Source organism: Noviherbaspirillum sp., from assembly GCF_035627455.1.
In the GTDB taxonomy this organism is placed as follows: Bacteria; Pseudomonadota; Gammaproteobacteria; order Burkholderiales; family Burkholderiaceae_D; genus Noviherbaspirillum.
In genome coordinates this window covers 1-55,603 of the sequence record NZ_DASPLS010000069.1, presented here as the reverse complement: position 1 = coordinate 55,603, position 55,603 = coordinate 1, and the positions used below count along the sequence as shown (strand labels likewise).

At 65.4% G+C, this 55,603-nt stretch carries 50 protein-coding genes (1 of these 50 cut by a window edge); 27 read left to right on the top strand and 23 right to left on the bottom strand.

Going from position 1 to position 55,603, the window contains the following annotated elements:
* Positions 1-927, bottom strand: partial view of a dienelactone hydrolase family protein gene (locus VEC01_RS13345; RefSeq protein WP_324901381.1) — the 5' portion only. The gene continues 309 nt to the left of window position 1, outside the view; 927 of the gene's 1,236 nt are visible here — the first part of the coding sequence; its start codon is at positions 925-927; its stop codon lies beyond the left edge, outside the window.
* Between the two features lie 306 nt (positions 928-1,233).
* On the opposite strand from VEC01_RS13345, the gene VEC01_RS13340 reads away from it, so the two are divergent.
* Positions 1,234-1,488 carry a DUF6139 family protein gene (locus VEC01_RS13340; RefSeq protein ID WP_324901380.1) on the top strand — a complete coding sequence of 85 codons (255 nt, stop codon included), beginning with the start codon at positions 1,234-1,236 and terminating at the stop codon, positions 1,486-1,488.
* A 117-nt stretch (positions 1,489-1,605) separates the two neighbouring features.
* On the opposite strand, the gene VEC01_RS13335 is transcribed toward VEC01_RS13340, so the two are convergent.
* Positions 1,606-2,427 (bottom strand): DUF429 domain-containing protein, encoded by an 822-nt coding sequence (locus VEC01_RS13335; RefSeq protein ID WP_324901379.1) that lies wholly within the window; start codon positions 2,425-2,427, stop codon positions 1,606-1,608.
* A 129-nt stretch (positions 2,428-2,556) separates the two neighbouring features.
* On the opposite strand from VEC01_RS13335, the gene VEC01_RS13330 reads away from it, so the two are divergent.
* The 4 genes from VEC01_RS13330 to VEC01_RS13315 all read left to right on the top strand — a co-directional run bounded on the left by VEC01_RS13330 (position 2,557) and on the right by VEC01_RS13315 (position 7,440).
* Positions 2,557-3,987: a phospholipase D-like domain-containing protein gene (locus VEC01_RS13330; protein ID WP_324901378.1), complete on the top strand. Its 1,431-nt coding sequence runs from the start codon at positions 2,557-2,559 to the stop codon at positions 3,985-3,987.
* A gap of 263 nt (positions 3,988-4,250) precedes the next feature.
* Entirely contained in the window at positions 4,251-5,579 is a 1,329-nt protein-coding gene (locus tag VEC01_RS13325) for a sugar dehydrogenase (protein ID WP_324901377.1), read from the top strand.
* Between the two features lie 17 nt (positions 5,580-5,596).
* A complete protein-coding gene (locus VEC01_RS13320; RefSeq protein WP_324901376.1) occupies positions 5,597-6,409 on the top strand; it encodes a DUF2243 domain-containing protein in 813 nt (270 codons plus the stop codon).
* Positions 6,394-7,440 (top strand): M28 family peptidase, encoded by a 1,047-nt coding sequence (locus VEC01_RS13315; protein ID WP_324901375.1) that lies wholly within the window; start codon positions 6,394-6,396, stop codon positions 7,438-7,440. Before VEC01_RS13320 ends, VEC01_RS13315 begins: the two co-directional genes overlap by 16 nt.
* A 20-nt stretch (positions 7,441-7,460) precedes the next feature.
* Here the strand turns inward: VEC01_RS13315 and VEC01_RS13310 are convergent, their stop codons facing one another.
* From VEC01_RS13310 to VEC01_RS13285, 6 genes are all read right to left on the bottom strand, one after another.
* Positions 7,461-9,125 carry a methyl-accepting chemotaxis protein gene (locus VEC01_RS13310; protein ID WP_324901374.1) on the bottom strand — a complete coding sequence of 555 codons (1,665 nt, stop codon included), beginning with the start codon at positions 9,123-9,125 and terminating at the stop codon, positions 7,461-7,463.
* A 184-nt stretch (positions 9,126-9,309) separates the two neighbouring features.
* Positions 9,310-9,894, bottom strand: a complete 585-nt coding sequence (locus tag VEC01_RS13305) for a CHRD domain-containing protein (RefSeq protein ID WP_324901373.1) — start codon at positions 9,892-9,894, stop codon at positions 9,310-9,312.
* A gap of 127 nt (positions 9,895-10,021) precedes the next feature.
* The gene (locus tag VEC01_RS13300; protein WP_324901372.1) at positions 10,022-10,396 is read right to left on the bottom strand and encodes a carboxymuconolactone decarboxylase family protein; all 375 of its coding nucleotides are present in this window, start codon (positions 10,394-10,396) and stop codon (positions 10,022-10,024) included.
* A gap of 48 nt (positions 10,397-10,444) precedes the next feature.
* Positions 10,445-11,749, bottom strand: coding sequence for a family 1 glycosylhydrolase (locus tag VEC01_RS13295; protein ID WP_324901371.1), 1,305 nt, complete (start codon positions 11,747-11,749; stop codon positions 10,445-10,447).
* Positions 11,750-11,836: 87 nt separating this feature from the next.
* Positions 11,837-13,030, bottom strand: a complete 1,194-nt coding sequence (locus VEC01_RS13290; protein WP_324901370.1) for an MFS transporter — start codon at positions 13,028-13,030, stop codon at positions 11,837-11,839.
* Between the two features lie 70 nt (positions 13,031-13,100).
* Positions 13,101-13,997 (bottom strand): LysR family transcriptional regulator ArgP, encoded by an 897-nt coding sequence (locus VEC01_RS13285; protein WP_324901369.1) that lies wholly within the window; start codon positions 13,995-13,997, stop codon positions 13,101-13,103.
* 110 nt (positions 13,998-14,107) lie between these two features.
* Between VEC01_RS13285 and VEC01_RS13280 the strand changes: the two genes are divergently transcribed.
* Entirely contained in the window at positions 14,108-14,719 is a 612-nt protein-coding gene (locus VEC01_RS13280; protein WP_324901368.1) for a LysE/ArgO family amino acid transporter, read from the top strand.
* A gap of 127 nt (positions 14,720-14,846) precedes the next feature.
* On the opposite strand, the gene VEC01_RS13275 is transcribed toward VEC01_RS13280, so the two are convergent.
* Both VEC01_RS13275 and nhaR read right to left on the bottom strand, forming a co-directional pair.
* The gene (locus VEC01_RS13275) at positions 14,847-15,776 is read right to left on the bottom strand and encodes an MBL fold metallo-hydrolase (protein ID WP_324901367.1); all 930 of its coding nucleotides are present in this window, start codon (positions 15,774-15,776) and stop codon (positions 14,847-14,849) included.
* Between the two features lie 96 nt (positions 15,777-15,872).
* A complete protein-coding gene (gene nhaR, locus VEC01_RS13270; RefSeq protein WP_324901366.1) occupies positions 15,873-16,781 on the bottom strand; it encodes a transcriptional activator NhaR in 909 nt (302 codons plus the stop codon).
* Positions 16,782-16,963: 182 nt separating this feature from the next.
* On the opposite strand from nhaR, the gene VEC01_RS13265 reads away from it, so the two are divergent.
* The 3 genes from VEC01_RS13265 (at position 16,964) to VEC01_RS13255 (ending at position 19,991) form a co-directional block, all read left to right on the top strand.
* Positions 16,964-17,647 (top strand): Bax inhibitor-1/YccA family protein, encoded by a 684-nt coding sequence (locus VEC01_RS13265; RefSeq protein WP_324901365.1) that lies wholly within the window; start codon positions 16,964-16,966, stop codon positions 17,645-17,647.
* Between the two features lie 94 nt (positions 17,648-17,741).
* Positions 17,742-18,503, top strand: coding sequence for a TerC family protein (locus tag VEC01_RS13260; protein ID WP_324901364.1), 762 nt, complete (start codon positions 17,742-17,744; stop codon positions 18,501-18,503).
* A 132-nt stretch (positions 18,504-18,635) separates the two neighbouring features.
* The gene (locus VEC01_RS13255; protein WP_324901363.1) at positions 18,636-19,991 is read left to right on the top strand and encodes a UDP-glucose/GDP-mannose dehydrogenase family protein; all 1,356 of its coding nucleotides are present in this window, start codon (positions 18,636-18,638) and stop codon (positions 19,989-19,991) included.
* A gap of 64 nt (positions 19,992-20,055) precedes the next feature.
* Here VEC01_RS13255 and VEC01_RS13250 read toward each other — a convergent pair whose 3' ends face one another.
* Complete coding sequence (locus tag VEC01_RS13250; RefSeq protein ID WP_324901362.1) at positions 20,056-20,394, bottom strand: hypothetical protein; 339 nt, start codon at positions 20,392-20,394, stop codon at positions 20,056-20,058.
* A 185-nt stretch (positions 20,395-20,579) separates the two neighbouring features.
* On the opposite strand from VEC01_RS13250, the gene VEC01_RS13245 reads away from it, so the two are divergent.
* Both VEC01_RS13245 and VEC01_RS13240 read left to right on the top strand, forming a co-directional pair.
* Positions 20,580-20,906, top strand: coding sequence for a DUF1294 domain-containing protein (locus VEC01_RS13245; protein WP_324901361.1), 327 nt, complete (start codon positions 20,580-20,582; stop codon positions 20,904-20,906).
* A 176-nt stretch (positions 20,907-21,082) separates the two neighbouring features.
* A complete protein-coding gene (locus VEC01_RS13240) occupies positions 21,083-21,433 on the top strand; it encodes a VanZ family protein (RefSeq protein WP_324901360.1) in 351 nt (116 codons plus the stop codon).
* A gap of 24 nt (positions 21,434-21,457) precedes the next feature.
* On the opposite strand, the gene ftsH is transcribed toward VEC01_RS13240, so the two are convergent.
* From ftsH to VEC01_RS13215, 5 genes are all read right to left on the bottom strand, one after another.
* Positions 21,458-23,275, bottom strand: a complete 1,818-nt coding sequence (ftsH, locus tag VEC01_RS13235) for an ATP-dependent zinc metalloprotease FtsH (RefSeq protein WP_324901359.1) — start codon at positions 23,273-23,275, stop codon at positions 21,458-21,460.
* Between the two features lie 194 nt (positions 23,276-23,469).
* Entirely contained in the window at positions 23,470-23,838 is a 369-nt protein-coding gene (locus VEC01_RS13230; protein WP_324901358.1) for an SPW repeat protein, read from the bottom strand.
* Between the two features lie 174 nt (positions 23,839-24,012).
* Entirely contained in the window at positions 24,013-25,332 is a 1,320-nt protein-coding gene (locus VEC01_RS13225; protein ID WP_324901357.1) for a sialidase family protein, read from the bottom strand.
* 54 nt (positions 25,333-25,386) lie between these two features.
* The gene (locus VEC01_RS13220; protein ID WP_324901356.1) at positions 25,387-25,524 is read right to left on the bottom strand and encodes a hypothetical protein; all 138 of its coding nucleotides are present in this window, start codon (positions 25,522-25,524) and stop codon (positions 25,387-25,389) included.
* A 96-nt stretch (positions 25,525-25,620) separates the two neighbouring features.
* On the bottom strand, positions 25,621-27,654 hold the full coding sequence (locus VEC01_RS13215) for an NADPH-dependent 2,4-dienoyl-CoA reductase (RefSeq protein ID WP_324901355.1): 2,034 nt from the start codon (positions 27,652-27,654) through the stop codon (positions 25,621-25,623).
* Positions 27,655-27,982: 328 nt separating this feature from the next.
* Here VEC01_RS13215 and VEC01_RS13210 point away from each other — a divergent pair, with 328 nt between their 5' ends.
* Positions 27,983-28,261: a hypothetical protein gene (locus VEC01_RS13210; protein WP_324901354.1), complete on the top strand. Its 279-nt coding sequence runs from the start codon at positions 27,983-27,985 to the stop codon at positions 28,259-28,261.
* Between the two features lie 72 nt (positions 28,262-28,333).
* Here VEC01_RS13210 and VEC01_RS13205 read toward each other — a convergent pair whose 3' ends face one another.
* Positions 28,334-29,269, bottom strand: coding sequence for an alpha/beta hydrolase (locus tag VEC01_RS13205; protein ID WP_324901353.1), 936 nt, complete (start codon positions 29,267-29,269; stop codon positions 28,334-28,336).
* Between the two features lie 226 nt (positions 29,270-29,495).
* Between VEC01_RS13205 and VEC01_RS13200 the strand changes: the two genes are divergently transcribed.
* Positions 29,496-32,426, top strand: coding sequence for a PAS domain S-box protein (locus VEC01_RS13200; RefSeq protein ID WP_324901352.1), 2,931 nt, complete (start codon positions 29,496-29,498; stop codon positions 32,424-32,426).
* Positions 32,427-32,434: 8 nt separating this feature from the next.
* On the opposite strand, the gene VEC01_RS13195 is transcribed toward VEC01_RS13200, so the two are convergent.
* Complete coding sequence (locus tag VEC01_RS13195) at positions 32,435-32,626, bottom strand: hypothetical protein (protein ID WP_324901351.1); 192 nt, start codon at positions 32,624-32,626, stop codon at positions 32,435-32,437.
* A gap of 122 nt (positions 32,627-32,748) precedes the next feature.
* Here VEC01_RS13195 and VEC01_RS13190 point away from each other — a divergent pair, with 122 nt between their 5' ends.
* Positions 32,749-33,147, top strand: a complete 399-nt coding sequence (locus VEC01_RS13190; RefSeq protein WP_324901350.1) for a response regulator — start codon at positions 32,749-32,751, stop codon at positions 33,145-33,147.
* 31 nt (positions 33,148-33,178) lie between these two features.
* Here the strand turns inward: VEC01_RS13190 and VEC01_RS13185 are convergent, their stop codons facing one another.
* On the bottom strand, positions 33,179-34,081 hold the full coding sequence (locus VEC01_RS13185; RefSeq protein WP_324901349.1) for a DMT family transporter: 903 nt from the start codon (positions 34,079-34,081) through the stop codon (positions 33,179-33,181).
* A 206-nt stretch (positions 34,082-34,287) separates the two neighbouring features.
* Between VEC01_RS13185 and VEC01_RS13180 the strand changes: the two genes are divergently transcribed.
* The 4 genes from VEC01_RS13180 to ybaL all read left to right on the top strand — a co-directional run bounded on the left by VEC01_RS13180 (position 34,288) and on the right by ybaL (position 40,778).
* On the top strand, positions 34,288-35,937 hold the full coding sequence (locus tag VEC01_RS13180; protein WP_324901348.1) for a VRR-NUC domain-containing protein: 1,650 nt from the start codon (positions 34,288-34,290) through the stop codon (positions 35,935-35,937).
* Entirely contained in the window at positions 35,934-38,195 is a 2,262-nt protein-coding gene (locus VEC01_RS13175) for an ATP-dependent DNA helicase (protein ID WP_324901347.1), read from the top strand. Before VEC01_RS13180 ends, VEC01_RS13175 begins: the two co-directional genes overlap by 4 nt.
* Before the next feature lie 299 nt (positions 38,196-38,494).
* Positions 38,495-38,971, top strand: coding sequence for a hypothetical protein (locus VEC01_RS13170; protein ID WP_324901346.1), 477 nt, complete (start codon positions 38,495-38,497; stop codon positions 38,969-38,971).
* 97 nt (positions 38,972-39,068) lie between these two features.
* Positions 39,069-40,778 (top strand): YbaL family putative K(+) efflux transporter, encoded by a 1,710-nt coding sequence (gene ybaL, locus VEC01_RS13165; RefSeq protein WP_324901345.1) that lies wholly within the window; start codon positions 39,069-39,071, stop codon positions 40,776-40,778.
* An 85-nt stretch (positions 40,779-40,863) separates the two neighbouring features.
* On the opposite strand, the gene VEC01_RS13160 is transcribed toward ybaL, so the two are convergent.
* On the bottom strand, positions 40,864-41,022 hold the full coding sequence (locus VEC01_RS13160; protein WP_324901344.1) for a hypothetical protein: 159 nt from the start codon (positions 41,020-41,022) through the stop codon (positions 40,864-40,866).
* Positions 41,023-41,230: 208 nt separating this feature from the next.
* Between VEC01_RS13160 and VEC01_RS13155 the strand changes: the two genes are divergently transcribed.
* Together VEC01_RS13155 and VEC01_RS13150 are read left to right on the top strand one after the other, a co-directional pair.
* Positions 41,231-42,370, top strand: a complete 1,140-nt coding sequence (locus VEC01_RS13155; protein ID WP_324901343.1) for a PA0069 family radical SAM protein — start codon at positions 41,231-41,233, stop codon at positions 42,368-42,370.
* Positions 42,371-42,439: 69 nt separating this feature from the next.
* Positions 42,440-42,781: a CzcE family metal-binding protein gene (locus tag VEC01_RS13150; protein WP_324901342.1), complete on the top strand. Its 342-nt coding sequence runs from the start codon at positions 42,440-42,442 to the stop codon at positions 42,779-42,781.
* 308 nt (positions 42,782-43,089) lie between these two features.
* On the opposite strand, the gene VEC01_RS13145 is transcribed toward VEC01_RS13150, so the two are convergent.
* A complete protein-coding gene (locus tag VEC01_RS13145) occupies positions 43,090-43,950 on the bottom strand; it encodes a DUF4214 domain-containing protein (protein WP_324901341.1) in 861 nt (286 codons plus the stop codon).
* Between the two features lie 546 nt (positions 43,951-44,496).
* On the opposite strand from VEC01_RS13145, the gene hpf reads away from it, so the two are divergent.
* Entirely contained in the window at positions 44,497-44,829 is a 333-nt protein-coding gene (gene hpf, locus VEC01_RS13140; RefSeq protein ID WP_324901340.1) for a ribosome hibernation-promoting factor, HPF/YfiA family, read from the top strand.
* Between the two features lie 21 nt (positions 44,830-44,850).
* Here the strand turns inward: hpf and VEC01_RS13135 are convergent, their stop codons facing one another.
* On the bottom strand, positions 44,851-45,474 hold the full coding sequence (locus tag VEC01_RS13135; protein ID WP_324901339.1) for a TetR/AcrR family transcriptional regulator: 624 nt from the start codon (positions 45,472-45,474) through the stop codon (positions 44,851-44,853).
* A 124-nt stretch (positions 45,475-45,598) separates the two neighbouring features.
* Here VEC01_RS13135 and VEC01_RS13130 point away from each other — a divergent pair, with 124 nt between their 5' ends.
* From VEC01_RS13130 to VEC01_RS13115, 4 genes are all read left to right on the top strand, one after another.
* Positions 45,599-46,579 carry an alpha/beta hydrolase gene (locus tag VEC01_RS13130; protein ID WP_324901338.1) on the top strand — a complete coding sequence of 327 codons (981 nt, stop codon included), beginning with the start codon at positions 45,599-45,601 and terminating at the stop codon, positions 46,577-46,579.
* Between the two features lie 126 nt (positions 46,580-46,705).
* Positions 46,706-47,641, top strand: a complete 936-nt coding sequence (locus VEC01_RS13125; RefSeq protein WP_324901405.1) for an alpha/beta hydrolase — start codon at positions 46,706-46,708, stop codon at positions 47,639-47,641.
* A gap of 143 nt (positions 47,642-47,784) precedes the next feature.
* Positions 47,785-49,743, top strand: a complete 1,959-nt coding sequence (locus tag VEC01_RS13120; RefSeq protein WP_324901404.1) for an MFS transporter — start codon at positions 47,785-47,787, stop codon at positions 49,741-49,743.
* A gap of 261 nt (positions 49,744-50,004) precedes the next feature.
* Positions 50,005-51,309, top strand: a complete 1,305-nt coding sequence (locus tag VEC01_RS13115) for a solute carrier family 23 protein (protein ID WP_324901337.1) — start codon at positions 50,005-50,007, stop codon at positions 51,307-51,309.
* 57 nt (positions 51,310-51,366) lie between these two features.
* Here VEC01_RS13115 and VEC01_RS13110 read toward each other — a convergent pair whose 3' ends face one another.
* Positions 51,367-52,584, bottom strand: coding sequence for a 6-phosphofructokinase (locus VEC01_RS13110; RefSeq protein WP_324901336.1), 1,218 nt, complete (start codon positions 52,582-52,584; stop codon positions 51,367-51,369).
* Between the two features lie 347 nt (positions 52,585-52,931).
* Between VEC01_RS13110 and VEC01_RS13105 the strand changes: the two genes are divergently transcribed.
* Positions 52,932-53,498 (top strand): hypothetical protein, encoded by a 567-nt coding sequence (locus tag VEC01_RS13105; protein ID WP_324901335.1) that lies wholly within the window; start codon positions 52,932-52,934, stop codon positions 53,496-53,498.
* A 582-nt stretch (positions 53,499-54,080) separates the two neighbouring features.
* The coding region (locus tag VEC01_RS13100; RefSeq protein ID WP_324901334.1) for a methyl-accepting chemotaxis protein at positions 54,081-55,603 on the top strand (1,523 nt) is incomplete at its 3' end.

Genomic DNA, 55,603 nt, shown 5'->3' with positions numbered 1-55,603 from the left:
TTGCGGTACCTTCACATCGGTGTCGAGCGCGAGCACGGTGTCGGTCGGCATGCCGAGCTCCTTCAGGAACTTCTCGGTTTCCGGCCACCAGATCTTCACGCCGTCGCGGCTGGCGCTCATGCCGTGCGCATCCTTCTTGAACGGGCCGTAGGCGACCAGGCGCGCATTGCCGCCAGCCTGGATGTAGGCGTTGTGCAGGCGCGCGGCGAGATCGGGGCCGAAATGGTTGTCGTTCTCGCCATAGAACCAGAGGCTGGGCAGCGTGCTCTTCGCGCCGTAGCTGGCAAACGCCTGCACCAGCGATTGCTGCCAGCGGCAGTCGCCGCCGTGCATCTTCAGTCCGCCCGCGAAATTGATCAGCCCCTTCACGCCGGGATACTGGCGGGTGCCGAAGGCAAGCGCGGTAAGACCGCCATAGGACTGGCCGGCGACGACGACGCGCCCGGCGTCGGCCCAGGGCTGGCCGCGCAGGTATTCCAGCGCGGCCTGCAGGTCATCCGCCTGGGACTGGCCGTGCGCGGTCATGTCGCAGCCGCGGTCGACGTATTCGCCGCTGGACTTGGAAAAGCCCTTGCGCATCGGGATGATGACGGCATAGCCGCGCTTGACGAATTCGCGGCTGAGCACGATGAAACGGTCGCGGTTCTGGTTGCGCGGATTGCCGAGAGCCTTGCCGTGGTTCATCACGACCACCGGAAACGGGCCTTCGCCGGGCGGCTTGAAAATCGTCGTTTCCAGCTCGATCGACCGGGAGTCGAAGCTTGCCGGAATCATCACGACTTGTTCATTGAGGACGGCGTCGAGCACGACGGCTTCAGCCGGGGAGGAACTTGCGAACAAGCTCGTTGCGAATGCGAAGACACCGATGACCGCCGAGATGGTCCAGCTTTTCTTCGCGTCACGCTTCTGGATACATAAATCCTTCATACTTCCGATACACGTCGAATTGCAAACACATCGGCCCGCCGTGCGAACCGCCGCATTGCACTGCATCAAGCTTGACGCAGCACAACGTTGCCCATTCTAAAGATCGGATTTCCGCGATTCAATACGCGTTTATGCAACTCGGAAAGTTTTTTTCCAGAAAATTGGTGACGCTGCAAGCGTTTTTACTGTTTCTGCTTGCACTGTTACAAATGAAGGGAGGGGAGCAGGGGGGACACGCGCCGGGCGCAACCTTTTTCGATGCCACAAGGTCAATAGCAGACACCCTTTTTTTATAAGGATGGGATCATGAAAGTTGACGTGTACAAGCGCCCGGAACGGGAAGGCATGTTTTCTTATCTCGCCGTGCCGGAAGGAAGGCCGATTCCTTCGGAAGCGACCAATATCGACTGGGAAACTGCGGAGAACAGTATCGACCTCGACGAAAACAATGAGCCGGTGCACGGCTTTTCCGCAGCGGATGCGCTGTCGCAGATCAATGACAAGGGCTACGCGATCACGCGCGTGCAAAACAACAGGATGCGCATCGGCCCCAATGTCTGACCCTTTGGCCGGCAGGCGCCGGCCTTGATGCATTTTCTTTTCACGGAAATACGGGATTGCAATCCCGGCCGGCAGCGCCGGCAACGCGGGGGCGGCGGAAGATCAGGCAATCAATGATCAACCAGTCAATCCGTCATGGGCCGCTCCCGCAGTCCATCCCTCCACCTGATCGATCACACCGGGCAAGCCGAAATTCGGCCGTTGCGCTGCCCATGCGCCCGCCACTGCGCACAGCACCGCGTCCAGCAAGTCGGCACTGCCGTCATCGAGCAGGCGCAGGCGCAATGCCTTCTTCATCCGCAGCGTGACCCCAAGCGGATGCGTGCCCTGTTCCAGCGCGGCGACGATCGCCGTGCGCGCCGCGCGCCGCTCCGCCGTCTGCCGTGCACGCTCGTCGCTCTTGTAGGAAGCCCTGGTCACCATGCGCGCAACGAGCCCGGGGTACGCTTCGAGCGCGATGCGCCGCGGATCGCCGGCGTGCAGGCCGTGCACCGTCACGCCGGCGTTCAGCAAGCGTTGCGTGCCTTCGTGGAACATGTACGCAACCGGCGGGTTCACCCATTTCATCGACGGGCTCGATCCCGCTGGACGGTCGGTGGCGCGGTGCGCGAACTTGTTGCCGACGGGACGGGCATTGCAGAATGCCTTGAAGGTGTCGCGCAGGCGCGCACGCGGCAAGGCCGCGCAATGTCGCACCAGTGCCGCCCATTCGAGCGGCCAGCCCAGGTGTTCGACGAGTTCGCGCGACAGCCCGAAAGGAAAATCGAATCCGCCGATCCAGGCGCCCGGCTGCGCAAGCCAGGCTTCATAGCTCTCCCACCCGGGATGCGCGTCGATACGTTCAATACGCAGCAGCGCGCCGTCGAGCACGCCATGCGCGACCGTGATCGGTTTGGCGCGGCGCGGTGCGGAAGTGAAGTCGACGCCAACGATGTCCATCAGAATTAGTGTAACCGCAAATGTTGTGCATTCTCTGCGGCCATTTCTTTCTGCGCACGGAATTATCGAACGGCAAAACGGTTCCAATTGCCATAAACCTTCAAACAATCAACAAGAACGAGTGCCGCGATGAGTCTTCCACTTGCGTGGTTCCGCAACCTGCTTCCCTTCCGCTTTATCGCCGTCGTACTGGCGGGCCTGCTGCTGGCCGCCTGCGCCAGTCTTCCCGATGTGCACTACCTGCGCGAGCGCCAGTTCGTGCCGCAGCAGGAGCCGACCATCATCACCGTACGCGGCGAGATGCCCGACGGTAAAAAGCAGGCGCTGCTCGACGGGCTCGCGGCGCGCGTCGGGCCCACCGACATCCTCGCCAGGCATATCGCCGCCGAAGAACAGATCAGCGGGCGTCCGCTGATCGCTGGTAACAAGGTCATGCTGCTCGATGACGGGCCGGCGACGATGCGCGCGATGATGGCGGCAATCCGCGGCGCGCGCGACCATGTGAATCTCGAAACCTATATCTTCGAGGCGGACGAAGTCGGCCTGGCGCTGGCCGATCTCCTGATCCAGAAAAAGGCCGCCGGCGTCGCGGTGAACCTCATCTACGACAGCGTCGGCACGCTCGACGCGCCGAGCGAATTCTTCGAGCGCCTGCGCGCCGCCGGCATCAACCTGCTCGAATTCAACCCGATCAATCCGGCCCGCGCGCAGGGCGACTGGGCGATCAACCACCGCGACCATCGCAAGATCCTGGTGGTCGACGGACGCATCGCGTTCACCGGCGGCGTCAACATCAGCAAGGTCTACGGCAAGAGCTCCTTCCTGCAGGGAAAACGCCGGCAGCAGGAGCCGCCCAGGGATGCGAAGGAAGCCGCGTGGCGGGATACCCACATGCAGATCGAAGGGCCGGCTGTCGCCGAATTCCAGCGCCTGTTCCTCGACACCTGGCAGCGCAAGTCCGGCGCCGCGCTGCCCGACGCAAACTATTTCCCGCCCCTCAGGCAGGAAGGCCGTTCGCTGGTGCGGGCCATCGGCAGCACCCCGGAGCGGCAAGACTTCTCCGTCTACAAAACCTATATTTCCGCCTTTGCCCATGCCGACAGATATATTCACCTGACCACCGCCTATTTCGTGCCGGATCGCCAGGTGGTGGAGGCGATGATCGACGCCGCGCGCCGCGGCGTGGACGTGCGCATCATCTTCCCCAGTTTCACCGACGTCGGCCTGCTCCTTTATGCAGGGCGCTCCTACTATGATGAATTGCTGGCCGCCGGCATCAAGGTGTACGAACGCAAATCCGCAATGCTGCATGCCAAGACGGCGGTGATCGACGGCGTATGGTCGACCATCGGCTCGACCAACCTCGACATGCGCAGCTTCCTGCATAACGACGAGGTGAATGCGGTGGTGCTCGGCGTCGACTTCGCCGAGCGCATGGAAGCGCTGTTCCAGCGCGACCTGCAGGAATCGGTGGCCGTGACCGCGGAGGCCTGGAGCCGGCGCGGGCTGCGCGAGCGCCTGCGAGAATGGGCGGTGCGACTCTTCGAATACTGGTTGTAGTCGAGTGGAACATACCGTTACGAAAGTTGCACACCGGTCTTGATGTAACCGCAAGTTTGATCGCGCCGGAACTGCGCAAGTGCAAGGTTGAACCAAATTGCCATTCACGCATCACATTCCTGCGTGTGCATTGACTTTGGGGAAGCGCGTACGGAATGACTTTTTCGACGAAAGCAGGGTGGAGCGCAGCCGCGCTGCGAATACTAATGGTATTCATGCTGGCAGGATTGATCTCCTGCGGCGGCGGCGGAGGTGGAGGTAGTGTGAGCGCAGCCGGCGATGCGCCGGCTGCGGCCGCAAACGCACAGGGAGCTGCGCCGGCGCCCCCGCCTGCGGTACAGGCAACGGCCGCCGCGGTGGTGCGCGGGCTGGAAGTGCCGGACGGTCTTGCCGCCCCGCCTTTCGATGTGCAGCGGAACCTGACGGTGCCGCCCGGCTTCGGCATCCGCCTCTGGGCACGCGTGGCGGGTGCGCGCTTCATGGCGCTGGCGCCCAACGGCGACGTGCTGGTGTCGGTGCCCGGCGCCGGCAAGATCGTGCTGCTGCGCGAACGCGCGGGCGGCGGCGAACCGCAATCCTTCGACTATGCGACCGGCATGCGTAACCCGCATGACATGGTGTTCCACCGCATCGGGGAGACCACTTACCTGTACGTGGCAGAATCCAATCGCGTCACGCGCAGCGTGTATCGCGGCGACGAGACCTCGCGCGGCGAAGTCCAGACGGTGGTGGACGGCTTGCCGGACGACTCGACGCCAGAGCTGCAGGGCCGCTACGGCCACCAGCTGAAGAACATCGCGCTGTCCCCTGATCACAAGCTGTACGTCTCGGTCGCATCCGCCTGCAATGCCTGCGCTGAAGACACGCAGAGCGATCCGGTGCGCGGCGCGATCTATGAATACAGCGCCGAAGGCCGCGACCGCCGCCTGTACGCGCGCGGATTGCGCAATGCGGAAGGACTGGATTTCTTCCCCGGCACCGGCATCCTGTGGGTGGCGGTCAACAACCGCGACGAAGTGCGGGTGCCGCTCGACATCGATGTCGACGGCGATCGCAACAGCGACCTCGGCGAGATCGTGCCGGCCTGGGTCGACGAGAATCCGCCGGAACCGTTTACCGCGGTGCGCGACGGCGGCAACTACGGCTGGCCATTCTGCAACCCGGTGCCGAATGCGGCGATGGCGCAGCTCGATGTGCTGGCGGATTTCGAATTGAACCGCGACGGCCAGGCGCTGAACTGCGCCGGCGTCGACCGCGCCTCCAAAGGCATACGCGCGCATTCGGCGCCGCTCGGCTTCAGCTTCCTGCATGCGAATCCGGTGCCGGCCGCCTACCGCAAGGGCGCGGCAGTGGCCCTGCATGGCTGCTGGAATTGCTCGCAACTCGCCGCCGGCTATAAAGTGGTGTACTTTCCCTTCGACGACAGCGGCAATGCCGGTGCCGAGATCGACCTGGTCACCGGCTTCGTTTCCGACGCTGCCGCGCGCCGGGTGTGGGGGCGGCCGGTGGATGTGATTGCCGACGCCCGCGGCAACCTGCTGATTTCGGATGACTACGCCGGCGCCATCTACCAACTGTATCCGCGGCCCTAATCTTCACAGGCATCAAGATGGACAATCGCGTTACCTTCCTGAGGCCCTTGCCCAAGGGCCTGAGCGGGGCCGGCTTTCTGCTCGGTTTTTCCCTCGGCGGCTTTTTCGACGGCATCCTGCTGCACCAGGTGATGCAATGGCACCACCTGTTGAGCGGGATCGGGCGCCCTCCATTCGATGACCTGCGCGTCCAGCTCCTCGCCGACGGCCTGTTCCACGCGGCGATGTATGTGATCGCCGCTGCCGGCCTGTGGAAACTGCTCAAGGCGCGCTTCGCGCTGGTCGACCGTGCTTCCGACCGCCTGCTGGTGGCGGCCGCGCTGATCGGCTTCGGCGCCTGGCATATCGTCGACGCGGTGCTGTCGCACTGGGTGCTCGGACTGCACCGCATCCGGATGGACGTGCCCAATCCGCTGCTATGGGACTTGTTATGGTTCGGCGTGTTCGGCGTGCTGTTCGTCGCGGCCGGCCTGCTGATGCGGCGGCCGCCGTCGTCGCCGCACGGATTCGAACGGCGCAGCAAGGCTCGCTCCACCCATGCGCCAATGCTTGCCGCCGGCGTGGTTCTCGCGGCCCTGACCACGGCACTTGGCGGCCGCGGCGACCCCAACATGGTCACGGTGCTGCTGCGTCCGGGCGCCACGCCGGCGCAACTGCTTGCCGGCCTGCATGATGTTGATGGCCGCGTGGTGTGGAACAGCGTGCGCGGCGAGGTTTGGGTGCTGGCGCTCGGCCCGGATGCCCGGCCCGGGCGCCTGTACGCGCACGGCGCGATGCTCGTGAGCGGCACAATTCTTCCGGCCGGATGCAGCGCATGGGTGCAAGGATAGTGCGGCGCGTATTCAGCGGCCTTTCGCGCATGCGCGGCATGGTGATGGCGCCGCTCCTGGGTGCGGCGGCGCTGGCCGGCGGCGGCCTGCTGGGTCTGGTCACCACGATGCCCGGCGAATCCTGGCGCGGCCCGCTGCCGGCCTTGAGCGAGGAAGAAAACGGACTGGCGCAGCGTCTGCGCGCGCATGTCGAGCAGATTGCCGCGCGCGAACACAATACTGCGCATCCCGGCGCGCTGGAGGATGCGGCGCGTTATATCGAAACCACGCTCGCCAGCCTCGGCTACACGGTGAAACAGCAAATGTTCAGCGCCGACGGCAACCGCGTGCGCAACTTGGAAGTGAGCGTGCGCGGGCCCGGCGCGGAGAACGGCAAGCCGGGCGTGCTGGTGGTCGGTGCGCATTACGATTCCGCGCGGGGCACGCCGGGCGCGAACGACAACGCCAGCGGCAGCGCGGCGGTGATCGAGCTGGCGCGCGCGCTGCGGCAGGAGGCGCTGCCGCCCGGCAGCGAAATCCGGCTGGTGCTCTTCGTCAATGAAGAGCAGCCCTACTTCAAGTCACCGCAGATGGGCAGCTTCCTGCATGCGCGCGACCTGTACCGGCATGGCGAAAACGTGATCGGGATGCTGTCGCTGGAGACCATCGGCTATTATTCCGACGAGAAGAACAGCCAGCACTATCCGGCGCCCTTGAACCGGCTGTATCCGGACACCGGAAATTTCATCGGCTTCGTCGGCGACACCGGCTCGCGCGACCTGGTGCAGCAGGCGATCGCGTCCTTCCGCCGCCATGCGAAATTCCCGTCCGAAGGCCTGGCCGCGCCGGCCAGCATTCCCGGGATCGACTGGTCCGACCATTGGGCCTACCGGCAACACGGGTTCCCGGCGCTCATGATCACCGATACCGCGCCCTACCGCTATCCGCATTACCACAGCAAGCATGACACGCCGGACAAGGTCGACTATGAACGCCTGGCGCGGGTGGTCGCCGGCGTCGAAAAAGTGGTGCGCGACCTGGCGGCGCGGTAGGTTCCAGGTTTTCTTCCCGCCTAGCCGACCAGCCGCAGGCGCCTTTCTGCCGGCCGCGCCGCCGGCTGCGCGGCAACGCGAGCGCTTCGCCGCGGCGGGGCCGCGCCGGTGTCGCCCGCGCCGAGCCGGAACATCGCGATCGTCTGCGACATGCGGTGCGCCTGCTCCGCCAGCGACTCCGCCGCGGCCGCCGCCTGCTCGACCAGCGCCGCGTTCTGCTGCGTCGCCTCATCCATCTGCGCGACCGCTTCGTTGATCTGTTCGATGCCGGCATCCTGCTCCCGCGATGCCATCGAAATGTCGCCCATCAGGCTGCTGACCCGGCTCACCGATGCCACCACGTCGTCCATCGTCGTCCCCGCCTGGTGCACCAGCTGCGTGCCGGCATCGACCTTCTGCGTCGCCGCGTCGATCAACTGCTTGATGTCACCGGCGGCGGCGGTGCAGCGCTGCGCAAGGTTGCGCACCTCGGCGGCGACCACGGCGAAGCCGCGTCCCTGTTCGCCGGCGCGCGCCGCTTCCACTGCCGCGTTCAGGGCCAACAGGTTGGTCTGGAAGGCGATCCCGTTGATCAGACCGACGATATCGACCACTTTCTTCGATGCCGCGCTGATGTCATCCATGGTCGTCACCACCTGCCGCACGACATCGCCTCCGCGTGCCGCCACCTCCGACGCATTGACGCCGAGACGGTGCGCAGCCGACGCATTGTCGGCGTTCTTCTTCACCGCCGCCGCGAGCTCCTCCATGCTTGAAGCGGTCTCTTCGAGGCTGGCCGCCTGTTCTTCGGTGCGCGAGGACAGCCCGAGGTTGCCGGCCGCGATCTCGTCCGTGCCCACGGTGATGCTTTCGACGTTGGCGCGCACGTCGCCGATGATTGCCTGCAGGTTGACCTTCATCTGCTGCAGCGCGCGCAGCAACTGTCCGATGTCGCCGCGCTGCGATGTGTCGAAGCTGTCGCACAGGTCGCCGCCGGCGATTGCGCGCGCGACCCTGGTGGCGTCGCGCACCGGTGTGGCGACCGCCGTGTGCAGCGAATACCATGTCGCCAGGGCGACCAGGAAGGCGGTACCGGCGAGGCCGCCGAGCAGCCATGCGAACGGCGCGGATGGCGCTGCCATTACGCCGGCCGTACCCATGCCCAGCATCAGCAGGCACAGGATCGCCATCTTCAGCGCCAGCGCTCGCGCGAACGGCATGCGGCGCAGCGCGGCAATACGGCCGATCCAGCCGGTGCGCACCACGTCGCCGCCGCGGATCGCAAGATGCCTGGCCTGGCCGGCGCGCATCGCCGCATAGAGCGCTTCGGCCGCCGCCACCTGCTCGCGCGACGGCTTGGTGCGTACCGACATGTAGCCGACCGCGCGCTCGCCCTCGCGCACCGGCGTCACGTTGGCCACGACCCAGTAATACTCGCCGTTCTTGCGGCGGTTCTTCACCAGCCCGGTCCAGGGCTTGCCGGCCTTGAGCGTGTCCCACAGGTCGCCGAACGCCTCCGGAGGCATGTCGGGGTGACGCACCAGGTTGTGCGGCGCACCGAGCAGTTCCTCCTCGGTGAAGCCGCTGACTTCGATGAAATAGGGGTTGACGTAAGTGATCTTTCCCTTGAGATCGGTCTTCGACACGATGGCAAGGCCATCGCGCAAAAGATACTCTTCATTCCTGACGGGCAGGTTTTTTCGCATGGCTTGTCTCCTCGCACGATGGCTGGCATTCCGATCGTCCGCACAGGCTTACGCCCTTTTTATAGTTTCCGTGAGGAAATATTTATAGTCTGCCCACCCCTTATCGAACTTGATATGAATCAAGCTTTATGCAAAATATTGACGCTCCGAAATATTAAGAGTGCGGCGAGACTTGCCGCTCCGGTCAAAAGCCGAGGGTAAGACCGAGCCCCACGCCGGTGAAATGGCCTTCCTCGTAGTCTTCGATCTCTTGCAACTGCTGCAACTGCAATTCGACCGCGGGCGACAGGCCGCGCACCTGCTGCAGCAGTACGATCTGCTCCACCGCCGGCATCACCCATATCACCTGCCCGCGGATCTCGCCATTGGGGAAGCCGGCGGTGTGCACATCGAAGTAATAATTACCTGCCCGCAGTGCAGCAAACTGCGCCTCGCTCAGCGCTGCGCGCGTCGTCCACGCATTGGCGCCCGGCACCTTTTCCAGCGTGAAGACGGCCGGGCCGACGGCGCCGGACGGCGCCTCATGCAGGTGCACAGTGCCGGCCACCGGAGCGTTGAGGATCACGCTGGCGGTCAGCGCGCTGCCGTCCGGCTCGACGGTGACCACTCCGGAGCCGGAAAGGCCGGTGGAGGCGGCCGGCAATTGCTGGGTGCCGCCGAGCGCCGCGGAGAACGCATAGGGAGCGTCGTCGTCGCTGCCGCCGCAGGCGGCAAGGACGCACACCGAGAACAGGACGGCCTGCCAGGCCGGAAGGCGAAAGGATGCCATGCTGGGCTCCTGGAATAAGGAACACGCAGGATCTCCCTGGTCCGCGGCGGTGCCGTCGGCGCCGGCCATTGCGCGAACCGGCCGGCGGCGCTTGTTGTGGGAAGGCTGCATGCAGCCTTCATGCCAGCTATTTGCCGGCTTCCTTCATCACTTCCTGCGCAGTGCGGAAGGCGTCGATTGCCAGCGGCGCGCCGCAGTAGACCGCCGCATGCAGCAGTACTTCGCGAATCTCTTCCGGCGTGGCGCCGTTGTTCAGCGCGCCGCGCAGGTGTCCCTTCAGCTCCTGCGCGCGGCCAAGCGCGGTCAGCATCGATACCGTGACCAGGCTGCGCGTCTTCAAGTCCAGCACGCCACGCTGCCAGACCGTGCCCCACGCATTGCGCGTGACGAATTCCTGCAAGGGCATCGTGAACTCGTCCGCGTTCGCGAATGCCTTCTCGACGAATTCCTCGCCCATCACCTGCTTGCGCATCCGCAAGCCATCCTCGAATTGCTGATCCATGCCGCGCCTCCATTGCTGAAAGCGCCGATTATAGAGCGGCGAGCACGCCTATTCCGCGATGACCGGCGCTTCCGCATCCGCATGCCGGGTGCGGTAAGCCTGCACGCGCTGCCGCCGCGCCCAGTCCTTGTCGGCCTCGCTCGGCATCACCACCGGCACCTGCAGGCACACGCTCTGGGTCGGCAGCACCTGCCGCCACTCGCGGATCAGCTTGCGGTAAGTCTCCCCCACCGGACGGATATTACGGTCGAGATCGTACAGGCCGAGCGCGTTCACGTTGCCGTTGTTCTCGCGCAAGCCGGTGTCCCAGTCGACCTGGTCGGTCAGCGAATACCAGGTGAAGCCGACGATCGGCATGCCGTCGTTGCGCACGCGCAGCACATTCGCCCACTGCTTGCGCAGCCAGCACACTGCCTCGCTGCCGTTCGGCCCCTGGCACAGGTTGGTTTCGGTATGCATCACCGGCAGCAGGTAGCGGTCGTGGTACTGGCGGGTGATCACCGCATAGCCGAAGATTTCACCGGATGCGCTCATGCCGCCGTCTTCGCGCACCAGATGCTCATTGGTCACGTAGTAGTCGTTGCCCATGATGCAGTGGTGCTTCAGGTTGTTGTGCAGGAAGAAGTGATACTCCTCTCGCGTCATGCCGTTGTCCATCAGGTATTCGTACATCTCCGAATCGACCCGCCGGCCGTAGTTGAGGTCGAGCGACAGGAAGCGGCGCGCGTTCTCCAGCTCCGCCGGACGGATCGCACGCGGACTTTCGGCATGGAAGTACTCGGAGGATTCGCTCTGGATGAACAGCGCGTCCGGCCGCACTTGCAGGATCGCGCGCATCGCCAGCACGTTCGCCTTCACCAGGTGCTTGAGCGCGGTGACGAAGGCGCGGTCGCTGCGCAGCTGCTCATTCCACCAGCCGAAGCGCGCGGAAAACTGCGCGCAGATGAACATTTCGTTGACCGGCGTATACAGCTGCACCCACGGGAAGCGCTCCGCAAATGCCTGCGCATAGCAGGCGAAGATCTGCGGGAAGTCCGGGTTCTGGAAATTGCCCAGCCAGTCCGGCACGCCGAAATGGCATAGATCGACGATCGGCGCGATATCCCTGTGCCGCAGGTCTTCGAAGGTCTCGTCCGCGAACGACCAGTCATAGCGGCCGGCACCGAGCAGGCAGCGGTGCAGCGGCGGCCCGTAGCGCAGAAAGTTGATGCCGAGTTCCTGCACCCGGTCGAAATCGGCGCGCCAGTGACGGTAATGCCCGCATTTCTCCATTTCATCCATGCGCACCCTGCCGCCGTGGATGGTGGGAATGCTGTTTTCAATGCCGGTGGCAAAGATGAAACCGGGAGACATGGGACACCTCTCCGCGCAGCGGGAAACGGGCCGCGATGAAAATTGGGACCGCCGGCGGCGGCGCAAGTTTCATGAAGGAACAAAGCATCAGAAATGCAGGCTGCGCCGGACGCCGACTGCCGACAGGAAGCACAGCAGGGACACCAGCGAGATCGCCAGCAGGATGCCAAGCAGCCAGGCCGGCGCCGGGTTGGCCTGCACGATCGCGGCGGCGGCGAGCGGGCCGGCCGCCTTCGCCACCAGCGACGGCCCTGCCAACGCACCGGAAATCGCGCCGTAGTTCTCGCGGCCGAACAGTGTCTGCGGCACGGTGCCGCGCACGATGGTCAGCACGCCGTTGGACACGCCGTACAGCATGCAGAAGGCGGCGACCGCGACTTCGCGTTCGCCGAGAAGCAGCAGCGCCAGCAGCGCCGCCGGCAGGATCGCAAAGGTAAGCTTGCCGACGGTTTGCGGGCGGACATGGCGGGCGAAGGCGAGTTCGCCGATGCGGCCGGCCACCTGCATCGGCCCGACCAGCGACGCCACCAGCACCGCGACGCCGGCCGAATGGCCGAAGCGCTGCAGCATCGGAATCAGGTGCACCGACAGCACCGAAAAGATGAACAGGTTGGCGGAAAACGCGACCGCCAGTCGCCAGAACACCGGGTCGCGCAATGCCTCATGCAGGGTGTAGTTGCGCGCCGCGTGCGGCCCGCGGTCGACCGGCGGGCGGCGTCCGCCGGAGCGCAGCATCGCATGCACCGGTGCACACAGCAGGAGATGGATGGCGCCGTAGAGAAGGAAGGTGTCGCGCCAGCCGAGCAGGCTGTCGAGCTTGAGCGTGAGTGGCCAGAACACGGTGCTGGCGAGTCCGCCGAACAGCGTGAGCACCGAAATCCCCTTGCGCGCATCGGCCAGGAATTCACGGTTGATGGTCGCGAACGCCGCTTCGTAGAGCACCATCGCCATGCCTGCGCCGACCGCGCTCCAGGCGAGGAAGTACAGTGCGACCGAATGCGCGCTGCCGATGCCGATCATGCCGAGGCCGGCCAGCACGGAGCCGCCGGCCATCACCTTGCGGCCGCCGATGCGGTCGATCAGCATCCCGGCCGGCGTCGATGCCAGCCCGGCGATCAGCAGGCTCCACGAAAAGGCGCCGAACACGATCTCGGTGCGCCAGCCGAGCTCTTCCTCGATGTGATGCGCGACGATCGCGAACGCATAGTACAGCGAACCCCACGATACGATCTGCGTGAAGGCGAGCAGGTAGACGATCTTCCAGGGTTCCTTGCGTGTCATCGGCGGGGCGTGCGGCATGCGGGGACAAGCAAGTGTACCCGCTTCGCGCCGGTGCGGCCGCGCGGCCGAATCAACGCCCCCCCTTCAGCAGCGTGCGCGCCTGTTCCACCAGCGTGCGCGACAGGCGTTCCATGCGCGGCGACTGCACCTTCCAGCCATGCCAGTACAACGCGACATCGGTCGGCCTGGCAGGCGCGATGTCGACCAGCGCGCCGGTCGCCTGCAGCGCGCGCATCTGCAGTTCCGGCAACATGCCCCAGCCGAGGCCGAGCACGATCGCCTGCATGTACGGCTCGGAGGCGGGTATGTAATGGCGCGGCCAGGCATCTTCGGGCAAGCCGTGGTGCCGGAGCAGGAACTCGGCCTGCAGCCGGTCCTTGCGGTCGAACACGATGACCGGCGCCTGCGCCAGCGCCGCGCGCGTCATCCCCCTGCCGAACCAGCGCGCGCGGAAATCAGGAGAGGCCATGCAGCGGTAGCGCATCGCGCCGAGCGGCTCGGCGCTGCAGCCGCGCATCGGTTGCGCCTCGGTCGATACGCAGCCCAGCGCGCGCCCGGCCTCCAGCAACGTGTAGGTATGGTCCTGGTCATCCAGCATCAGGTCGAGCAGCACGTTTTCGCGCATCGCGAACGGCGCGAGCGCCGGCAGGAACCAGCTTGCCAGGGAATCGTTGTTGACCGCGATCGCGATGCTGACCGGCGCCGCCTCCCTGCCCGAAAATTCCGACTGCAGGTCGTCTTCCAGCGACTGCACGCGCCGCAGGTGCTGCAGCAGGCGCCGGCCGGCCGGCGTGGCCCGGCAGGGCCGCGAGCGCATCACCAGCGGCGTGCCGAGCGCGATCTCGAGCGCACGCACGCGCTGCGACACCGCCGACGGCGTCACATGCAGCAGCGCAGCCGCCTGCTCGAAGCTGCCGCTTTCGATGACGGCGCGTACCGCCTCGCATTGCCAGGGGTCCATATGCATCGTTTTTTCGAGATTAAGAATTTTTTAGCTTGAACGAATTATATTGAATTCTGTTTATCCGCATCGCGCGCTGCGCGACAATGGCCGCATGTTCAACCTGGGAGTGGAAAATGCCGCTGACGTTCTACCTGAAGGGCCTCGGCCTTGGCGCCGGCCTGATCGTCGCGATCGGATCGCAGAACGCGCATGTGCTGCGCATGGGCCTGCGCCGCCAGCACGTCGGCCTGACCGTCGCGGTCTGCATCCTGTGCGAGGCGCTGCTGATCTCGGCCGGCGTGGCGGGGGTGGGAACGACAGTCGAGAACAGTCCGGCGCTGATGGCAATGGCGCGCTGGGGCGGCGCCGCCTTCCTCGCCTGGTACGGCCTGCGCGCATGGCGTTCGGCGTTCGGCCGGCATGCGCTGCAGGCGTCGCCGCAGACAACCGTGCTGACCGCGCGCGAAGCGGTGACGACGGTGCTGGCCGTCACCCTGCTCAATCCGCATGTGTATCTCGATACCGTGGTGCTGCTCGGCGCGGTCGGCGGGCAGCAGGGGGCGGAAGGAAAATGGTGGTTCGCGCTGGGCGCGGTCACTGCCGGCGTGGCGTGGTTCCTGCTGCTCGGCTTCGGCGCGCGCCTGCTGTCGCCCTGGTTTGCGCGGCCGTCGGCATGGCGCGTGCTCGACAGCATCATCGGCGCGGTGATGCTCGCGCTGGCCGCCACGCTCGCGGCGGGCGCATAGCAATTCCGGCTGCGCAAGCAGTCCGGTCAAGCTTGATGAGAGGAGCAGGGTGCGGCTCCGCGCACCGCCGTCGCTGCTGGCGCCGCGATAGTGCGCAAAGCGCACCCTGCATCTTTATCCGCATGCCCTACTTGCCTTTGGCGGGACGGAAGGTGTAGGTATCGCCGTGCTTGAGGTAGGTCACCTTGCCTTGCAGCCCCGCCGCCTTGACTTCCTGCTCGAATTCCGAAAGCGGCGACTTGAACACGTCGTAATCGTTGTAGTGGATGGGAATCGCATGGTGCGGCGCGACCAGCTGCATCAGTTTCACGCCATCCTTGCCGTCCATCGTCACCTTCATCACGCCGAGAATGCGGGTGCCGCCCAGGTGCAGCAGCGCAAGGTCGATATCGGGGAAGCGGCGAGGGATGTCGGCCAGGTCGTCGTACAGCAGCGTGTCGCCGCTGATGTAGATGCGGTAGCTGGCGCCGCCGGCGGCGGAGAATTCGAGGATGGAGCCCATCGTCTCCGGCAGCGCAACCTCGCCTCCCGGCGGCCCGTGGCGCGCCGGCATCGCGCTGATGCGCAGGGTCGCGTCCCCCTTGCGCACGGTGAGCGTGTCCCAGGTATTCAGCGGGTGGCGCGCCTTGAATTTCAACTCCGCCAGCACGCCGGCGGCTTCCGGCGTCGTCACGATCGGAATATTGCGGTCCATTTTTTCCTGCACCAGCTGGTCGAAGTGGTCGCCGTGCATGTGCGACAGCACCACCAGGTCGATCGGCGGCAGCTTGTCGAAGGAAATCGCGGGATCGGTCAGCCGCTGTGCCTTGAGCCCGTAGCCGAGATGCACATGCTCGCCCTTGTGCAGGAAGTTGGGGTCGGTCAGGATGGTGAAGCCGGCGAAGCGGATCAGCACGGTGGCGGTGCCGATGAAGCGGACCGAACCGGTGTCGCCTTTGGCGGGCGTGCCGGGCGCGGGCAGCGTGAGGGTGGATTCCTGCGCGTGGACAGCAGGCAGGCACAGGATGACCACGAGAAAAAAGATCCAGCGGCAAACGCTGCGTGTTGCTGTGCTCACTGCGGCTCCGGCGAAGGGCGATGCCTTTCACCATAGGAGGGCCGCGGCGGGCGGCAAGGGCTATCGTGCCGCGGGTTGAACTTCCTCAATCCGGGCTCAGTGCGCGAACACGCTGTCGTGGCTCGCGGTCAGGATCGCTTCGACCGCCGGATGCTTGATTTTGCGTTCGTTCGAAATCGCATATACCTGCTCGCGCACCTCCGCAATCTCGCCGACCGGCACCGCGCCGAACTGTTCCTGCACGTCGTTTGCCAGCACGGACGGCGCGGGGAACATGCCAAGGCCGATGCGGCCGAAGGTGTTGAGCAGGGCGCTGTCATCGAACTCGCCGACCACGTCCGGCCGCAGTTCATGCGTCTCGAACCAGTGATCGAGGCGGCCACGGATCGCATGGTTGCGTGTGGGCAGCAAGAGCGGCGCGCCCTTCAGGCTGGCCGGAAAATTGCGGCGGTAGCGCTCGGCAAGCTCGGGCACGCCGTACAGCATGAGTTCGCTCTCGCCGAGCAGGTGGCTGAACACACGCAGCGTGGTGCCCGAAGGCACCGCGCGGTCGGTCAGCACCACGTCGAGCTTGTGCACCGACAATTCGCCGAGCAGGGATTCGAAATCGTCTTCATGGCACACCAGCTTGACCTTCTGCGGCAGCGTCAGCGCCGCGCCCAGCAGGCGCGACGCGGTCAGTTTCGGCAGGGAATCGGACAGGCCGACGGTCAGGCGCATGGTTTGGCCGACGTCGGGTTCGGCCAGCACATCCTGCAATTGCTCGCCGAGAAGGAATATCTGGTCGGCATAGGACAGCGCGACCCGGCCGGCTTCGGTCAGCACCAGCCGGCGCCCCTGCGGGGCCAGCAGCGCCTTGCCGACGGATTGCTCCAGCAACGCCAGCTGTGCGCTGATGGTCTGCACCGCGACGTCCAGCCGCTCGGCGGCGCGCGTCACGCTGCCTTCCTTGGCGACGACCCAGAAATAATAGAGATGACGGTAATTGAGCGCGGCGTTTTTCATTATTCCGATTTTTCGAAGCTATCATCCAATTATCTTCGCTTTTACGGATAGTGCAAGTGCGTTAACATGGCGGTCGTGGATAGATAGGAGTCAACCATGTAACCGGATCGACGAAGCGGGTCCGCCCGCCATACGAGTTGCCTTGCACTTCAACTGTTCCGTCAAACCAGAAAGGACGTTTCATGAATGACCGTTATCAAACCCTGCGCAACCGCCCGTTCGGCGGCGCCGCGACCGTCATGGACGTGTCGGCGCACCGGGTGCTGCGCAATACCTACATGCTGCTGGCGCTGACGCTGGGTTTTTCCGCCATCACCGCCGGCGTATCCGCCGCCCTGCGGCTGCCGCACCCCGGCATCCTGATCACCCTGGTCGGCTACTTCGGCCTGCTGTTCCTGGTCAACAAGTACCGTGACCGCGGCCTCGGCGTGGCGCTGGTGTTTGCCTTGACCGGTTTCATGGGCTACACGCTCGGCCCGGTGATCAGCCATTACCTGAACATGCCTAACGGCACGCAGACGGTGATGATGGCGATGGGCGGCACTGCGGCGATCTTCCTCGGCCTGTCTGCCTATGCGCTAGTCAGCAAGCGCGACCTGTCGTTCATGGGCGGTTTCCTGACGGTGGGTGTGCTGGTTGCCTTCCTGGCCGGCCTGGCGGCGATCTTCCTGCAGATTCCGGCGCTGTCGCTGACGGTATCGGCAGTCTTCGTGCTGCTGATGTCGGGCATGATCCTGTATGAAACCAACCAGATCGTGCGCGGCGGCGAAACGAACTACGTAATGGCGACTCTCAGCCTGTTCGTATCGGTGTTCAATCTGTTCACCAGCCTGCTGCACTTGCTGGGTTTTGCCAACAACGATTAAACGAGAGCAGGCGAAAGCCTGATTCCTTTCGGGGACGCCTGCCGGCGTCCTCGTTTTTTCCTTTTTACACGGCTCGAATAACAACATACTGCCTATGATCGAACTGCTTTCCGACCCCCAGGTCTGGTTCGCCTTCTTTACGCTGACGGCGCTCGAACTGGTACTTGGCATCGACAACATCATTTTCATCTCCATCCTGGTCGACAAACTGCCGCCGGAAAAGCGGGAGTTCACCCGCCGGCTCGGCCTGTTCATGGCGATGTTCCTGCGCGTCGCCCTGTTGCTGACCCTGTCCTGGGTGGTCGGTATGACGCAGCCCTTATTGACCGTCTTCGGTCACGGGTTCTCCGGGCGCGACCTGGTCCTGCTGGGCGGCGGCCTGTTCCTGCTGTGGAAGAGCGTCGGCGAAATCCATGAAACCTTCGAAGGCGCGCATGACGACGGCAGTCCGGCCTCGGTGAAAAACACCTTTGCCGGCATCGTGCTGCAGATCATGGTGATCGACCTGGTGTTTTCGCTCGACTCGATCATCACTGCCGTCGGCATGGTGGACCAGGTCGCGGTGATGGTGGCCGCCGTGATCGCCTCGGTCGGCCTGATGATGTTCTTCGCCGGCCCGATCGGGCGGTTTGTCTCGGCACATCCGACGGTCAAGATGCTGGCGCTGTCCTTCCTGGTCGTGGTCGCGGTGGTGCTGCTGGCGGAGGGCTTCGGCCATCATGTGCCGAAGGGCTACATTTACAGCGCCATGGCGTTCTCGGTGGTGGTGGAAATGCTTAACATCCGCCTGCGGCGCCGTTACGTGAGCCTGGGGCAACCTTCGCCGCAGGAGCACGAGCTGAAGAAGCACCACTGACGCTGCGCATGCGCATCACGAGGCCGGGAAGAAACAGGTTTTCTTCCCGGCCTTTTTCTTGACGGTTGACAAACCCGGGAACGGCACATCAGTCGTTGCGGTCGACACAACAATTGACCGGCGAGAACGCGCATGAACATCTCGATCATCGGCAGTGGCTATGTCGGACTCGTGTCCGCGGCATGCTTTGCCGAGGTCGGGAACGCGGTACTCTGCATGGATATCGATGCCGGCAAGATCGGCTTGCTGGACGCGGGCATCCTCAGCATCCACGAACCCGGGCTTCCGCAACTGGTTGCCGCCAACAAGGGCGCCGGCCGCCTCGCCTTTACCGCAAGTTACGACGACGCGGTGCGGCATGGCGACATCATCTTCCTCGCGGTCGGCACGCCGGCCGGTGAAGACGGCAGTGCAGACCTGTCGCATGTGATCGCGGCCGCGCGCGAAATCGGGCGGCGCATCAGCCGCCCGGTGCTGATCGTCACCAAGTCGACGGTACCGGTAGGCACCGTCGACCAGGTGCGGCAAGTGGTCGCGGAAGAATTGCAGGATCGCGGCGCGCGGATAGCGTTTTCCGTACTGAGCAATCCGGAGTTCCTGAAGGAAGGAGCCGCGGTCGGCGACTTCATGCGCCCGGACAGGATCGTCATCGGCGGCGACGACCCGCAGGCGATCAGGACGCTGCGCGAACTCTATGTTCCTTTCAACCACGGTCGTGGCCGGGTGATCGAGACCGACGCGCGCAGCGCCGAGCTGACCAAGTACGCGGCCAATGCAATGCTGGCCACCCGGATCAGCCTGATGAATGAGCTCGCCAACCTGGCCGATGCGGTTGGCGCCGACATCGAGGCGGTGCGGCGCGGGATGGGCGCCGATCCGCGCATCGGACCGCACTTCCTGCACGCGGGCATGGGCTACGGCGGCTCCTGCTTTCCGAAGGACGTGAAGGCACTGGTGAAGACGGTGGCGCAGCACGGCGGCACATCCCATCTCCTCGCGGCGGTTGAAATCGTCAACGACAAGCAGAAGCGGGTCCTGTTCGAAAAGATCTGCGCCCATTTCGGTGGCACGCGCGGCATTGAAGGCAAGACCTTCGCGCTATGGGGATTGTCCTTCAAGCCGGATACCGGCGACATGCGCGAAGCGCCCAGCCTGGTGCTGATCGACCAGCTGCTGCGCGCGCATTGCCGCATCCAGGCCTACGATCCGGTCGCAGGCGAGGAAGCGGCACGCGTGCTGCGCGCGGTGCATGGCGATGCGAAGTTTGACGATGCGATCCGTCTCTGCAGCGACGCGCGCGAAGCGGCCGACGGCGCCGACGCGCTTGCGCTGGTGACTGAATGGCAGGAATTCCGCTCGCCGGACTTCCACCGGCTCGCGGAGGTGCTGCGCGACAAGGTGCTGTTTGACGGCCGCAACCTGTACAACCCGGAACACGTCCGGGCAGCCGGACTGCGCTACCACGGGATCGGCAGGAACAGGGAATAGCGCGCCTTCAGTGGCCTCCATCCTTCACGCGTACAGCCGAGTGCGCTGAATGGTCGCGGCGGCCCTAGCGGCGGAATCGCCCTGGACGGTCGTCCCATCCGCGATACCGGTGTTCATGCGGGTAAGGCCGCGCATAAGGATCGACGTACAGGACCGGCGGCGGATAGACCGGGCGCGGCTGCACATAGACCACCGTCGGCGGCTGTGCAAACGCCGAGGGCGGCGCGCCGTAGATGTATTGCGATTGTGGCCATACCACGACGCCCTGCGGCGGCGGCACGTAGTAATACCCGGGGGAATTGACGGTCACCGACCATTGCACACCGCCGTGGGCCTGGGCGGGCATTGCGGTTGCAAGCAGGCCGGCAACAAGACCGGCTGCGATTGCCAGATGGGTGTTCATGATCTGCTCCTCGATCTTTCTATATTAAAGGACAAAGCGGCGCACCCCGGAAGGAATCTTTGTAACAAAGCACGGCGTCCAACAAGCGACTTTGCTTGTTGGACATTCAAGCTTGCTCTGCGTAGACTGCAGGTCTCACCCATCCCGCACGACCGACCGCCATGCCCGCTCCCAGCCTTGCCGCATTGTTCCTGGCCGCCGTCCTGGGCGGCGCGCTTGCCGGCCTGCTGCCGCTGTTCGTGCCGGGGCTGTATTTGGCGGCGAGCGTCCTTGCGTTTGCCGCTTATGGGATCGACAAGGCGGCGGCCCGGAAGAATCGCCCGCGCACGCGCGAGCGCACCCTGCACGCGTTCTCGCTGGCGGGCGGCTGGCCGGGCGCGCTGATCGCCCAGACGGCGTTCCGGCACAAGACGCAGAAGCAGCCGTTTCGTATCGCGTTCTGGCTCACCGTGGCCGGCAATGGCGTGCTGCTCGCCGCTTTTTTGTTTGCGCGCGGCACTTTCAGTCTTTGATTCTTGTCATACGGCAGCACGTCGCCATTCATCACCACCGAAAAGTAGCCCGGCTTCTGATCGAACGCGACATCGTCGCGGCGGCGCTGCGTTACCATGGCCCCCTGTACTCCTTACTGATTCCCATGCGCAAGTTCATTACCCGACTCATCCCGGACGTCCATTACGAAACATTCATGTTCCGCTTAGGCATCGTGCTTTATCTGGCCGTGATCGTGCTGGGTTCGATTCCCGGCGCGCGTGCCGACATGGACGAGGTGGCCTCCGGCTTCGTGTTGCATTTTTCAACCTATGCGGTGATCGCCTTCCTGCTTGCCTGCGGCCTGCGCGGCGGAGCGCTGCGCAAGACCGCCGCCGCCTTCCTGATCATTGCGGCAATGGGCGCACTCGACGAATGCTTGCAAGCCTTCCTGCCCTACCGCACCGCGGCGCTGACCGACTGGCTGGTCGACATCGGCGCTGGCCTGTTCGGCGGCCTGCTGTGCACCTGGGCGAGCGGCGCGGATGCCGCTCCCGCGCGCAATTAGGCCGCGAGGCGCATCGGCGCGCCGCTACGCGGCCGCCGGCAGCGTCTCGCGCAGCCGCGCGAGTTCTTCTTCGTTCAAGGTTTCCTGTTCCATCAGCCTCTTGGCGCCCATTTCGAGCACTGCACGGCGCGCGGCGAGCAATTCCACGGTACGGTCGAACACCCGCGCGACGATGTCACGCACCGCGCAGTCGATTTCGCGCGCGGTCATTTCCGAATAGGTGCGCGGGCCGCGCGCGGCCTGGGGCGTGCCGAGCAGCGAGGGCCGCTCGTCCTCGTATACGAGATGCCCAAGCTTGCCGTCCATCCCGTAGCGCGTCACCATGCCGCGCGCGATGTCGGTGACCTTCGCCAGGTCGTCGGCGGCGCCGGTGGACAGGTGGCCGAATACCACATGCTCGGCGGCCCGGCCACCGAGCAGCACGGCCATCTTTTTCTCCAGTTCTTCGCGCGTCATCAGGAAACGGTCCTCGGTAGGCCGCTGCAAGGTATAGCCGAGAGCGCCGATGCCGCGCGGAATAATGGACACCTTGTGCACGGGATCGCTCCCAGGCAGCGACATCGCGACCAGCGCATGCCCCATTTCATGGTAGGCAACAATGCGGCGCTCTTGCGGATTGAGCAGGCGGTTGCGCTTTTCCAGGCCGGCAACGATGCGTTCGATCGCGCCGTTGAAATCCTCCATCGTGACCGCGTCGTCGCCGCGCCGCGTGGCAAGCAGCGCCGCCTCGTTGACGAGATTGGCAATATCGGCGCCGGAAAATCCCGGCGTCAATGCGGCGAGCTTTTCCCGGTCGACATCGGGCGCGGTCTTTATCTTGCGCAGGTGTACGTCGAGGATCGCCACCCGGCCCGCTTTGTCCGGCCGGTCGACAAGGATCTGGCGGTCGAAGCGCCCGGCGCGCAGCAGGGCGGGATCGAGAATTTCCGGACGGTTCGTCGCCGCCAGCAGGACCAGTCCGGATGCAGGGTCGAAGCCGTCCATCTCCACCAGCAGCTGGTTGAGCGTCTGTTCCTTTTCGTCATGCCCCCCGACATAGCTGCCGCGCGCGCGGCCGAGCGCGTCGAGCTCGTCGATGAAGATGATGGCGGGCGCCTTCTGGCGCGCCTGCTCGAACAGGTCGCGCACGCGGGCGGCACCGACGCCGACAAACATCTCGACGAATTCGGAGCCGCTGATCGAAAAGAAAGGCACGCCCGCCTCGCCGGCCACCGCGCGCGCTAGCAGGGTCTTGCCGGTGCCGGGCGGCCCCACCAGCAGCACGCCCTTGGGCATGCGCGCGCCGAGCCGTCCGTAGACTTTCGGCTCCTTGAGGAAATTGACGACTTCTTTCAGCTCCTCCTTGGACTCGTCCACGCCGGCAACATCGTCGAAACGCACCTGCACATCGGTTTCGACATAGATCTTGGCCTTGCTCTTGCCGATCGAGAGAAAGCCGCCGCCGAGCCCGCCCTTTTCCGCAGACCTGCGCATCAGATACACCCACAGCCCGTAGAACAAGGCGACCGGGATGATCCATCCCAGCAGGTCGCGCAACAGCGTGCTCGGGATGATGCCGGTGAAACGCACGTCATACTGGGCAAGATCGCGTGCGAGATCGGTCTCGACGCGGGTGGTGACGAAACGGGTACTCCCGTCCGGAAGCGGCTTGCGCAGCGTGCCACGAATGTGATTCGGATCGACCGCGATCTCTTCCACATTGCCGGCTTTCAGCTCGGCCAGGAACTGGCTGTACGGAAGCGGTTCGATCTGCTGCATCACGACCCACGCATCGCGCAGCAGGAGCACGCCGATCAGCGCAAAAAGCACGTACCACAGGTTGAATTTCGTTTGGCTTTCCATTGCCTTCCTCCTTGCGGGCTGCTCTCGTTTGCCAGCGGAAAAGCGCGTAGTGCTGATTCCTATATCGGTGCGCGACATGTGTCTCTCAAGCGCGCAGTGGTTCATGCGCCGCCTGCCCGGGCGAAAAAAAGCCCGGCAGCCGCCGGGCAGGAAAAGACGGCGCGTTCAAACGCTTGTGCGAAAGTATTCCGGCGTCAGGCGGCGCGGCCGCCTTTCGGCCAGCGGTCGCGCAGGTCCTTGTCCAGCGCGATGGCCCAGACCGCGAACAGGAAGACGAGGCCGCCGATGACCACCATATTCTCGGCGACGTCCCGGTGCGATGCGAAGCCCAGGACCCACGGCGACGCCACCGCCCACAGCCCAAGCAGGATGTTGACGGCTTCCTCCCACAGCCGGGGCACGTACATCGCTACCGCGGAGAAGAGCATGATCGCAGCACCGAGGAGATGCGCGTTCCATGCTGCGTTCGGCAGTTCATCCGCATAGTGCATGAGCCACGGCGAGGCAAACAACCATGCGCCAAGCAGCAAGTTGAACCAGTCCTGCCAACGATTGGTTTTCACGATTGACCTCCTTTCTCCAAAGTGACATACAAAATAGCGGCAAATGCAGCGGCCCCGGGCGCCCCCCGGGCGCACGGAGCACGCCCAGCCGTGTGCCGAAATAAGGGCGCGACGCAATGAAATCAAGACCCGCAGCGCGGGTGGCGCGCGCGTGTCTCTAGAGGGTATTTTGAGCTAGGGAACAAGTCGTCCGCGCAGCAGCCATACGCGGCTGCCGGCGTTTTGCTTGAGGCTGCTGTTGACCAGCACGACCTCTCCGGTGTCGTTGACTGCCAGCTTTTCCATCAGCAAGCCCTGATGGCTGCCGTTGCCGCCGCCCGCCGGGTCGGCGCTGCCGGGCACCGTCTGCGGCGCGCTGAAACTGCGGCCGCCGTCGCGCGAGACGGTCATGCCGAGGCCGCGCGGACGATCGCGCCGGTCGGGGTACAACTCCCATGACACGAACACCGTGCCGGCGGCATCGACCGCCAGCGAAGGGAATGCGGCGCTCCCCTTGCCCGGCGGCGGCGAGAGATCGCGCGCCGGCTCGAACACCTGGCCGCCGTCCGAGGAGCGTGCATAACGGACGCGGTAGCGCTCGAAGGGGCCGCCTTCGCTTTCCGCATACGCCAGGTGCAGCACGCCGTTGGCGTCGAGCGCGATCTTCGGTGCGTCGGAATAGGACTTGCTGGGGGCAACGATGCGCGGCTGGCCGAAGTTCGCGCCGGCATCGTCGGAGCGCGCCAGGTGAATATCGGCGCCATTGTCCTCGCCGGTGGTCCAGGCAAGGAATACCCGGCGGTCACGCCCTGCCGCGAGTGCCGGCGCGCGTGCCGGCAGGCCCTCGCCGGCAATGCGCTGCGGCGGCGAGAAGCGCTTGCCGCCATCGGTGGAGCGGCTGAACCAGAGCGGGCCGTCGAACTCGGTCCAGGCCGCATACACGGTACCGTCGTCTCCGATCGCCAGGTCGTAGCTGCCGTTATGCCAGTAGTCCTTGCGGATGCGGCCCTTGCCGTCGCCATTGACGGAGTTCGAGAGATTCACCGGTTCGGAGAACGTCGCGCCGCCATCTTCCGAGCGGGCGAAAAACATTTCGCCGCCGTGCGAGCCGCCGGAAAAAATGATTTCCTGCCAGAGAATGAAAACCTGCCGGGGATCGCGCGGCGCGAACGCGATGCGCGGCAGCCAGGAAAAGGTGGCGGGGTTGCGCGAGAGATTGACCGCCGCGCCGGCAGCGGACCCGTCCGCGTTATAGCGCCGGACCAGTACATCCTTGCGCGCCTGGTCCACCCATGCGACGACCGTGGCGCCGCGCGCGTCGATTGCCACCGCGGGATCGTCGACATAGTCGTAACGCGAGTCGTTCTGCTGCCACGGGCCCTTTTCGCCGCGGCCCGCGGCGATCTCGATGCTGCCGTTCCAGGCTACCTGCGCGACGGCGAGGGACACTTGTGACGAGAAAGCGAACAATATTGCCGCAAGGCGCATGGCGGAGTACGGGAAGCGGGGGTCCATCGGTACATCGTATACCCGCGCGCGCCGCAGCTCCAGCCTGCGGCAAGGCAATGCCTAGAGCTTGATCATGCCGAACCATGCCAGGCCGATGCCCAGCGCGACGGAAAACAGCCCGACGCGGTACAGGCGATCTGCGCGTTCCTTCCTCAGGCGCATGCGCTGCTTGAATTTTTCGTTTCTGCTTCGCACCATTGCTCCAGGAAAAATGCGGACTGCCATTTTGCTTTTTTGCAATGGAATGCGCCTTGATTTTCGACAAGCGCCTTACATTCGCGCTTACCAGCGTGCTTACAAGCGCGCCGCCAGTTCCGCCCCTTCGCGAATCGCGCGCTTGGCATCGAGCTCTGCGGCCAGCGCTGCGCCGCCGATCAGGTGGAAACGGGGCGCGCCGCCGTCCTGCTCGGCCGGCATCAGCTCCTTCAGCGATTCCTGGCCGGCGCAGATCACCACGTTATCCACTTCCAGCACGCGATCCTTGCCGTCGACGGTGATATGCAGGCCCTGGTCGTCAACCCTGCGGTATTCGACGCCGGCAATCATCTTCACGCCCTTGCGCTGCAGCGTCGCGCGATGCACCCAGCCCGAGGTCTTGCCCAGCGTGGCGCCCAGGCGCGAAGCCTTGCGCTGCAGCAGGTAGACTTCGCGCACGGGCGCCTCCTGCACCGGTTCGCACAGGCCGCCGTTGACGGTGGCATTCAGGTCCACGCCCCACTCGCCCAGCCAATGCTTCAGCGGCACCGGCAGCGGCACCGCCGGGTCATGCAGCAGGAATTCGCTGACGTCAAAGCCGATGCCGCCGGCGCCGACCACTGCAACGCGCCTGCCGACCGGCGCATTGTTCTTCAGCACGTCGATATACGACAGCACCTTCGGATGCGCAATGCCCTCGATGCGCGGCGTGCGCGGCACGATGCCGGTGGCCACGATCACTTCATCGAAACCCTGCTTCAGCAAGTCTTCGCGCGTGACCCTGCGGCCGAGTTCGAGCCTGACGCCGGTGAGTTCCAGCTTGCGGCGGAAGTAGCGCAGCGTCTCGGCGAATTCTTCCTTGCCCGGCACCCGCATCGCATAGTTGAACTGGCCGCCAATCCGATCGGATGCCTCGAACAGCGTGACCTTGTGGCCGCGCTCGGCGGCCACCGTCGCGGCCGACAGGCCCGCCGGGCCGGCGCCGACCACCGCGACGCGGCGCGCCACCGCGGTCTTCACATACACCAGCTCGGTTTCATGTCCGGCGCGCGGGTTGACCAGGCAGCTGGCGCGCTTGTTGGAAAAGGTGTGGTCGAGGCAGGCCTGGTTGCAGGCGATGCAGGTATTGATTTCATCCACGCGGCCGCCCGCGGCCTTGTTGACGAACTCCGGGTCCGCGAGGAAGGGGCGCGCCATGGAAACCATGTCCGCCTCGCCGCCGGCGATGATGTCTTCCGCCTCGTCCGGCATGTTGATGCGGTTGGACGCCACCACCGGGATGCGGATCTCCTTGCGCAGGCGTCCCGCCAGGCTGCGGAATGCGGCACGCGGCACCGAGGTGACGATGGTGGGCACGCGCGCCTCGTGCCAGCCGATGCCGGTGTTGATGATGGTGGCGCCGGCCTGTTCCAGCGCGCGCGCCACCGCGACCACATCGTCCCAGGTGTTGCCGCCTTCGACCAGGTCGAGCAGCGAATGGCGGTACATGATGATGAAGTCGGTGCCGACCGCCTCGCGCACCTGCCTGACGATTTCCACCGGCAGGCGCATCCGGTTCTCGATCGATCCGCCCCAGCGGTCGGTGCGCTGGTTGGTGCGCGCGCACAGGAACTGGTTGAGCAGGTAGCCTTCGCTGCCCATGATCTCGACGCCGTCGTACCCGGCCTTCTTCGCCAGTTCGGCGCAGCGCACGTAGTCGCGGATGGTTTGCAGGATTCCCTTCTCGTCGAGTTCGCGCGGCTTGAATTTCGAGATCGGCGACTTGACCGGCGAGGCCGACACCACGAAGGGCTGGTAGCCGTAGCGGCCGGCGTGCAGGATCTGCATCAGGATCTTGCCGCCTTCCTCGTGCACCGCGTCGGTGACGCAACGATGGTTGGGCACGTCGAAGATGCTGTTGAGGGTGCCGCCGAAGGGCAGCAGCCAGCCCTGGCGATTGGGAGAAATGCCGCCGGTCACGATCAGGCCGACGCCGCCCTTCGCACGCTCCCGGAAATACGCGGCCAGCTTCGGATAGTGGTAGAAGCGGTCTTCCAGACCGGTATGCATGGAGCCCATCATCACGCGGTTGCGCAGCGTGGTGAAGCCGAGGTCGAGCGGGGCGAGCAGGTGGGGGAAGGATGTTTTTTTCATTGTAGACTCCTACGAGGCGGTACCACTGTGCCGATCCCGCCTGCGCGCATGAAGCATGGTTATGTGCGCAGCGGTTCGTGTCGCTGGAGTCTACCGGATGGGAGTCCGCAATTCTTAGTGGTAACCCACTAATCAGCGCCCCGTGTTCCGCCGGCTGGATTGCCTGGAGCGGCATCGTCGCGCGCCGCCCGTGTCTTCCCGTTACATTTGCTCACGTAACATTTCATAACAAAAACATAACAACTTCATCGTCTTGTCGTTTGTCTCAACATGCAGAAGGGCCCTGCAAGTTCGAAATGATTGTTGATATTTCCAATGAGAGGACGCCATGTTGAAAAAAACCGTATCCCTGGCCGTGATTTCCGCATTCGCGTTTGGCCTTGCCGCATGTGACGTGGAAAAGAAGCAGGAAGGCAGCCTGGACCTGCCGAAGTATGAAGTCGACAAGAAGCAGGCAGGCAACGTGAAGCTGCCCGAGTACGACGTCAAGACGCCCGACGTCGCGGTGAACAAGGAAGAGCGTACCATCGACACCCCCACCGTGAAGAAGGAAGAGCGCAAGGTGACGGTGCCCGACGTCGACGTGAAGCCTGCGCAGGAAAAGTAAGGTTTGCTGCCCCCGTTTGCCCCCTTGCTGGGGTAACTTGATGCACCTCCGGCGACGGAGGTGCTTTTTTCCTTATCCGCCGGCGGCGCCCGCTGCGCGGAACCGCAGGTAATCCTCCGCACTCTGCCTTGGCCGTTCGATCATCGGCAGGTGTCCCACGCCGGGCATCACGATCACTTGCGAGCGCGGCAGCAGCTTGTGCAGCACATCCGCGGTGCCGACATGGATCACGCGGTCCTGCTCGCCCCAGACGATGAGCGTGGGGACCGCCAATCCCTTGATCCGCTCCTCGACCGAATCGGTGGCGATCTTCACGAAGATGCGTTCCTCCAGATCGGCGTTGCGGATGCGCTCCTGCGCCAGCACATTGAGGATGGGGCGCGGCACGAAGGGCGGGTCCTGCATCACGAACGCGAAGGTCTGCGCGAATTCCTCTTCGCTGCGCGCGATCAGCGGGTTCTGGCCGCGCTCGAGGATGAGGTGCGCCAGCTCGCTCTTCGGCGCGTTCCAGATGCCTGCGGGATCGAGCAGCCACAGGCTGGCGACTTCTGACGGATAGCGCGCCGCATACGCCATCGCGATCTGTCCGCCCATCGAATTGCCGCCAAGGTGGATGGTGCGGATGCCCAGCGCCTGCGCCAGCGCATGCAGGCGTTCCGCCTGCGCGAGCGGGGTGTAGTCGGCGTCCCGCGGCCGGGCCGATTCACCGAAGCCGATATGGTCGGGCACGATCACGCGGTAGTGCGGCGTCAGGTAGCGCGCGGTGCGCGTGAAATTATCCTTGTTGCCGCCAAAGCCGTGCAGCAGCATCAGCGGCTCGCCCTGGCCGCCCTCCAGGAACGCATAGCGCAGGCCGCCCGGCAGTTCGATTTCCTTGCGCACCAGGTCCGCCATCCGGCGCTCGGCGCCAATAGCCAGCGCCGCGACCTGCTTGAAGGCGCTCGCACAGCCGGAGAGGAAGACCAGCATGAGCAGCATCGAAAACACGGCACGTAATCGGATCGGCATCGGGAACATCCTTTCGGTCAAAATCGCTGGCAGCGTCGCCCGCGGCATGCGGACGCGTCCCTTACCCTAGCCAGCGCCTGCTCCATCGCCTTGAGCGAGGTCAGGCCCGGCGGGAAGTGGCACTGCGCGGTCAAAAAATTACCTTGGTGCAAGCGTTGCACGCATGCATGAACTGCTCTATAACGATGCGTGGCCTGCCACCTCGCGGGCGCAAGGAGCTGATGCATTGATTGAACAGGTAACGAAGACCGGCCTCTTTCCTTCCGGCGGCGGACGCATGGGACAGCACATGCGCGCCCACGACTGGTCGGTGTCGCCGCTCGGCCCGCCTGCCGACTGGCCTCCTGCTTTGCGCGCCGCGGTGGCGCTGATCCTCGATTCCCGCTTCCCGATGTGCATCGCCTGGGGTCCGGACCTTGCCCTGCTCTACAACGACGCCTGCATCGACGTGGTCGGCGCCCGCCATCCGGCCGCGCTCGGCCGTCCCGCGGAGGAAGTGTGGCCCGACGCGTGGGACGCTATCCGCCCCCTCGCTGCCAGAGCCTTGTCGGGAGAAACGGTTTACTTCGAAAACCAACCACTGATCATCGAACGCAACGGCTACCGGGAGCGCGCCTGGTTCACCTTTTCGTATTCCGCGTTGCGCGACGACGGCGGCATGCCGGCGGGCGTGCTGTGCACCTGCACCGACACGACCGCCAACGCGTCGAACCAGCGGCGCCAGGCATTCCGCATCCGCTTCGAAGACCGCCTGCGCCATGTGCAGCATCCGGACGACGTGATGCGGGTGGTTGCCGAGATGCTGGGTCGCCACCTGCAGGTTGATCGTGCCGGTATCGTCGAGCTGCTGCCGGACAAGGCAACCCTGCTGTTCCAGCGCGACTGGACCAGCAGCCGTCTGGCCAGCGTTTCCGGCCGCCGTTTTCCGCTCGTTGCGATCCGCTCGGGGCTGGTCGATGGCCTGCGCGCGGGGCGCACGATGGTGATCAACGACATCGAGGAACACGGCTTCGCCGACGATGGCCCCTATCCGCAGTTCCAGGTGCGCGCCAGCATCACCGTGCCGCTGATCCGCGAAGACGGTTTCACCGGTGCGCTGTACGTGCACAGCGCGGTGCCGCGCCGCTGGCGCGAGGACGAACAGATGCTGGTGCGCGAAGTCGCCGAGCGTGCCTGGGATGCAATCAAGCGCTCGCGCGCGCAGGCCGCGCTGGCGGCGAGCAATGCGCGCTTCCGCGCCGCTATCGACGCGGTCGAGGGCGTGCTGTGGACCAGCGATCCGGCCGGCAGGATGGTCGGCGAGCAGCCGGGCTGGGCCTCGCTCACCGGCCAGGCCGAGGCGCAATACCGGGGTTACGGCTGGCAGGACGCGATCCATCCGGAGGACGCGGCGGCGACCGTGGAGGCGTGGCGGCAGGCGATCGTCGAACGCAAGAGCTTCCTGTTCGAGCACCGGCTGCGGCGCCACGACGGCGAATGGCGCCGCTATACGGTGCGCGCGATCCCGACAATGAATGCCGACGGCAGCGTGCGCGAATGGGTCGGCGTGCATACCGATATCACCGACCTGCGCCGGACCGAGGAAACGCTGCGCCGGCTGAACGCGGGACTGGAGCTGGGCATCCAGGAAAGCCTGCGCGAACGCGACCGGCTGTGGCGGATGTCGCAGGACATCCTCGCCGTGGCCTCGCTCAAGGGGCGCTTCCTGAACGTCAATCCGGCGTTCACCGCCATCCTCGGATGGACCGAGCAGGAAGCGACGAGCGTGCCCTTCGTCGCGCTGACCCATCCGGAAGACCGCGACGAACTGGCGCACAAGCTTGCGGTACTCGGCCAGGGACTGCCGCTGGTGCGCTATGAAGTGCGCAGCCTGCACAAGGACAGCGGCTTCCGCTGGCTGTCCTGGACGGTGGTGCCGGAGGGCGACCTGCTGTACGGCGTCGCGCGCGACATCACGCTGGAAAAACAGCAGGCGCAGGCGCTGCGCCATGCGGAAGACGCGTTGCGCCAGGCGCAGAAGATGGAAGCGGTCGGCCAGCTCACCGGCGGCATCGCGCACGACTTCAACAATCTTCTGGCGAGCATGGTGAGCAACCTGGAGTTGATGAAGCTGCGCATCGCGATGGGCCAGGGCGCGGACATCGAGCGTTATATCGATGGCGCGCTCGCGGTCGCCGGGCGCGCTGCCGCGCTTACCCACCGGCTGCTCGCGTTTTCGCGCCGCCAGACGCTCGACCCGCGCCCGGTCGACGTCAACCGCCTGGTGGCATCGATGACCGAGCTGATCCAGCGCACGGTCGGGCCGGCGGTGCAGGTGGACGCGCGCCTCGGCGAGCAGGTATGGACCACGCGCTGTGATCCGAACCAGCTCGAGAGCGCGCTGCTCAACCTGGCCATCAACGCGCGCGACGCCATGCCCGACGGCGGGCGGCTGGCCATCGTCACCGAGAACATCGTGGTGGATGACGCCTATGCGTCGCAGTATCCGGACGTCGCGCGCGGCGAGTACGTCGCGGTCAGCGTGGCCGACACCGGTACCGGCATGACGCCGGAAGTGGCTGCGCGCGCCTTCGACCCGTTCTTCACCACCAAGCCGATCGGCCAGGGCACCGGCCTCGGCCTGTCGATGATCTACGGTTTCGTCAAGCAGTCGGGCGGCCACATCCGCATCTACTCGGAACCGGGACGGGGTACAACGGTACGGATGAAGCTGCCGCGCAGTCTTGCATCCGCGGAGCAGGACGAACACGGCGGCGCCGGAGGCGCGACGGGCGACGCGCCCGCCGGCACCGGCCTGCTGATCGTCGATGACGAGGCGCCGCTGTGCGCGATGCTGGCGGAAATGATGCAGGCGCGCGGCTACCGTGTGCTGCAGGCGGAAGACGCGGCGCAGGCGATGCGGCTGCTGGATTCGGACGCGGCGGTGGATTTGCTGGTCACCGACATCGGGCTGCCGGGCGGCATGAGCGGGCACCAGCTGGCCGAAGCCGCGCTGCACCTGCGCCCTTCCTTGCACATTCTGTTCATCACCGGCTACGCGGAAGATGCGGCGACGCGCGATGGCCTGCTCGCGCCTGGAATGCAGGTGATGACCAAGCCGTTTTCGCTCGATGCATTCGCCGCGAAGGTGCGCGCGATGCTGGCGCCGGGGCAATAACGCGCACGCTAGCCTTCCTCGACGTCGATGCCGAGGTCGATGCCGCCGGTGTCGGTGACGGGGCGCAACGCGGTGGCGTGACCGACGAACGGCACGCGCTCCTGCCAGCCGCCGTTGCGTACCGGAACCAGCCAGTAGCCCTCCTCGTCATGTGCTACCCAGTAAGGCGGCTTGCGCGTATATTCATACAGCTTTACCATCGTTCCCCCGCAGCGGCGGGATGCAGGGGCGTCGATAATGATACCCGTCAATTCCCGCCCACCTTTCTCGAAACATAATAGCGGGTATTGCCCACGCCACGGATGACAACAGGAGCGACGCGATGACGACACCGGATTCCCCTCACGGCAATGCCGGCGGCACCCGTATTCTGGTGGTCGACGACAACATCGACGCGGCAGTGTCCGCCGCGGAAATCCTGCGCCTGCTTGGCAATGAAGTTTCAGTAGCGCATGACGGCATGTCGGCGATCCGCACCGTGGAAGAATGGCAGCCGAAGGTCGTGCTGCTCGATATCGGTCTGCCCGGCATCGACGGCTACGAAGTCGCGCGGCGGATCCGGCTGCAGCCGGCCGGCAGGAACGTGCGGCTGGTGGCGCTGACCGGCTGGGGGCAGGACCGTGACCGCCGGCTGGCGGCGGAGGCGGGCTTCGACGCACACTGGGTCAAGCCGGTCGGCATCGACAAGCTCAAGGAACTCGGCGCCTCGCCCGCCGCGTAATACACCAGCGCGCCGCCCCTGCGTCACGTCGTCAGCGCGTGCGCGACGACAACACGATGCCCCCGACGATCAGCGCAAACGCCACCGCGTGATACGCATGCGGCGTTTCGCCGAGGAACGCGGAAGACATCATTGCGGCAAACAGCGGCGTGAGGTTGTTGAAGAAGGCAGCGATGTTCGGCCCGACGCGCTGCACGCCGGCGCCCCAGCAGCGGAAGGCGATGATCGCCGGCCCGACGGCGACATACAGCAGCGCCGCCCCCAGTCCCCAGCTCCAGTCAATCCGCGCATCGGTCCACACCCATTCCGCCGCCGCGAACGCGCCCGACCAGAGCACGCCGAAGCTCACCTGCGCCAGCAGGAAGGCCGCCCAGTCGGCGCGGATCGATTCCGGTTCCTTGCGTCCCAGGAGCAGCCAGCTGTAGACCGACCAGGCAATGGTGGCCAGCACCATGAACAGGTCGCCCGGCACCAGGCGCAGCACGAGCAGCTGCTGCCATTGCCCGCGGCTCAGCACCACCAGCACGCCGGCAACCGACAAGGCGGCGCCGGCGACCTGGGTGCGCGAGACCGACGCCCGGAAGAACAACCAGCCGATCAGCAGCATCCAGACCGGCATGCTGGCCGCGACCAGCGTCACGTTGATCGGCGTCGAGCTTTGCAGCGCCAGGTATTGCAGCGCGTTGTACATGCCCACGCCGAGCAGGCCGAGGATCGCGAAGCGCCGCCAGTGCGCGCCCAACCCGCTGCCCGGGCGGTAGACCTGCCCTGCGAGCGGCAGCAGGATCAGGAGCGCGATCGCCCAGCGCAGGAAGTTGAGCGTGATCGGCGGCACCATCGCATTCACCATCCGGCCGACCACCGCATTGCCGGCCCACAGCAGGGGCGGAACGACGAGCATCAGGGCAGTGGCGGGCGTGAGGCGCTGGTTCATGCGGCAAAACGGGAGAAAAAGTCGGGGAACGCGGGCGAACGGGTCTTGCAAACAAGGCTATGAGGATACTTGATTTCCTGCATGCCCGCCGTGGACGTGCCGCCGCACCGGGCGCCGTTGCACGCGCCGCGCCGCTTCGCCATAATGCAGGACACCCTCCACATCGCCTTTGCCGTTCCGGCCGCGGCGCCCGGCGATTTGCCAAGATGAACAGAACGCTGGAAAACCGCTTCTACTACCTCGACAACTTCCACACCGTCGTCACCTGGGTCAGGGACCGCCATGCGGCGCTGCTGGACGGGGAAGAACAGGCATTCATCGAGCGCTTCCTCGCGCTGGAACAGCCATCGCGCGCGCTCCTGGTGCGCATGGTGATGCGTAAAGGGGAACTGTTCCGGTCCGGAAAACTGCGCTATGAAGAAATCGGCGATACCCGGCTGGCCGCTGCGCCGCTGGTGCGCGCCGGCTGGGTGGACGAGCGTCCGCCGCTGACGCTGGACGAGCTGTTTTGCCTGCTGACCAGGGCGGAAATCGATGGCCTGTTTCGCGATGCATTACCCGGCCGCGCCGCGCGCAAGGCCGAACAACTGGAGGCGCTGCGTGCCGTCTATCCCGGCGCGCGCTGCTTCGACGCCTGGCATCCGGCTTCCGGCGAGTGCGTCTACCGCCTGCAGCTGTCGGCGCTGTGCGACCGGCTGCGCCTGCTGTTCTTCGGCAACCTGCACCAGGACTGGTCCGAGTTCGTGCTGTCCGACCTCGGCATCACCCGCTACGAGAAAGTGGAATTCTCCGTCAGCTCGCAAGCCTTCCACAACCGCGCGGACGTCGATGCCTACCTGCACCTGTGGCGCTGCCGGGAGCGGCTGGACGCCGGCGAGGATGCGGATGCGGTGCTCGCCGACCTGCCGCCTGCTCCGTACGAAAACGACTGGCTGGAACAGCGGCGCCGGAAATTCCTGTTCCAGGCCGCGCAGCAGCATGAGCGGGCGCAGCAATGGGAAAAGGCGCTGGCGCTCTACGCCGGCCTGCGCCATCCCGGTGCGAGGATACGGCAGATCCGCATGCTGGAACGTATCGGCGACGATGCGGCGGCCTTCGCGCTCGCCCGCAGCGCAAGCGCTGCGCCGGAGAGCGAAGCGGAAAGCCAGCAGCTGCTGCGCATGCTGCCGCGCCTGCAGCGCCGGCTCGGTCATCCGAAAACGCCGGCGCGGCAGCCGGCGCCGGCCGAACGCATTGACCTTTGCCTGCCGCAGCCACGGTCCGCGTACTGCGTCGAGGAGCTGGTGCGCGCGCACCTCGCGCGCGCCGACGCTCCCGCCTGCTATGTCGAAAACACGCTGATCAATTCCCTGTTCGGGCTGCTGTGCTGGGACGCGGTGTTCGCCGCGGTGCCGGGCGCGTTCTTCCATCCTTTCCACAGCGGGCCGGCAGACCTGCATGCCGCCGATTTCGCCGCCCGCCGCAAAACGCAGTTCGACGCCTGCTTCGCGGCCCTCGAGTCGCCGCTGTACAAGGACATCATCCGGCAGCGCTTCCGCGACAAGGCGGGCATCCAGTCGCCGTTCGTGTTCTGGGATGTCCTCGACGCGCCGCTGCTCGAGCTCGCGCTCGACTGCATCCCGGCGGCGCACCTGCGCAAGTGGTTCGAGCGCATGCTGCAGGACATCCGCGCCAACCGCGCAGGTTTTCCCGACCTGATCCAGTTTTATCCGCGGGAAAAGCGCTACCGCATGATCGAGGTGAAGGCGCCCGGCGACCGCCTGCAGGACAACCAGGTGCGCTGGCTGGAATACTGCGCCGCGCACGGCATGCCGGTCGCGGTGTGCCGGGTGCAGTGGCTGGAGGATGGCGCATGACTTACACGGTGGCGGTGCGCGCGCTGACCGAGTTCACCGCCAAGCGCGGCGACCTCGACCTGCGCTTCACGCCCGCGCCCAGTTCGCAGGAGGGCATCGCCGGCCACGCTACCGTCACCGCGCGCCGCGCCCCCGGCTACCAGGCCGAGGTCAGCCTTGCCGGCGGCTACAGGCACCTCGCGGTGCGCGGCCGGGCCGACGGCTACGACCCGGCGCGCAACCAGCTCGAAGAAATCAAGACCTACCGCGGCGATCTCGACCGCATGCCGGACAACCACCGCCAGTTGCACTGGGCACAGCTGAAGGTGTACGGCTGGCTCATGTGCGAGAAGCTGGCACTGCCGGAAATCCGGCTTGCGCTGGTGTATTTCGACATCGGCAGCCAGAAGGAAACCGTGCTGGCCGAAGTGCATACGGCCGCCGCGCTGCGGGCTTTTTTCGAGGAGCAATGCGAGCGTTTCCTCGCATGGTCGGAGCAGGAGCTCGCGCACCGTGCGGCGCGCGATGCGGCCTTGCAGGCGCTGCGCTTTCCGTACCCGGAGTTCCGCAGCGGCCAGCGCGCGCTCGCCGAAGCGGTGTACCGCGCGGCCGGCGGCAAGCGCTGCCTGCTGGCGGAGGCGCCGACCGGCATCGGCAAGACGATGGGCACCCTGTTCCCAATGCTGAAAGCCTGCCCGGGCCAAAAGCTGGACAAGGTATTCTTCCTCGCCGCCAAGACGCCGGGGCGCCGGCTGGCATTCGACGCGGTCGGCCAGTTGCGCGCCGCGGCGCCCGCGCTGCCGCTGCGCGTGCTCGAGCTGGTGGCGCGCGACAAGGCTTGCGAGCATCCGGACAAGGCCTGCCACGGCGAGTCCTGCCCGCTCGCGCAGGGTTTCTACGACCGGCTGCCGCAGGCCAGGCAGGCAGCGCTCGGGCGCGTCGTGCTCGACAAGGAGAGCTTGCGCGCGGCGGCGCTGGAACAGCGCGTCTGCCCCTATTATCTGGCGCAGGACCTGGCGCGCTGGTGCGACGTGGTGGTCGGCGACTACAACTACTACTTCGACGGCAGCGCGCTGCTGCATGCGCTCGCAGTTGCCAATGAATGGCGGGTGGCGGTGCTGGCGGATGAGGCGCATAACCTGGTCGAACGCGCGCGCAAGATGTACAGCGCGGAACTGGACCAGCGCGCATTCCGCGTCCTGCGCCGCGCCGCGCCCGCCGCGCTGAAGACCAGCCTCGACCGGCTGAACCGCCAGTGGAATGCGCTGAACAGGGCGCAGCAACGCGACTACCAGGCAGGGACGGAGCTTCCCGCCGCCTTTGGCGGCGCGCTGCTGCAGACGACGGCCGACATCAGCCACTACATGGCCGACCAGCCGGCCGCCAACGACAGCGCGCTGCTGCAGTTCTACTTCGATGCGCTGCACTTTACCCGCATGGCCGAGCTGTTCGGGCCGCACTCGCTGTTTGACGTCACGAAGCTCCCGGCCAACGGCGCGCGTGCGGCGGAATCGGTGCTGTGCATCCGCAATGTCGTCCCGGCATCTTTCCTTGCGCCGCGCTTTGCCGCCGCGCACGGCGCGGCACTGTTCTCCGCCACGCTGCAGCCTTCCCGGTATTACCTGGACATGCTCGGCCTGCCGCAGGAGACGGTCTGCATCGACGTGGAGTCGCCGTTCGATGCCTCGCAGCTGCGGGTGAAGGTGGTGCGCGGCATCTCGACGCGCTTTCGCGACCGCGACGCGTCGCTCGCGCCGATCGCCGACCTGATTGCCCGCCAGTATGCGGCGCAGCCCGGCAATTACCTCGCCTTCTTCAGCAGTTTCGAATACCTGCAGAAGGCGGTCGATGCGCTGCGCATGCGCCATCCGGACGTCCCGCTGCGGGCGCAGTCGCGCGGCATGAGCGAAGCGGAGCGCGACGCCTTCCTCGCGCACTTCACGCCGGACGGCCGCGTTGTCGGCTTCGCGGTGCTCGGCGGCAGCTTCGGCGAGGGCATCGACCTGCCAGGCGAGCGGCTGATCGGCGCCTTCATCGCCACGCTCGGACTGCCGCAGCTCAATCCGGTCAACGAAGAGATCATGGAACGCATGGAGACGAGCTTCGGCGCGGGCTACGATTACACCTACCTGTATCCGGGAATACAGAAGGTGGTGCAGGCCGCCGGCCGCGTAATCCGCACCGGTTCCGACCGCGGCGTGCTCTATCTGATCGATGACCGCTTTGCGCGCCCGAATGTGCTGCAGTTGCTGCCGCGCTGGTGGCAGGTGGAGCAGTGATCCGCTTGCCGCCTGTCATGCGCGCGCCGCGGGGATTTATTGCACCCTTTTCAATGTCCAACCGCGGCGGTTGAACCGGGCTGGTGTCGCATCGCCCAGCCTGTCCGTGCAGATATGCCGGCGTCGCGCGCAGCGCGGGGAGCAATGCAATGAGGCCGTCAGAGGCGTGCATTCCGGTCGGCCGCACAGATCAGGGAGCAGATAGCGCCTTCAGAGCGCAATCGTGATTCTTCATGAATGGAGACCCTATGGGATGGTTGGCACGTCGTGACGCACCATCGCCTTCCGCATGCAGCGCCGTGGAAGGCATTCGCAAGCAGGCTGTCCTGCCGCTTGCTTCATTCCTCGCAGCAGCATTTCTCCTCGTTTACCACCAGAATGCAGCTGCGCAGCCTGCAGGCATGCAGGCGATGGGGGAAAACGAACTGCGCGCCGTCTCGGCGCGCGGCCTGTACGACCGTTACTTCGACCAGGTATCGAAATACCTGGTGCAAGGCACCACAGCCGAAGTCCTCGGCAGCCTGGCGACGCTGTTCAGCCCGATGACGAACCTGCTCGAAGGCACTTTCAGCATCAAGAACCCCTCCTACAACCCGGTCAATCCTTTCGTCATTGTCGGCGAAGACGGCGCCGGACTGATCCACCGGCCGGCCGGCGTCGAGGAAATCGCCGTGCGCGAGATCCGCATGCGGGGCAGCAAGGGGCCGAGCTTCGGTGATGTTACGATACGCAATATCAATCTGAGCGGCACGACGATCCGCGTCGCGCGCCGCTAGCCAGTCCCGGCCCGGGTGGGGCGGCGGGCCCGCCTTTCACCCGGTCCGACCTCCCTCCGGTCCGCCGCGGGCATTCGACACGAGGGGAAAACAATCCATGCCGCACGACATCAGCCTGATCACGACGATTGCCGCCGCGCTCGGACTGGGCCTGCTGTGCGGGATGGCCGCCATCCGGCTGAAGCTGCCGCCGCTGGTCGGCTACCTCGTGGCCGGCATCGCCATCGGGCCGGCCACGCCGGGCTTCGTCGCCGACATGAAACTCGCGTCGCAGCTTGCCGAGATCGGCGTGATGCTGCTGATGTTCGGCGTCGGACTGCATTTCTCGCTCGACGACCTGCTGGATGTGCGCAAGATCGCGTTGCCGGGCGCGGTGCTGCAGATCGCCGCCGCCACCGGACTAGGCATGGCGCTGGCGTATGCGGTCGGTTGGGACCTCGGCGCCGGCATCGTGTTCGGCCTCGCGCTGTCGGTCGCCAGCACGGTGGTGCTGCTGCGCGCGCTCGAAGACCGCGGGATTCTCGACTCGTTCAACGGTCGGGTCGCGGTCGGCTGGCTGGTGGTCGAGGACCTGGTCACGGTGCTGGTGCTGGTTCTCCTGCCGCCCCTGTCCGGCTGGCTCGGCGGAAAGAGCGCGGGCACGGACGGCAGCCTCCTGCTGACGCTGGCCGTGACGCTCGGCCAGGTCGGGGCCTTCATCGCGTTCATGCTGATCGTCGGGCGCAAGCTCTTTCCCTGGCTTCTATGGCGGGTCGCGCGCACCGGCTCGCGCGAGCTCTTCACGCTGTGCGTGATCGCGGCCGCGGTCGGCATCGCCTACGGGTCGTCGGAACTGTTCGGCGTTTCCTTCGCACTGGGCGCCTTTTTCGCCGGCATGGTGCTGCGGGAGTCCGAACTGAGCCACCGGGCAGCGCAGGAATCGCTGCCGCTGCGGGACGCGTTCTCGGTATTGTTCTTCGTGTCGGTGGGAATGCTGTTCGAGCCGCAGGTCATCCTGCAGCGCCCGCTGGAGGTGCTGGCCGTCGTCGCCATCATCGTGCTCGGCAAGTCGCTTGCCGCCTTCCTGCTGGTGCTGGCGCTGCGCTATCCGCTGTCGACCGCGCTGACGGTCTCCGCCAGCCTGGCGCAGATCGGCGAGTTTTCCTTCATCCTGGCAGCGCTCGGCGTGTCGCTGCAACTGCTGCCGCCCGAGGCGCAAAGCCTGATCCTGGCCGGCGCGATCATTTCCATTGCGCTGAACCCGCTGGTCTTCGCGACCATCAAGCCGCTGGAAGAGCGGGTGCTGGCGCATTCCGCGCTCGCGAACAAGCTGGCGCGGCCGGACGACCCGCTGGCGGAACTCCCGAGCAGCACAGACCAGGCGAAACTGAGCGGGCAGGTAGTGCTCGTCGGTTACGGCCGGGTCGGCCGCTGCATTGCAGAGGAACTCGGCCGGCGCGGCATCCACTTTGTCGTCACCGATGAAAACCGCGACCGGGTGGATGAATTGCGCCGGCAGGGGATTCCCGCAGTCGCCGGCAATGCGGCCGAGCCGGCCGTCCTGATCCAGGCGCATATCGCGCGCGCGAAGATGCTGGTCGTCGCGACGCCGGATACGGTGGCGGTACGGCGCATGGCGGAAATCGCGCGCGCGCTCAATCCGTCCGTCGAGTGCGTATTCCGCAGCCACAGCGAACAGGAGGCAACCCTGATGGAAAACGAACGAATCGGAAAGGTGTTCGTGGGAGAAAGGGAGCTGGCGCAAGGCATGACCAGGCACATCGTCGCCAGGCTCGAATACCAGGAACACGGCACCGTGTCGAAGTAGACGCGGTGCAAGGCCTGCCGGGAAGGGGAACGCGCGGGCAGACCGCATCCGGTGGACCTGAAGTCCCCCGGACGCGCTGCTGCCCTTATGTCTTGCCGGCCGTCTGGTCGGCGCCGCTGCCGGTATGCCTGCTACCCTGCTCGGTACGCGACTTGCCGGGCGGCGTGCGCTTCGTATTCTTGAACTCGCTGTACTTCGTCCCGGCCTTGTCGGCGGGATACTTGTTTTTCGTATTTGCGGCCATGGAAAATCCTTCCTGAAAGAGGGTTGCACCGATTCCATTAGTTAGGCCGGCGTGGATAAGGTTTCAGCTTCTTTCGCCATGCCCCGGCACGATTCGGGGCACGGCCGAAAATACCCGGTTGCAAAATTGTCCGTCCGTGCGCGCACACCTTGATCTTTCCCCGCCACCTTCCTACTATGCTGTATATTTATACAGTTAAAATGCGTTCATGCCGGACTACGACTCTCATCCCCGACAATTGCATTACCTGCCGCCGCCGCGCAAGGGCCGCGGCGCGGTGACCAATCTGCAGGGCCGCTACGAAACGCAGCTGCGCGAGCGTTTCGACGACGGCTGGGCAGATGGCGCGGACGACAACGGCGATGCGGCGCCGCTGCGGCAAACCGGAATCACGGAAGAACACGCGCGCAGCATCCTGACCCGCAACACGTCGCCCGACGTGCCGTTCAACGTCTCGCTCAACCCCTACCGCGGCTGCGAGCACGGCTGCATCTATTGCTTTGCGCGGCCGACGCACAGCTACCTGCAACTGTCGCCGGGGCTCGATTTCGAAACCCGGATCTTTGCGAAGGTGAATGCCGCCGAACAGCTGCGCCGCGAACTGGCGCGCCCCTCCTACGTCCCGGAAGCGATCGCGCTCGGCGTCAATACCGACGCCTACCAGCCCTGCGAGCGCCGGCTGCGCATTACGCGCGGCGTGCTCGAGGTGCTGCACGACTGCGGGCACCCGGTGGCGGTGATCACCAAGTCCGCACTGGTCGAACGCGACATCGACCTGCTGGCCGCGATGGCGGCCAAACGCCAGGCGGTTGCCGCGGTCACGATCACGACGCTCGATGCGGACATTGCGCGCACCCTTGAACCGAGGGCCGCGGCGCCGGCGCGCCGGCTGCGCACCATCCGTACGCTGGCCGATGCCGGCATCCCGGTCGGGGTGAGCATCGCGCCGGTGATACCCTTCGTGACGGAACCGGACCTGGAGCGCGTATTGGCCGCCGCAGCGGAAGCGGGCGCGGTCGACGCCAGCTATATCGTGCTGCGCCTGCCGTGGGAAGTGAATCCCTTGTTCGTGCAGTGGCTGCAGGCGCACTTTCCGGAGCGCGCGCAGCGGGTGATGAACCGGGTGCGCGAGATGCGCGGCGGAAAGGACTACGATGCCGACTTTCGCCTGCGCATGCGCGGCGAAGGGGTATGGGCAGACCTGCTGCGGCAGCGCTTCGAAAAGGCCGCGCAGCGGCTCGGCCTCGGCTCACGCTCGGACGCCTATACCGCGCTCGACCCGTCGAATTTCCGCCCGCCGCCGGCATTGCGGCAGCAGGCGCCGGAGGGGCAGCTCCGGCTGTTCTGAGCGCGGCAGCAGTGCGCTGTTTTCTTTGCTATCGTGGAGGCCGCAGCAGCTTTCATTCACGGAGCAGTAATGATGATGTCCCTGACCCGCCTATCCATGCCGGCGCTCGCGCTTGCGTGCGCTCTTGCGCCCGTGCACGCGGCCGATCGCTACGCCCACCTTTACGGCGATCCCGTGCCCGACGCCCTCGCGCTGCGCACCATCGTGATCACGCCGCAGACGCGTCATGTGAATGCGGAAGGCGGCGAGGTGATCCGCTTCATCGTCGGCGATCGCAGCTTCTCGTGGGCGTTCAACATCGCGCGCACGGTGCACGCATTCGACCTGAACACGGTGGCGCCGCCGGGCCTGCTGCAGCAGACGGTGCGCGCGTATGTGCTGCCCGATCCGAAGTATGTGACCGCGCCCTGACTGCAAAAGTTGATACGCGAACACTTCTTGATCGCCGTCATCGTGCAGTCACAAAGTCCGCGTACCATTGCTTCATCTGCGGTACATGCAACCGATATGCATGACGGCAGTATGGTGTGCCGCCGATCCCGAACAGACACGGGGCGGCACACCGACCACCCCCATGCCGCATGCCGCGCGCCTCACCCGCTTTCCTCCCGCCTTGCCGTTTTCCCGCCCGTCTTGCTGCTCCGCAAGTCTTGCGCCGCAGGCCCGTAAACGACTGAAGCCGGCATGCGCCGGCTTCAGCAGGTTTCACTGGTTGGGCATCAACCGGTCACAGTGAAGATTGCGTTGGTATCGGCAACCAGGCTGTTGACGCCGGTCAGCTGCACCATTTGCGAAGAGTTGCTGTAGGCGTTCCAGTACACCAGCACATGGCTCGGCTGGTCCCAGAACCATTCGCCGTGCTCGTTGACAGCGGCTGCGCCGATTTCCGGGGTGCGGCGGAAATCGCCGTTGGTGTCGTCCGGGATCGCGACACTGATCTGGTCGCTCGCGGTCAGGCCATTGATCACCTTCCAGTTGGCGGCGTCGGAAGCGCCGAACACGAAGCGATCGGAACCCGCGGTGCCGGTACCGGTCGCCTGGCCGTTCGCCGCGATCGGCGTCGGGGTGGCGCGATCGATTGCCGCCAGGCCCGCGGTCAGGCTGGCCGGGTCGCCGTTGATCGATTCCATCAGCACGTGCTGCTCATGCTCGCCGATATCGACGCCGCGCTGCAACTGCAGGTCGGCGGAATAGGTGGCCGCCTGCAGGCGATTGACCACGAAAGCCTTGCCCTCGGTGCCATCCGGCGCGTTGATGCCGGCATCGATCATCTTGATCACGACCCGGCCGCGCTGCTCGCCAGCGGTAAGCTGGCTGTTCCAGTAAGCAAGGCCGGCGGCGTCCGGCTGCTTGCCGAAGACATTGCTGTACACGGCGGTGAGGAAGGCGGCATTCGACATCGCGTCAGGATAGATTTCCTTGACAATCGGCAGGCTGAAGATCGTGTCGACGATCTCGTTCATCGGCTTGCCGGCCCTGAGCTCTGCGTCCCAGTATTCGAGGCCGGATTTTTCCGGCGCGCGGTTGAATGCGCCGAGGTAGAGCTTGGTGATGCTGGTCTGCGTGGCAGTCAATGCCATGATCTGATCTCCTGAAAAAAACTGGTGACGGTCGTTGCGCGGAACACGTACAGCGGCGCTGTGTGCCGATGCACGGTCCCTGCAAACACCGCGGCAAAAAAGACGAAGATGCTTCCTGGGCCGGCCCGGCCGGCAAGGACAGAAGGCGGGGCGTTGTCGACCTTGCCTTTTTCCTCGTCGCAGAGACGATGATAGGCAGTGGACGTCCGGCAAGTTTGACGAGAGGCAAAGGAAAACCGCAGGAGTGTGGATCTACATCAACATTGCTGCTGGTTGAGTAAACAGGCAACGTTTCCGTGAAGAGGAATTCAGGCAGCCGCGTACTGCCCGACACCGGGCGAAGGCAAGCCGCGCAGCTTTCCGGTTTTATTGATCTGGGTCATGTCTTTGCAAGCAGTCAACGGCATATCATTTTTCTGCACGCCCGGGGGCATTGCTGCTCCCGTGAACCTGCATGGAAAGCCGGCGTCTACTGCAACAGCAGCGTACGGCCACCCGTTGCCGGCAGCGGCAGCGGTTCCCTATCGTCCCTTATGGAGCAACTGAATGAATCTGATGATCACCGGACATCACGTCGATGTCAGCCCCGCACTGCGCGAATACGTTGAAAACAAGCTCGAACGCGTGGTGCGCCACTTCGACCAGATCATCGACATCGCGGTGATACTCGGCGTCGAAAAGCCGTCCGAAAAGGACAAGCGCCAGCGCGCCGAAGTCAACGTCCGGTTGAAAGGCAACGTCATCCACGTCGAACATTTCGCCGAAGACCTGTACGCGGCGATCGACGGCCTGGTCGACAAGCTCGACCGCCAGGTGCTCAAACACAAGAGCAAGGTGCAGGATCACCAGCACGAAGCGATCAAGCACGTCAGCGAGTAAGCCGGAACGGCGGCATGCGCGTCACACGTGTTGCCGCCGCCTTTTTTCCTGCGCCTGCCCGGCCTTCGTGGTGTACGGCAGGAACAGGCTGAGCACCTGGGAGAATCCCCAGTCCAGGTGCTCCGGCGTGACCTTGCCGATGTTGTGGCGCGAGTCGAGGTAATCCAGCCAGTAGCTGGAAATGATCCAGGCATTGACCACCAGCCGGTCCACTTCTTCCTCCGATGCGGCGAGCAGCCCCTGTTCCACCATCTGCAGCAGCATCCGCTTGATATCCGCCTGGCCGCGGTCCGCCAGCTTCACGTTTCTTGCCCGCAGCTTCGGCGCCATGCGCTTGATCGCCGCGCCATCCCGATAGAAAAAGCGCCATTCCCACATCAGACGGAACCACCGCTCCAGGTAGGCAAGGCCGGGGTCGCTGCCGCCGCCGGTTTCGTGTGGCGCATTGGCGACCACGTTCAATGCATCCTGGAAGCGCTCGAACAGCGCGAACAGGATGTCTTCCTTCTTGCGGAAGTAGTAGTAGAGGTTGCCTTCATTGATGCCGACGGTGCGGGCGATTTCGGCCGTCGTGACCGCGAACGGGCCGCTGTCGTTGAACAGGCGCAGGCACGCATCGAGAATGCGGTCGCGCGTACTCGGCATGTTTTCCGTCATATCCCCCCCGTTGACAGCCTTAAGGTATTTACCCTAAGGTGAATCTTGCAGCATTCCCCGCATCCCGTCCATGGCCACGCGACCGTGCCGCGCCTCGATGAAGACGGGCAACATGAACCATCCAACCCCGGAGGACCGCATGAGCTGGCAGGCCCGCATTTTCAGTTTCATCCTGCGCCACACCTTCAAGCGCCGCCTGGCCGCGGCCGGCGATGCCGAGGCGGCGCGTGCGGTACTCAACAGCGGCCGCTTCCGCACGCCGTCCGACATGCGCATCACGCCCGCCACGCCCGGCGGCGTTCCCGGCGAATGGGTGGAACATGGTACCAGCAACGGCATCACGCTGCTCTATCTGCACGGCGGCGGCTACTTCGCCTGTTCCGCACGTTCCCACCGCGCCGCCACGACCTGGTTCGCGCGGCGCGGCTTCCGCGTCTTCGCGCCCGACTACCGGCTCGCGCCGGAGCATCCGTTCCCGGCTGCGGTCGAAGATGCGGAAGTCGTGTACAAAGCCTTGCTCGACGCCGGTGTCGATGCGGATCGACTGGTCGTGGCGGGCGACTCCGCCGGCGGCGGCCTGACGCTGGCGCTGCTTTTGCGGGTGCGCGAACGCGGCTGGCGCATGCCGGCCGCCGCCGCGCTGTTCTCGCCGCTGACCGACCTGGAAGCGGGCGGCGACTCCATCCGCACGAACGATCGCCGCTGCGCGATGTTCCGCGGCGCGCGCATCGGCATCGGCGCGCAGATCTACCTCGCCGGCGCCGACCCGCGCGATCCGCTGGCGTCGCCGCTGCATGCGGACCTGCGCGGCCTGCCGCCGCTCCTGATCCATGTCGGCGCCGATGAAGTGCTGCTTAACGATTCGACCCGGCTGGCGGAACGCGCCCGTTCCGCCAGCGTGCCGGTGACGATCAAAATCTGGCCGGACGTGCCGCATGTGTGGCAGCTGTTTCACCGGTTCATCCCCGAGGGCCGCGCATCGCTCGATGAAACCTGCGACTTTTTCCGGCAGCGTGCCGCCGCCGGCATGCTGCTCCAGCCCGGGCCGGAAGCGCCGCTTGCCGCGCCGGGCTCCGCGCTGCCGAACTGCTGACACTTCGCCGGCTGCGGCTGCCGGTGCCGCGCCGGCCCGGTTTGACGGATCGATGTAATATCGCCGCATCCACCAGCAAGGCGCGCGTGCCGCCAGCCGTGCGCCAATGACAACAAAGGAGACATGATGCTGCATCCGCAAGCAAGGACGCTGCTCGACTTCATCGAACAGCGCGGCGTTCCGCCCACCCATACCCTCACGCCCGACGATGCCCGCCGCTTCTACCGCGAGCGCCGCTTTTTCACCCAGCCGGACGCGCCGCCGGTCGCCATCGTGCGCGAACTGCAGGCGCCGGGTCCGGGCGGCGCGATCCCGCTGCGCCTGTACCGGCCGCAGGCCGGCGACGCGCCGCTGCCGGCGCTGGTCTATTTCCATGGCGGCGGCTGGACCATCGGCGACCTCGATACGCACGATACGCTGTGCCGCCAGCTCGCCAACGCCTCCGGCTGCATCGTCGTCGCGGTGGATTACCGGATGGGACCGGAGCACCGGTTTCCGGCGGCGGTGGACGACAGCCTCGCGGCGCTGCACTGGGTGCATGCGCAAGCGCCGGCGCTCGGCATCGATGCGTCGCGCATTGCGGTCGGCGGCGACAGCGCGGGCGGCAACCTGGCGGCGGTGGCCGCGATCCACGCCCGCGACCATGGCGGCCCGCCGCTGGCGTTCCAGCTGCTGATCTACCCCGCCACCGACATGCGCTGCGGCATGCCCTCGCACCAGACCAACGGACAGGGATATCTGTTGACCAGTGAAACGATCCGCTATTTCCACGATCACTATATCGACGACCCCGCCGACGACCACGACTGGCGCGCCTCGCCGCTGCTGCATGAAGACCTGTCGCGCCTGCCGCCCGCATTCCTGTTGACCGCCGGCTACGATCCGCTGCGCGACGAAGGGCTAGCCTATGCCCAACGCCTGAGCGAAGCAGGAAACCGTGCCACCAGCATCTGCTTCGAACGCCAGATCCACGGCTTCATCACGATGGGCCGCGTGATCGACGAGGCGAACGCCGCAGTAGACCTTTGCGCGGCGCAGCTGCGCAGCGCGCTGTCGGCTTAGACCTGGTATCACGGCATGCGACCGCAAGGCGCATGCCGCTCGCCCCGCGCCGCCCGGCCGCATTTCCTGCGCCCCGCCCCGGGGTCTGCGTGTATATTTGATGCCGAATCATCAATGCAGCAGAGGAGACCATGGAACAGCACATGACGGACGCGCCGGCTTCCGGCACGCAGGCGGCGGGCGCGCCCGCGGACGGCCATCCGAACCAGTTCGCGCTGCTCGCGCAGCGCCGCTTCGCGCCCTTCTTCTGGACGCAATTCTCGGGGGCGGCCAACGACAACTTGTTCAAGTTCGCCTTTACCGTGATGGTCACCTATCAGTTGCAGGTGGCGTGGATGCCGCCGTCGATGGCCGGCCTGGTGATCGGCGCGCTGTTCATCCTGCCCTACCTGCTGTTCTCTGCCACCAGCGGCCAGATCACCGACAAGATCGAAAAGACGAAGATCATCCGCTTCGTGAAAAACCTCGAGATCGCGATCATGGCGCTGGCCGCCTACGGCTTCCTGGAAAACCATGTGCCGGTATTGCTCGCCTGCACCTTCCTGATGGGCCTGCATTCGACCCTGTTCGGCCCGGTGAAATTCGCCTACCTGCCGCAGGCACTGAGCGAACGCGAGCTGACCGGCGGCAACGGCATGGTGGAAATGGGTACCTTCGTCGCCATCCTGCTTGGCAATATCGTCGGCGGCCTGTTGATCGCGGTGCCGGAGGTCGGCCGCCTGCAGGTGGCGATCGCCTGCATCGCCGCGGCGCTGGCCGGGCGCGCAGCCGCGCAGTTCATCCCGGCCGCGCCGGCGACGGATCCGGCGCTGAAGATCAACTGGAACCCGGTCAGCGAAACTTGGCGCAACCTGAAGATGGCACACGGCAATCCGGTCGTGTTCCGTTCGCTGCTCGGCATCAGCTGGATGTGGTTCTTCGGCGCGGTTTTCCTCAGCCAGTTTCCGAGCCTGGCGCGCGAGGTATTGCATGGCAACGAGCAGGTCGCGTCCTTCATGCTGGTGGTGTTTTCCATCGGCATTGCCACCGGTTCGCTGCTGTGCGAAGTATTGAGCCGCCGGCATGTGGAAATCGGACTGGTGCCGCTGGGCGCGATCGGCATGACGGTGTTCGCGGTGGACCTGTACTTCGCGTCGCGCGCGCTGCCGCCGGCGGCCACGCTCACGCTCGGCGAGTTCCTGTCGCGCTCCTATCACTGGCGGGTGCTGGCCGACCTTGCGCTGCTGAGCCTGTTCGCCGGCCTCTACAGCGTGCCGATGTATGCACTGATCCAGCTGCGCGCGCAGCCCACCCACCGCGCACGCATCATCGCGGCCAACAACATCCTCAATGCGCTGTTCATGATCGCCAGCTCGGTGATCGCCGGCGTGCTGCTGCAGGCCGGCATGACGATCCCGCAGATCTTCCTGTTCACCGGACTGGCCAACGCCGTGGTGGCTTTCTATATCTTCATGCTGGTGCCGGAATACCTGCTGCGTTTCTTCGCCTGGGTGATGTCGCACCTGGTGTACCGGTTCAAGGTGCGCGGCGAGGAACGCATTCCGTCCACCGGCCCGGCGGTACTGGTGTGCAACCACGTCAGCTTTGTCGACGCGGTGCTGCTGATGGCCGCCAGCCCGCGTCCCATCTATTTCGTGATGGACCACCGCATCTTCCGCATTCCGCTGCTCGGCGCCGTGTTCCGGCTGGCCAAGGCGATCCCGGTCGCGCCGCGCAATGAAGACGCAGCGATTTATGAGCAGGCGTTCGAGCGCGCCGCGCAGGTGCTGCGCGACGGCGACCTGCTGGCGATCTTCCCGGAAGGCGCGCTCACGCGCGACGGCAACCTGCAGCCATTCAAGGGCGGCATCATGAAGATCCTCGAGCGCGCGCGCGAAGACGGCATCGCGCCGCCGGTGGTGCCGCTGGCGCTGACCAACCTGTGGGGTTCCTTCTTCAGCCGCATCGAGTTGGTCAGAGGCGATCGGGTCGCGATGGCGCGGCCGTTCCGGCGCGGGCTGTTCAACCGCGTCGGGCTGCATGTCGGCCTGCCGGTGCCGGCGGCCCAGGTGCAGCCGGAGCTGTTGCGCGAGCGTGTCGCCGCGCTGCTCGCGCAGGGCTGAAATCCGCGGGCTTCCTCCCGCGATCTCCGCCCCAAAGTAGTGCGCGGCCGCCGGCAGCCGGTCCCGCGGCCCGGCGTTTTCCCGTTCCCGGCCACAGCGTGCGGCGCCGTCGCCGAAAAGCTTGCGCTATTGACATCACCTCCCCCGCACGCAGTCATTTTGAGGTTGTCATTTGTAACCGCCCTCAATACACTTTGCGGGTTTGTTTACATTAACCGGCGGCCGGCGCCTGCCTGCCGTTCTATAAGGGGGGAATTTTCAATGTCTGGGACGTATTTTCCGCAATGGCGGGAACGACAGCGCACCAATGACGGCCAGGGCGCGGTGATCGGCACGGAGGAGCGCCTGCCGTGGCCGCAGACCATCGCGATGGGCCTGCAACACGTGGTCGCGATGTTCGGCGCGACGGTGCTGGCGCCGCTCCTGATGGGCTTCGATCCCAACCTGGCGATCTTCATGTCGGGCGTCGGCACGCTGGTATTCTTCCTGTTCGTCGGCGGCCGCGTGCCGAGCTACCTCGGCTCCAGCTTCGCCTTCATCGGCCTGGTCAACCTGGTGACCGGCTATGCGGGGCAGGGCGCCAATGCCAACATCGGGGTTGCGCTGGGCGGCATCATCGCCTGCGGCGCGCTGTACGCGGCAATCGGCCTGCTGGTGTCGGCAGTGGGCACCAACTGGATTGAAAAGCTGATGCCGCCGGTGGTGACCGGCGCGGTGGTCGCGGTGATCGGACTGAACCTGGCGCCGATCGCGGTCAAGGGCGTGTCGGGCAATAACTTCGACGCCTGGATGGCGCTGGTGACGGTGTTCTGCGTGGGCGTGGTCGCGGTATTTACGCGCGGGATGGTGCAGCGCCTGCTGATCCTGATCGGCCTGCTGCTGGCCTACGTCATCTATGCGCTGCTGACCAACGGCGCCGGGCTCGGCAAGCCGATCGACTTTTCCGCGGTCGCCAATGCCGCCTGGTTCGGCGTGCCGAAGTTCGTGTCCCCGGTGTTCCGGGCGGATGCGATGGCGCTGCTGGCGCCGGTGGCGGTGATCCTGGTGGCGGAGAACCTCGGGCATATCAAGGCGGTCAGCGCGATGACCGGCCAGAACCTCGACAAGTACATGGGCCGCGCCTTCATCGGTGACGGCGTCGCCACCATGATGTCTGGCGCGGTCGGCGGCACCGGCGTGACGACCTATGCGGAAAACATCGGCGTCATGGCGGTGACCAAGATCTATTCGACGGTGGTGTTCGTGGTCGCCGCGCTGATCGCGCTGGTGCTCGGTTTTTCGCCGAAGTTCGGCGCCATCATCCAGACCATTCCGGGCGCGGTGCTGGGCGGCGTGTCGATCGTCGTGTTCGGCCTGATCGCGGTGTCGGGCGCGCGCATCTGGGTCGAGAACCGGGTCGATTTTTCCGACAACAAGAACCTGGTGGTGGCCGCCGTCACGCTGGTCCTCGGCGCCGGCGACTTCACGCTCAAACTCGGCGACTTCGCGCTGGGTGGCATCGGCACCGCCACCTTCGGCGCGATCATCCTGCATGCGATGCTGTCGATGCGCAGCGACAGCAAGTAACGCACGCGGCAGCGCGCAGCGGAAAACGGCTCCCTCGGGAGCCGTTTTTTTTTCGTGTCACCGGTTGCTGTGCAGCTTGGGCACCGGGGCGGCGCGCAGCCGGAACGCATCCGGCATGCGCGAACCGAGCAGCGGACGCAGGTATAGGCGGAACGCGTCGGTGATGTCGGTGCCGCTGGGCGCGATGAATTCATCGTCCACCACGCGCGTCTTGCCGGCCACCGCCTCCAGATCGAGCAATTCATAATCGACGGAATAGAATCCGGTGCGCTTGATGGCGACCGAGCCGTCGCGGTTGCCCCACATCGCGAACTGCACCGCCTTCTCGCCCACCTCGCGCGCCTCGCGCTGGTCCACGTCCGAGACGCAGCCGATGAAGGAGCGCTGCAGGTAGCCGAAGGTGTCGCCGCGCACCCGCTTGATCCCCAGCTTGGCCTTGATCTCCTCGCACAGCAGATCGGCCAGCGCGCCGGAGCCGGACAGCTGCACGTTGCCGTGCGCGTCATGCTCCATCTCCTTGGCCAGCAGCGCGGCGATCGGATTGCCCGATTCGTCGTGTATGCCTTCAGACACCGCGATCACGCAGCGCCCGTGGCGCTCGTACGCGTCCTTCACGTCGGCCAGGAATTTCTCCAGCACGAAGGTGCGCTCGGGCAGGTAGATCAGGTGCGGGCCGTCATCCGGAAATTTCTTGCCGAGCGCGGAGGCGGCGGTGAGAAAGCCGGCATGCCTGCCCATCACCACGCCGACATAGACGCCGGGCAGCGACGCATTGTCGAGATTGGCGCCGGCGAAGGCTTGCGCGACGAAGCGCGCCGCCGAAGGAAATCCGGGCGTGTGGTCGCTGCCCACCAGGTCGTTGTCGATGGTCTTCGGTATGTGGATGCAGCGCAGCGGATAGTTCGCCTTCTTCGCTTCCATGCTGACAATGCGCACCGTGTCCGACGAGTCGTTGCCGCCGATGTAGAAGAACTGCTCGATCTGGTGCGCCTGCAGCACTTTGAAGATTTCCTGGCAATACTTGACGTCAGGCTTGTCCCGGGTGGAGCCCAGCGCCGACGACGGCGTGCTGGCGACGAGTTCGAGGTTATGGCTGGTTTCCTGCGTGAGGTCGACGAAATCCTCGTTGATGATGCCGCGCACGCCGTGCCGCGCGCCATACACCAGCTCAACGCTTCGGAAGCGGCGCGCCTCGAGCGTGACGCCGACGAGCGACTGGTTGATGACGGCGGTGGGGCCGCCGCCTTGAGCGACCAGGATTTTTCCGGAAGGCATATCACTCCTCCTATCGATCGTTGATCACGACGCTTGTGTCACGCTAGGACTTTGAGTATGGACCAATTTTCCCCGGTTTGAATGATATTTCACCAACTCGGTCCACTAGGAGAGCACGGAACCGGGCGAGGCTACGCGCGCCGGGCCGTACGTGCGCAACAGCGCTAGGAACCGTACCGGCAGTCAATTAGCGTCCGTTAGGAATGCAAGAGTAACGATGAAGCGCGCCAGAATCACGCAAGCTTGCGACTTCGCAACTGGGATTCCTAATAATTGGTTAAGTTTCGGGAAACGTGATTGTGGCGCTTACTGTCCAACCCCTGAAGCATCGGTATGAGGAGAATTCCATGACCCCAAATCTAGCATCCGCCCGCAAGGCGATCCAGGCAGAGCTGTCCCACGCCCGCCAGGGCATCGAATACTATTCCCAGCGCGTGGAGGCGCTGGAAACGGCGCTGTCCCAGCTGGAAAGCGTGGACATCGATGCGGAGGATGCCGGCGAGAGCAAGAAGCGCAAGGCGGCAACGCGCAGCGACAAGCAGGCCGGCGCAGCCAAGCGCGGACGCAAGCCGCGGGCGCAGGCCGATGCCGGCGCAACCGCGACCGAAGCAGGAACGGGAAAACGCCGCGGCCGCAAGGCGCGTGCGCCGGACCGCGAGGAAGAAGCGGGACTGCCGACGACCGGCGCCGATTTCTGGCTCAACCTGGTGACCGACGAACCGCAATCGGCAGTCGACATCGCGAACGCGGCGGTCGCAACCATCGGCCTGAAGCCGGACCAGAAACGACAGATCCAGAAGCTGAAGCAGCGCGTCGCCCCGGCACTGGCCAGCCTGGTATCGGCGCGCAAGATCCAGGATACCGGCGCCGGCCGCGAGCGGCGTTTCTTCAAGGGCGAGCAGGGCGGCGCCTGAAGGACTTCGGTGAAGCGCCGCCCGGACGCGGGCAGGCAGCGAACAGGCCGGCATCCGCCGGCCTGTTCGTTTGCGGCTTGCAGCCTTATCCATCCATTCGGTGCGACGCCGCCAAAGCAGAGGCCCCTCCGAAGCAAGCCAGCTACCGCCGCTGCAAGGGCGCCGTGCGGCAGCGCGTTCTTGCCGATCTTTTCTCCGATAACCCGGCACAAGGATCAGGGCATTCTCCATGCACAGGCACTTGCGCGTTCGCCGGCAAGCGGACCAGGCGGCGGCATTCATACGTCTCGACCTGGCCACCCGGGACGACAGTTGGCGTGACCGGCCCGAACCAACGGCCCGCGCCGGCCGCGGATGCAACATGATCAACAAGACCGCCCCAAAAGCGCGCACGCTATTGCGTATTTACGACAGTCGCGCGCGTCAGCGCCAGAAAAGAGTGCAGTACCGCCCCAAACCGGGGCAGCGGCCGGCCCGCCTCCCCTAAAATGGTTCTTACGGAAATATTGATCCGGATCAAAAAGAACGTTGCCAGGAAAACAAGCCATCGTTTCTCCGGAGCCGTCCAGCCAGGGACCTTTCATGCTCAAGAACCTCACCATCAAGACCCGACTCGTCATCGTCCTGTCCTTTCTCTCCGTCCAGCTCATCGTTGCATCAGTGCTTGGCATCAGCAGCCTGGGCACTGCGAACAATGCAATGAAATCCATGTATGACGACCGGCTCGTCGCGCTCGGCCAGCTGGACCAGGTCATCCGGCTGCTGAGCCGGAACGAGCTCGCCATTGCCAAGGCGATTTCCGCCGAGCCGGCGCAGGCGGCCAGGCTGGTGAACGAAATCGACCAGAACATCGAGCGGGTTACCAGGACATGGGACCAGTACATGGCGACCTTCCTGACGCCGGAGGAAAAGAAGCTGGCCGAACAGTTCGCGCAACACCGCAAGCAGTTCGTCGCCGAGGGCCTGCTGCCGGCGGCGGCGGCGCTCCGGGCCGGCGACGGCAAGCGCGCGGCCGAACTGCTGCACGGTCCGATGGAGAAACTGTTCGCACCGGTGATCGGCAGCATCGACGAACTCATCAAACTCCAGCTTGACGTCGCCCGCAAGGAGTTCGAGCAGCGGCAAGAGTCCTATGTGTTGATGCGCAACAGCCTGGCCGTCGCACTGGCCCTCGGCCTGCTGCTTGCTGCCGTCGTCGGCGCCTGGCTGGTGCGCGCGATCACGCGGCCGCTGGACGAGGCGGTCAGGATCGCCGACAGCATCGCCGCCGGCGACCTGACGCAACGAATTTCCGCGGCGTCGAAGGATGAAATGGGCAGGCTGATGCTGGCATTGAAGAACATGAACGACAGTCTGGTGCAGATTGTCGTGCAGGTGCGCGGCGGGACCGATACGATCGCCACCGCCTCCAGCCAGATCGCCGCCGGCAACCTCGACCTGTCATCGCGCACGGAGGAACAGGCAAGCTCGCTGGAGGAAACCGCCTCCTCGATGGAGGAGCTGACGTCGACCGTCAAGCAGAACGCCGACAACGCGAACCAGGCCAACAGCCTCGCGCTTTCCGCATCCGAAGTCGCAAGCAAGGGCGGCGCCGTGGTGTCCCAGGTGGTGGAAACGATGGGGTCGATCAACGCATCGTCCAGGAAGATCGTCGACATCATCAGCGTCATCGACGGCATCGCCTTCCAGACCAACATCCTGGCGCTGAACGCGGCGGTGGAAGCGGCGCGCGCCGGCGAGCAGGGTCGCGGCTTCGCGGTCGTCGCCTCCGAGGTGCGCAACCTGGCGCAGCGCTCGGCCAGCGCGGCCAAGGAAATCAAGGCACTGATCAACGACTCGGTCGAGAAAGTCGACATCGGTTCGAAGCTGGTCGACCAGGCCGGCGGCACGATGCGGGAAATCGTGCAAAGCGTGCAGCAGGTCAGCGACATCGTCAGCGAGATTACCGCCGCCTCGCGCGAGCAGACCGCCGGCATCGAGCAGATCAATCAGGCGATCTCCCAGATGGACCAGGCGACCCAGCAGAACGCCTCGCTGGTCGAAGAGGCCGCGGCGGCTTCCGAAACCATGCAGAAGCAGGCGGAAACGCTCGCGCACACCGTTGC

What these genes read in the sequence shown, in the direction of transcription:
- VEC01_RS13190 (WP_324901350.1), top strand. Translation starts at nt 32,749, where the DNA reads ATGACGACACCGGATTCCCCTCACGGCAATGCCGGCGGCACCCGTATT.
- VEC01_RS13120 (WP_324901404.1), top strand. Translation starts at nt 47,785, where the DNA reads ATGACGGACGCGCCGGCTTCCGGCACGCAGGCGGCGGGCGCGCCCGCG.
- VEC01_RS13145 (WP_324901341.1), bottom strand. Translation starts at nt 43,950, where the DNA reads ATGGCATTGACTGCCACGCAGACCAGCATCACCAAGCTCTACCTCGGC.
- VEC01_RS13160 (WP_324901344.1), bottom strand. Translation starts at nt 41,022, where the DNA reads ATGGCCGCAAATACGAAAAACAAGTATCCCGCCGACAAGGCCGGGACG.
- ybaL (WP_324901345.1), top strand. Translation starts at nt 39,069, where the DNA reads ATGCCGCACGACATCAGCCTGATCACGACGATTGCCGCCGCGCTCGGA.
- VEC01_RS13105 (WP_324901335.1), top strand. Translation starts at nt 52,932, where the DNA reads ATGACCCCAAATCTAGCATCCGCCCGCAAGGCGATCCAGGCAGAGCTG.
- VEC01_RS13175 (WP_324901347.1), top strand. Translation starts at nt 35,934, where the DNA reads ATGACTTACACGGTGGCGGTGCGCGCGCTGACCGAGTTCACCGCCAAG.
- VEC01_RS13220 (WP_324901356.1), bottom strand. Translation starts at nt 25,524, where the DNA reads ATGGTGCGAAGCAGAAACGAAAAATTCAAGCAGCGCATGCGCCTGAGG.
- VEC01_RS13305 (WP_324901373.1), bottom strand. Translation starts at nt 9,894, where the DNA reads ATGGCATCCTTTCGCCTTCCGGCCTGGCAGGCCGTCCTGTTCTCGGTG.
- VEC01_RS13130 (WP_324901338.1), top strand. Translation starts at nt 45,599, where the DNA reads ATGAACCATCCAACCCCGGAGGACCGCATGAGCTGGCAGGCCCGCATT.
- VEC01_RS13240 (WP_324901360.1), top strand. Translation starts at nt 21,083, where the DNA reads ATGTTCCGCTTAGGCATCGTGCTTTATCTGGCCGTGATCGTGCTGGGT.
- VEC01_RS13315 (WP_324901375.1), top strand. Translation starts at nt 6,394, where the DNA reads ATGGGTGCAAGGATAGTGCGGCGCGTATTCAGCGGCCTTTCGCGCATG.
- VEC01_RS13250 (WP_324901362.1), bottom strand. Translation starts at nt 20,394, where the DNA reads ATGAACACCCATCTGGCAATCGCAGCCGGTCTTGTTGCCGGCCTGCTT.
- nhaR (WP_324901366.1), bottom strand. Translation starts at nt 16,781, where the DNA reads ATGAAAAACGCCGCGCTCAATTACCGTCATCTCTATTATTTCTGGGTC.
- VEC01_RS13340 (WP_324901380.1), top strand. Translation starts at nt 1,234, where the DNA reads ATGAAAGTTGACGTGTACAAGCGCCCGGAACGGGAAGGCATGTTTTCT.
- VEC01_RS13335 (WP_324901379.1), bottom strand. Translation starts at nt 2,427, where the DNA reads ATGGACATCGTTGGCGTCGACTTCACTTCCGCACCGCGCCGCGCCAAA.
- VEC01_RS13285 (WP_324901369.1), bottom strand. Translation starts at nt 13,997, where the DNA reads ATGCATATGGACCCCTGGCAATGCGAGGCGGTACGCGCCGTCATCGAA.
- VEC01_RS13295 (WP_324901371.1), bottom strand. Translation starts at nt 11,749, where the DNA reads ATGTCTCCCGGTTTCATCTTTGCCACCGGCATTGAAAACAGCATTCCC.
- VEC01_RS13110 (WP_324901336.1), bottom strand. Translation starts at nt 52,584, where the DNA reads ATGCCTTCCGGAAAAATCCTGGTCGCTCAAGGCGGCGGCCCCACCGCC.
- VEC01_RS13135 (WP_324901339.1), bottom strand. Translation starts at nt 45,474, where the DNA reads ATGCCGAGTACGCGCGACCGCATTCTCGATGCGTGCCTGCGCCTGTTC.
- VEC01_RS13225 (WP_324901357.1), bottom strand. Translation starts at nt 25,332, where the DNA reads ATGGACCCCCGCTTCCCGTACTCCGCCATGCGCCTTGCGGCAATATTG.
- VEC01_RS13195 (WP_324901351.1), bottom strand. Translation starts at nt 32,626, where the DNA reads ATGGTAAAGCTGTATGAATATACGCGCAAGCCGCCTTACTGGGTAGCA.
- VEC01_RS13300 (WP_324901372.1), bottom strand. Translation starts at nt 10,396, where the DNA reads ATGGATCAGCAATTCGAGGATGGCTTGCGGATGCGCAAGCAGGTGATG.
- VEC01_RS13255 (WP_324901363.1), top strand. Translation starts at nt 18,636, where the DNA reads ATGAACATCTCGATCATCGGCAGTGGCTATGTCGGACTCGTGTCCGCG.
- VEC01_RS13115 (WP_324901337.1), top strand. Translation starts at nt 50,005, where the DNA reads ATGTCTGGGACGTATTTTCCGCAATGGCGGGAACGACAGCGCACCAAT.
- VEC01_RS13185 (WP_324901349.1), bottom strand. Translation starts at nt 34,081, where the DNA reads ATGAACCAGCGCCTCACGCCCGCCACTGCCCTGATGCTCGTCGTTCCG.
- VEC01_RS13330 (WP_324901378.1), top strand. Translation starts at nt 2,557, where the DNA reads ATGAGTCTTCCACTTGCGTGGTTCCGCAACCTGCTTCCCTTCCGCTTT.
- VEC01_RS13205 (WP_324901353.1), bottom strand. Translation starts at nt 29,269, where the DNA reads ATGCCGATCCGATTACGTGCCGTGTTTTCGATGCTGCTCATGCTGGTC.
- VEC01_RS13215 (WP_324901355.1), bottom strand. Translation starts at nt 27,654, where the DNA reads ATGAAAAAAACATCCTTCCCCCACCTGCTCGCCCCGCTCGACCTCGGC.
- VEC01_RS13155 (WP_324901343.1), top strand. Translation starts at nt 41,231, where the DNA reads ATGCCGGACTACGACTCTCATCCCCGACAATTGCATTACCTGCCGCCG.
- VEC01_RS13290 (WP_324901370.1), bottom strand. Translation starts at nt 13,030, where the DNA reads ATGACACGCAAGGAACCCTGGAAGATCGTCTACCTGCTCGCCTTCACG.
- ftsH (WP_324901359.1), bottom strand. Translation starts at nt 23,275, where the DNA reads ATGGAAAGCCAAACGAAATTCAACCTGTGGTACGTGCTTTTTGCGCTG.
- VEC01_RS13320 (WP_324901376.1), top strand. Translation starts at nt 5,597, where the DNA reads ATGGACAATCGCGTTACCTTCCTGAGGCCCTTGCCCAAGGGCCTGAGC.
- VEC01_RS13210 (WP_324901354.1), top strand. Translation starts at nt 27,983, where the DNA reads ATGTTGAAAAAAACCGTATCCCTGGCCGTGATTTCCGCATTCGCGTTT.
- VEC01_RS13265 (WP_324901365.1), top strand. Translation starts at nt 16,964, where the DNA reads ATGAATGACCGTTATCAAACCCTGCGCAACCGCCCGTTCGGCGGCGCC.
- VEC01_RS13280 (WP_324901368.1), top strand. Translation starts at nt 14,108, where the DNA reads ATGCCGCTGACGTTCTACCTGAAGGGCCTCGGCCTTGGCGCCGGCCTG.
- VEC01_RS13310 (WP_324901374.1), bottom strand. Translation starts at nt 9,125, where the DNA reads ATGCGAAAAAACCTGCCCGTCAGGAATGAAGAGTATCTTTTGCGCGAT.
- VEC01_RS13260 (WP_324901364.1), top strand. Translation starts at nt 17,742, where the DNA reads ATGATCGAACTGCTTTCCGACCCCCAGGTCTGGTTCGCCTTCTTTACG.
- hpf (WP_324901340.1), top strand. Translation starts at nt 44,497, where the DNA reads ATGAATCTGATGATCACCGGACATCACGTCGATGTCAGCCCCGCACTG.
- VEC01_RS13180 (WP_324901348.1), top strand. Translation starts at nt 34,288, where the DNA reads ATGAACAGAACGCTGGAAAACCGCTTCTACTACCTCGACAACTTCCAC.
- VEC01_RS13125 (WP_324901405.1), top strand. Translation starts at nt 46,706, where the DNA reads ATGCTGCATCCGCAAGCAAGGACGCTGCTCGACTTCATCGAACAGCGC.
- VEC01_RS13150 (WP_324901342.1), top strand. Translation starts at nt 42,440, where the DNA reads ATGATGATGTCCCTGACCCGCCTATCCATGCCGGCGCTCGCGCTTGCG.